A 50,228-nucleotide genomic window follows, 5' to 3' on the forward strand; every position below is an offset into this window, starting at 1 on the left:
CTGTCGGCGAGCCGGATATCCCGTTTTGGAGCATTTTTCTTGGAAAGCCTGCGCACTGCATAAAGTTGTAGGTACTATGGAAATGGAATATCCATAGACTCGCGCTAGACCGATCGACATTGGTGAATCGGGAGCGGCGCATGCGAAGAGAAGTACAGTTCAACGGGCAAAGGGACTGGCGAATCGCGCGATATGTCATCGGCGGCATTGTTGGCTTCGCCGTATTCGCGCAGGTTTTGGTCTATCTGAGCCTGGTCGCTCTCGTCGATCGGCCCTATGCCGCCGCCATGGTCGGAGCCGCGTTGATCTCGCTGCTGATGGGTGTGCCGCTGATCGTGCTCGCAGCGACGCAGTTTCGCCGGGCCCAGCGCCTTCGCAACCAGATCAACCACGTCGTCGCCCACGATGCCACGACCGGCTGCGTAACCGGCCGCGGGCTGGTGCAGCAGGTCAACGGTCTCGAGCGCCGCCGGCAACGCGCCGGCGAAGAGCTTCACGGCGCGCTCATCCACCTCAGAATCAACAACCTCGATGACGTCGGTGCCGCTTTCGGTCCGGCCTGGAGCGAGGAACTGCTCCAATTCGTCGCCTCCACCATCAGCACCTCGGTGCGGCGCGATGACATCGTCGCTCGAACCGGCCCGGCAAGCTTTGACGTGCTCCTGATCGGCGCGACCGAATCAGACGCCGAACAAGTTTCCATGCGCCTGACAAAGGCGTTGGCTTCGGCGCACTTCTCAGCCGACGGCAGCAAGGTCGATCTGGCGCTGAGCGTCGGCGGCGCTTTGTTCGACGGTAGCGTCGATCTCGAACGGTTGCGCCGTGCCGCAGCATCCGAGACGGTGATGGTTGCCGGCGAAGGAACCCAAAGCGTCGATTTCGTCCGGCTGCCTTCGGCCTGATATACTTGATTCCATCGCGTGTGCGCGGGAAGAGATCTGCTCTTCGCTCGCAGTGGATGAGGTTGCAGGAGTGAATTCGCGCTGACGTTGAGCTGTCGGCGGCGTTGCAGTTGAACGAGGCGCCTCACGACCTTGTCCGTCTGCGCATGATTTATTTTATTTCAATAGGTTAACGGTTTCTCTTGCTGCCGCGCGGATGTTCCATTTTTGCAACATAGCCGTGCGAAAGCTTGCGACGCTCGGGAACCACCCCAAAATTGGTGGCCGCGTTATATTACCTCTGTATTATCTATCGATAAATTTCGGCAGTTGTAACGCACGCTCGGATTAGCCAGCATGACGTACTGATTGCGAGGGGGATAATATTGAACGTCGGGAAAACTTTTAAGAGCGGGCTTTTTTCCATTCTGCTCACCTCCACCGTCTTTGCGGGTGGCACGGCCGAAGCGATGACGTTGAAGGAAGCGCTCCAGATCGCGATGGAATCGAACCCGGAAATCGGGCAGTCGGTCGAAAACCGCGAGGCAATCGAGTTCGAGCTGCGGCAGGCACGCGGTCTCTATCTGCCGAGCGTCGATGTCGAAGCTTCAACCGGCGTGCGCCATCTCGAGGATGAGAGCCGTCGACTGGGCTCCATCGAGAACGATCCGCTCTATCCGTCCGACGTCGGGGTTACCATCACGCAGAAGCTCTTTGATGGCGGTGGCCGTCGCGCCGAGCTGGAGCGTCAGGCGGCGCGCGTTGACAGCGCATCCTTCCGCGTCCTCGAACGCTCCGAGACGATCGGTCTCCAGATCGTCCGCGAGTATTTCGAATACATCCTCCAGCAGCAGATCGTTGCCGAAGCGCGCAAGAACGTCAGCGTCCACCAGTCGATCCTGTCGGATATCAGCTCGCTGATTTCAGGCGGGGCCTTGACCGACGCCGATCGCCAGCAGGCAAGTGAACGGCTATTGTCGGCGAAGGCTCGCCTGCAGGAAGCTGAAGAAGCGCTCGAAACCGTAAAGATCAGCTTCAATCGCCTGGTCGGCCAACCGCTCACGAAGCCGTCCATGCCGAAGTCGGTTGCCGGCGTCCTCCCGAAGACGCTGGAGACGGCAATCGGTATTGCCCGTGGCAACAATCCGCGCATCAAGGCCGCCGATTCCGACATTAGCGCTGCGGATTCGCAGGTCAAAGCCGCGCGCTCGAACATGCTTCCGGAAGTTTTCGCCGAGGGGCGCGTACGCACGGGCAACGATATCGACGGCTCGACCGGCAATACCTGGGATGCCCAGGCACGCATCGTGGCGAAGTGGAACCTCTATCGCGGCGGTATCGATATCGCCAACGAGCAGGAGCAGATGCGCCGCGCCAGCGAACAGCGGCTGGTCTTCCACCAGGCACATCGCGAGGTCGAGGAGGCCGTTCGCATCTCCTGGGAACGCCGCACCAGCCAGTATGAAATCGCCCGTACTCTGAATGCGCAGGCTCAGATGAACGTACAGCTCGTCGAATCCTATCGCGAACAGCTCAAGGTCGGACAGCGCTCGTTGCTCGACGTGCTTGGCGCCCAGAACTCGCGTTTCAACGTCAGCGTGCTCGCAAAGACCGCGCAGTACGCCGCCCTGTTTGCCGAGTACCGCCTGCTTGCGGCTACCGGCCAGCTCTTGTCGACGATGCAGATCAAGGCCCCGGCCCAGGCCGAAGCCTATGCTCGCAACGAGTTCAATGTCCCGGAGACGCCGGCTACGGAGACCTATCGCCGTGTTCCGTCGCGCCAGACGAACGACTTGCCGCTCGATTTGTTGGCGCCGATCCGGCAGAAATGATAGTCCTCGTCAGGGCGGACACAATCGGTGGTAGTGCAAAGCATTGACAGGCATGTGCAGATTGGCCCGTCTGTGACTGGGTTTTCCGAGGCGTTCAAGGAGATCTGTATCTTCTTGAACCGTCCCTCGTCGGACAGCGTGCTTTATTCGGATGTTCCCTTCGACGCACGCTTGCCGAGCGCCGAGGACGTCTCGCGTATTGCAGAGCGCGTCGGCCTGGAAACGGAACCCGTGTCCGGGCGCGCGATCGGCAATCGTGATTTCGTATATCCTCTGCTGCTCGTTTTTCGCGACGGCAGTGCCATGGCGCTTTTGGAAGAGGCACCTGACGGTACCTTGAGCCTTTCGAACAGAGCCGCCGCTCCGGGCGAAGCGGCGATGAAGCTCTCCGAGCTCCAGCTCGGGAGTCTCGCCTATGCGGTATCCTTCTCGGCCACTTATCTCAATGCGGCGACGGGCCGTGGCGTTGGCGAGGCCCGCAACATTGACCGCCGGCATTGGCTGACAGCCACTGTCAAGCCTTTCTGGCAGGCCTATGTGCAAGTGGCGATCGCGGCCTTTTTCATCAACGTGCTGGCGCTTGCCGCGCCGCTCTTCACGATGAACGTTTACGATCGGATCCTCCCGAACAAGGCGATCGCGACACTTTGGGTGCTGGCGCTTGGCATCAGCACGGCCATCCTGTTCGACTTCCTGCTGAAGACGGTTCGTGCGGCACTGATCGACTTTGCCGGGCGGAAGGCCGATCTGAAGCTCTCCTACATGCTGTTCGAGAAGATCCTGCATGCAACGATGGCCTCGCGGCCGCCTTCTACCGGCGAATATGCCAACAGGGCGATGCAGTATGAATTCGTTCGCGAATTCTTCACGTCGAATACACTGAGCACCCTGATCGACAGCCTTTTCGTCTTCGTTTTCATCGCGGCCGTCTATGCGGTCGCGGGCTTGATTGCACTTGTGCCGGCAATCGCTTTTCTCTTGAGCCTCGTGATCGGCTATGTCGCGCAGTATAAGATCGGCAACCGTGTCGCTGCGGCGTCGAACGAATCTGCCCAGCGTCAGGCGCTGCTGGTCGAGACCATCAGCGCCATCGAGACGGTGAAGACTCTGCATTCGGAAAAGCAGCTTTTGCGCCGCTGGAACGAACTGGCCAAGCATTCTTCGAACACGGCCGAGCAGATCAAGGAAATCTCCTCCTGGGCCTCGCACGCCACACAGTTCGTGCAGCAATTGGTGACCGTCTGCATTGTCGTTGCCGGCGCCTACCAGTTTACCGAGGGCAAGATCTCCTCCGGTGCGATCATTGCGGCCAGTATGCTGGCGGGCCGCGCCGTCGCGCCGCTCGGACAGATCGCGATGACGCTGGCCCGGTTGCGTCAGGCGATTTTGTCGCTGCGCATCCTGAATGCAGTGATGGAACAGCCGGAGGACCGGCCCGACACGATTGGCTTCGTCAATCGCGAGATCCGCAACGGCAGCATTACTTTTACCAATCTCGACTTCGCTTATCCGGGAACCGACTACAAAGTGGTCAGCGGTATGAACGTCACGATAAGGGCGGGCGAACGCGTTGGCATCATCGGCCGCATCGGTTCGGGCAAGACCACGATCGGCCGGCTTCTCGCCGGTCTCTACGCGCCCAGCGCCGGCCGGATCCTGCTCGATGGTGTCGATATCCGACAGTTGCATCCCTCTGTGGTCCGCTCGGCGGTTTCCTTCGTGTCGCAGAATTCCGACCTGTTTTCCGGTACCATCAAGGAAAACCTGCTGATGGCGAATCCGACCGCCAGCGATGAAGAGGTGGTCGCGGCAGCACGGCTCGCTGGCGTCGACGATTTCGTCTCCCATCATCCGCGCGGCTATGACATGCCGGTGGGCGAGCGCGGTTCGCAACTTTCCGGCGGGCAGCGCCAGGCGGTCGCCATCGCCCGGCTGTTGTTGCGCAAGCCGAAGGTTGTGTTCCTTGACGAGCCATCCGGGGCAATGGACCTCGCAAGCGAGCGCGAGTTGATCAACAAACTTTCCAACGTTTTCAGCAGCGATGTCACCCTTTTGATATCCACGCACCGCCACAGCATGCTGAGCCTCGTCGATCGCCTGCTTGTCCTCGACCGCGGGCGACTGGTTGCCGATGGTCCCAAGGCTGCAGTTATCGAACAGCTGCAGAGGCGGTCCGGTCCTGCCGGACCGGTGGAGGGGGCCGGGCTATGATCGATGCTCTCGGCATGACGGTCAAAGAATATCGGTCCGCAAGTGGCGGGAGGGCGGCAGCATGACTGAGAAACCGCCGCTTGCCGCACGTGCGGGCCTGCTTGTCATCGGCCTGCTGATCAGCTGTTTTGTCGCCTGGGCGGCGATAGCCGAGGTTGACGAAATTGCTCGCGGCGAAGGCAAGGTCATTCCCGTTTCGAAGACGCAGATCATCCAGTCGAGTGAGCCTGGAATTGTGCGCGAGATCGCCGTGCAGCCCGGCCAGGTCGTTCGCCGCGGCGATCTGATCCTGCGGCTCGACGATACGGCCAGTGGCTCCTCGCTAGGCGAGCTCGAGGCCAAGGCACGGTCACTGCGGGCGCAAGTCGCGCGCCTGGAGCTCGAGGAGACCGGGGCTTACGACGCAAAATACAATTGCCCTGAGGACATCGCCAAGGTCGCACCGGCGATCTGCGCCAACGAAGAACAGCTACTTCAGGCGAAAGCTGGCAACTTCAACAACAAGCTGTCGGTCATGCAGGCCCGGGAAGGCCAGCGCCAGAAGGAACTGGCCGAAGCAGAAGCCAACATCACCCGGCTCACCGAGAGCCTGCAGGTCACCGAGCGGGAGCAGGCGCTGCTCGAGCCGATGGCCAAGCGCAAGCTCGTCGCTCAGACGGAACTGTTGCGGGTCGAAAAGGAACTGACCGACACCCGCGGGCAGCTTGCCCTCTGGAAGGAGTCGGTCGGCAAGCTGGAGGCGGCGCTCAAGGAGGCGAGCCTCCAAGTGACTGAGCTCTCGCTGCAACTCAAGCAGGAAGCCCTGGCGGAAAAGACGGAGGCGCTCTCGCAGCTTTCGGTGATCGAGGAGACGATCCGCGGGGCGAGCAGCCGGGTCGCCAATACCGACATTCGTTCGCCTGTTGATGGCATCATCAACACGCTGGATGTCAACACGGTCGGTGCCTATGTGACGCCGGGCGCGGTGATCGGCGGCGTCGTGCCGACGTCGGAGACACTGCTCGTCGAGGCAAGGCTTTCACCGCGCGACGTGGCCTTCGTGCGCGCAGGCCAACCTGCACTAATCAAGATTTCGGCCTATGACTTCTCGATCTATGGCGGCCTCGGCGGGATCGTGGAAACCGTCAGCGCCGACAGCCTCGTCGACCAGAACAATGGCGAGACCTATTATCTCGTGCGCGTCAAAACCGACACGGCCGCGCTCGTGAAGGACGGGCGCGAATATGCGATCATGCCCGGCATGATCGCATCGGTCGATATCATGACCGGCAAGAAGACCATCCTTGCCTATCTGATGAAACCGATCAACAAGGCGCGTGAGGAAGCCCTGCGGGAGCGTTAATGAATGGACGAAACGCAGCCTCCACTGTCCGATGAGGACCTGAGCGCGCTGCGGTTTCGCGTCGTCACCGTCGGCGGTCAGCGCCGCGGGATCAAGCTCGAGGAAATCTATTGGCAGTGCCTTGGCGAGCTTGCAGCACGGCAGGGGCGTCGGCTTGCCGATATTGTTGCGGCCTGTGAAAGAGAACTCGAAGGCGAGGGGAACCTGACGGCCCGACTGCGTTATGTCGCGACCCGCCACCTGCGTGAAGAACTGAGGACGGCCAAGGATCGCAGCAATCTCGCGGTCGTGGCGGGACAGGTCCGGGCCAGCCCGTCGCCAGCCTTCGCGCTCACCGGGAACAAGCATATCATTGCCTATAATCCCGCATTTCTCTCCTTCATCCAGTCCCGCGTCCTGCGCTCGCAGCAACCGCAACCGGCGCGCGGCCTGAGGCTCTCTTTCGACGTTCAGTTCGCCGATCTCGTCCGTCGCTTGAAGACAGCCCCCGGGGAGCCGCAACCGGCCGGCTTTACCATCGGCGTGCAGGGGCAGGTGACGCGCGGCAAGCTCAACGCGGCGCTGGCGCCGCTCGCCGACCAGGACGTGATCATTGGCTTCATCCTGGCGTGAGCGCGCGGGAGTAGCCGTCAGGGCACAGTGAAAATGTCGACGTTAGAGACGATGCTCAGCGAACCGCGATACCTTCGCCGGGCATTACGTCCGCGAGGGGCGCCGCAGCGGCGACCTTGTCTCCGGTGGTCTTGATGCCGTGGATCCAGGAGCGGTCGGCACTGACCGAAAACAGTGGCTGATAGCTCGGAAGCGCACGATCGAGCTTCACCTCGTCGCTCAGATTGTCGAGGATGAAATGGCCCTGGCTCGTCGTGATCGCGAGCACCGCGTGATAGAGGTTGCGTCGGACATCGCGAAGGACCACGATCGACATGGCCTCTGACGGCAGGCCGGCTGCCCTCAGGGCAGCCATCTTCAGGATGGCATAGTCTTCGCAGTCACCCTTGCCGCGGGCAAGAATTTCATCCGGCGTCGCCCAATAGTCCTTGGAACCGTAGTTCTCAGTGTCCGGCTGGTAGCGTACGATTCGGTTCACCGTGCGGTTGATGCCGCTGATCTTCTGGCGGAATGCGAGGCCGTTGGCGTTTTCGATCGCCTTGCCGACGATGCCGCGGGCGGCACACCCGTTCTGCTGTGCGCAATGGTTGAAATCCGCAGCCACGACTGCCGGATAAACGGTCTTCCATTTGCGCGCCACGGGGATTGACGAGACACGGAAGGCAACCGAATGGAACACGGCGGAAGGTTCCGATGCTGCCGGCGCCTGACTACCAAGGCTTGGGCGTGCAGTCACCGCCACTTTCTGCACCTGCTGGCTCTTCAGCGCCTCGGCAGCTTGCTTCGACCAGGTGTTGATCGTCTCCGTGGCGACGGCTGCCAGGGGGCTTGCCATGCTCAGCATCTGTTGGAAAAGGCCGGGGTGGAGCATGCCGGGTTGGCCCGCCTGAACGGACGATGTCGCGGATAACGACACCAAGCCGATCGCGAACACCGAAGTCTTCAGGTATTTTCCGCAGCGCTTCCAGCTCTTCTTGTTCATTGCCGTGTCTCTCGGTTTCGTGAGGACACTGTACGAACGAAAAGAAAAACGCCGGTAAAGCTGTATGTATTATTTAGTGTGTTTCGGAGTAATACGTTTTACATAAAATTTTATTCAAATTCTATACTTATGTATTCTTTTGATACGGATACAGCCCGACTTCGCCGATGCACCAATATCACCATCGATGGCGGCATGTGGCGGCAGTTGCCGATCGCGACCGCTTGTTTCGATCGGGCACCCATATGGCTCCCTCAGCGACAAGCCTGCACCGCGAGTGAACGGAAGAAATCCGGTGTCATGGAGCACGATTTCGGGGCACTTAATCGAGTCGCCGTTCGCCCACGCGGCGGATGGTTACGAGCCGATGACCAGAAATACTAAATTTGTACTAACGTCACCAATTTTGGGTATTGGCATAAGATATTATGCTGTTTTTCGCGAATCTCGCCCGAACCGATTGCGATCCAAAAAGCTTGGTGTTTTCGTACTCGCAAAGGTCGAGGGGTATTTCTATGGCAACCGAAGGCACCGCAATTTCCAACGAAGCCGCCGCTGCGCAGGCAGACACAATCGAGTTCCGCAACGCGCCGGATGGCAAGCCTGATCGGCTGGTGGCACAGGCTGCGACCGGAGCGGAGGGAGAACCCCAGCTCGTCGATCCTGCGACCGGCGCGCCGGTGAAAGGTGCCGAGACTGCGCCCCAGACGCCGCCCATGCCGGCGACGGTCACCGCCGATGCTTCGAACGTAGTGCACCTGCCCGCAGGAGCGTCGATCGAGAAAATCAAGGTCGTCGGTAGCGATATCGTTTTGGAACAGCCGGACGGCTCGACCATCACCATTCACAACGCCGCGTTAAAGGTTCCGACCTTCGTGATCGGCGACGCCGAAATTCCGCGCGAAACGCTCGTGGCAGTGCTCGGCGAAAACGGCATCAACGTTGCAGCCGGCCCGGACGGCAGCATCAGCGTCGTTTCGAACCAGAGCAGCGGCGGCGGCTTCTCCGATGCCAACGGCGACATCGGCCAGGCTGGCCCGGTCATCGATCTGCTGCCGCCGACATCCCTGCAGTTTCCGGCGCTCGAGGCGACCGAGCTTCTTCCCTTCACGCTTGACGCCAATGAGAACCCGTCGATCATCCCTGACGGCGGCAGCAGTGATCCTAGCGGCATCTTCGTGAGCGACCGTGAGGTTGACGAAGCCGGCCTCGCCAGCGGATCGCGCGCCGGCGATGGCAGCGCTTCGGTCAACGGCGTCTTCACGATTTCCGATCCGGATGGCCTCGGTGATGTCGCCAGCCTGACGATCAACGGTCAGACTTTTGCAATCGGCGGCCTCGCCGGGCAATCGGTAACGGGCCTGTTTGGCGTGCTGACGATCACCGCTTACGACCCGGTCACCGGTGTCGCGCAATATACCTATGAACTGACGAGCCCCGTTACCGGCTCAGGTCCCGGCACGAATGTCGAACAGGACCGGGACACCTTCAACTTGACAGTGACCGACGCCGACGGCGCGACTGGGACTGCGGCACTCCGCATCGACGTTGTCGACGACGTTCCGGTGATCGGCATCACGGATCCGGTCTCGTCGAACGTCGTCGAAGGTCAGACGCTTTCCGGCAACTGGACGCTGGCGGCCGGTGCTGACGGTGTCGGCACGGTGAACGTGACGGTCGGCAACACGACGCAGACGCTGACGCTTGCGGCCGGTCAGAAGGTGGTGTTCGCGCTGGCCGAGGGCACGCTGACGGTCAATGCCGACAAGAGCTGGTCGTTTGCTGCGGCCAACAACCTCAACAATGCTGGTGGTGTCAATGTCAGCTTCTCGCTGTCGGCCGCGGACGCCGATGGCGACACGACGAGTGACAGCCAGACGATCACGGTTGTCGATGGCGACGGCCCAAAGGTCGATCCGCTGGCGGCTTCGGCCGCGCTGACGCTCGACGACCAGAACCTTGCCGACGGCTCGACGCCGGCCGGCGGTGCTGAGACCAGCAGCGGCACGATCGGCTTCGTTGCCGGTTCGGATGCGATTGCGACGATCGCCTTCAGCAACGACGTCAGCGGCCTGAGCGGTACGCTGACCTGGGATCGGGTCTCCGACACGCAGATCGTCGGCCGCGCCGGCGGTGTTGCGATCGTGACGCTCGACCTGGTGCGCAGCGGCGACAGCGCGACGGTGACAGCGACGCTGAATGACAACTACGCCAGCCATCCCGGCATCAACGCCGACGACCTCGCCAACCTCGGCTCGGTCAAGGTGATTGCGTCCGATACGGACGGCGACAAGGCCGAAGGCACGGTCACGGTCTCGGTCTCGGACGACGTTCCGGTGATCGATGTGAGCAAGATTGCGGCCCCGGCAGCAGCGACGGTCGACGAGACGGTGCTGGGCACGGATGCCTCCTTCACGGTCGCGAGCGTGTTCCAGGCCGGGTTCTCGGCCTATGGCGCGGATGGCGCGGGCTCGGTGAGCTATGGGCTGCAGCTGTCGGGCAACAATGTCGGCTCGGGTCTGTTCGCCCACGGGGCCAATGGCGCCAAGGGTGCGGAGATCCTGCTCAGCCAGTCCGGCAACGTGATCACCGGTGCAGTGAACGGCACGACCTACTTCACCATCACGCTGGCCAATGGCCAGGTGACGCTCGACCAGCTCAAGGCGATCTGGCACGGCAACACGGGCAGCCATGACGAGCCGCTGAGCCTGAACATCGCAGGCGGCACACTGCAGCTGGTGGCGACGGTGACCGATGCCGATGGCGACACGGCCAGCCACAGCGTCAACCTGGGTGGCGGCAGCACCTTCACCTTCAAGGACGATGGCCCGTCGATCGATGTGAGCAAGATTGCGGCCCCGGCAGCAGCGACGGTCGACGAGACGGTGCTGGGCACGGATGCCTCCTTCACGGTCGCGAGCGTGTTCCAGGCCGGGTTCTCGGCCTATGGCGCGGATGGCGCGGGCTCGGTGAGCTATGGGCTGCAGCTGTCGGGCAACAATGTCGGCTCGGGTCTGTTCGCCCACGGGGCCAATGGCGCCAAGGGTGCGGAGATCCTGCTCAGCCAGTCCGGCAACGTGATCACCGGTGCAGTGAACGGCACGACCTACTTCACCATCACGCTGGCCAATGGCCAGGTGACGCTCGACCAGCTCAAGGCGATCTGGCACGGCAACACGGGCAGCCATGACGAGCCGCTGAGCCTGAACATCGCAGGCGGCACACTGCAGCTGGTGGCGACGGTGACCGATGCCGATGGCGACACGGCCAGCCACAGCGTCAACCTGGGTGGCGGCAGCACCTTCACCTTCAAGGACGATGGCCCGTCGATCGATGTGGATGACTTATCCGTCTACAGAACGCCTGGGGTTACGGTCGGCGAATATGAATTCCATGTCGGAGCAGACGCAGCGACCTTTGATACGTCTTTTCCGGCGGGCGCTCTGGTTTGGACGAACAAGCCCACTGGATATGATTTCGGCCTTAAGGCCGGAACAACCAGCACCTATGCGGCAACTTATCAGGACGGCGGCACCGCGAAGACTTATTTCGAGTTAACGATCAAGAATGATGGCACCTACGAATTCAATCTTGTGTCGCCGGCGCCTTCGATCGTTGTCAACACAGAATCCCTGCTAGCCGGACTTTCCAAAACCAGTAGCGATGTAATGAGCTACACGTTTCCGAAGTCTAATTTCGGCGGTGCGTTTGAACTGGTCGCAACCGGGTATAACAACGGTGTTCAAGAAAAACTAAGCATTTCTTCAAGTGAACTTGGCGTTGGGGACGGTGTGATTCACAACACTAACACAAAGAATGAAGTTTTGCGGCTCGACGTACAGCAACAGCCGGGGCACGATAATGCGACCATTAGCTCGCTTACCTTGGGGCTTGCCTCCACAGGTAGCTTGGCTGCAGGAGACCATTTGCTGCTCATGGTCAAATACACGGATGGGACCTCGGTAGACGTTCCTAGAGACTACAACGGATCTGGAGCGGTCACATTTAGCATCGATACAAGCAAAACTGTTGACTACGTAGAGTTCGATATTGTCAGCAGCAATGTCAACGCAAAGATTACAGGCGTAAGCTTGGGGTACACGACCACTGTGAACCCGGCAGATTCGCAGCTGGCATTTGAACTTGGGGGTAGGGATGCCGACCACGACACGGCGACCGCCTCGTTCACAGTCGACGTAATGGCGGGCACCGCTGGCAACGATGTCATCTCAACCGGCGCGGCAGCTGATCAGATCTCGGGGGGAGCTGGCAATGATACGCTTTTCTCGGGCGAGGGGGCTGACTACCTGTTTGGCGGGGACGGCGACGATATGCTTTACGGCGGTACTGGCCTCGACCACGTGACCGGCGGCGCGGGTCGCGATACCTTCGTCATGGATCCCGACTCACTGCAACTCAGCATTGATGACGTCATCACCGACTACAATCACAACGAAGGGGATACTGTCGACCTGTCTGCGTTGCTAGGCAATTTGCCTTCGACAACAATCATGCAGGATAATTACGTTCGTGTTGAGGACGCGGGCGGCGGCAATGCCAATCTCCAGGTCGACACTGACGGCAGCGCCGGCAACGGTTCTGGCTGGCACACGGTCGCAGTGCTGGAAGACTTCCAGGCCTCTACCGACGTCGTGAAGATATTGTTCAACAACACCAACGGGACGAAAACAGACCAAGACATTCATTAACAGCACGTCGGTCTCGACAGTTCAGCGGTTCTCGGTAATCATCCGGGGACCGCATTTTCCAGGGGGAATCTTTTCATGATCAGAAGCATGCTGGTGGGGGCGATGGTCGCTCTTATGCCCGTTTCAGGATTCGCGGCCGATCTCATCGTCGATTATGCGCCAGCCGCGAGGCAGTGCGCCGAAGCCAGCCAATCCTCGCTCACCATTGACCAGGACGTCGCGACACTGACCAAGGAGGTCGTGTCGCGCATGGACGAAGCGATCGCGGTCGCCGATGACCCGCACTGGATCTCGTCGACCCGGCCGACCTTCGTCTGGGCATCCGAGACCAAGGTTGCCTGCGGCAAGGCCTATGGTTACCTGCAATCCAACTGGCGCGACGAGGACTACATCGCCAAATGCGATTGCTTCTACACCAAGATGCGGAATTACATGAATTGAGGCTGGCGGTTTGATCGTCATGTCCCACGCTGTCGTTTCACAGACGACGCGGGCGTCGTCCTGTCGGCGGTGGCTGGCCCTCGGCGTCCTCGCACTCGGCACACTTGCGGGCTGCCAGGGCGCACCCACGCCCCAGGACGTTCTCGACGTGGAATCACCGCAGGCGAGACACGCGCGGCGCGCTGCCGAGCACGCCGTGAAGCCACAGGAAACCTTCGGCAGCGGGGCAACACGCGTCGCGCTCATCACCGCCCTGATGGCTCCGTCGGGCGAAACCGTGCGCGAACGCGATATCCGGGACGGCGCGTCGCTCGCGATCGATGAGGTCGGCGGCGGCCAACTCTCGTTGCTGGTCGAAAACACCGACGGTTCGCCACAGCAGATCCAGGAGGCGGCAAAGCGGCTTGCCGGCCAAAAGGTCGCGCTCGTCGCGGTGTCGATCGCCGACGTGCCTGTCAGCACCGTGCGCCAGGGGCTCGGCGCGTCTCGGGCGCCTCTATTGGTCCTGCGCGGCAACGGCGCCGAGCGGCCGGCTGGCACTTTCGCTTTCGTGTCCGACCGCATCGACAGTGCCGTCGAGGGGGCATCCTATGCGGTGGCGTCCGGCCGCAAGCGGCTCGTCGTGCTCTTGCCGAGCGATGTTTCCCCCGCCGAGCGACAAAGGCTCGATCGCGGGCTTGCCGGATATGGCATCAAGCCGGCCCTCGTCGCCGTGACGGGCGCCACGGCATTTACCGGCGACGCGGCCTCCAAGGCCAAGCTCAAAGATACCGATGGCGTGCTCCTGATCGGTTCCGGCGAGCCAGATGTCGGCGCGCTGTCGCAGCTCAAGGCCAACGGCTACCTGAAACCGAACGCGATGGTCGTCGGCAGCTCCGGATGGGAGAATTCCGCCTACAAGCGCCCCGAACTTTCGGGAAGCCATCTCTGCCTGTTCGGTCCGGAAAACGGTTCACGCATGACGTCGCGCTATCTCGATCGGTACGAGCGCGCCGCCGGCGCCGATGCGGCCTATGGCTTCGATGTGATCGCGCTTGCCGCCGGTCTCGTGCGCAGCCAGGGCGAAGCCGCCATCACGCAGGAGAGCCTTCGGTCTCCAAATGGCTTCATCGGCGCGGCGGCAGCCTTCCGATTCGCGGGGAACGGCTCCGTTGAGCGAACCTGCGCGATCTACCAGGTTACTTCCGGGAGTGTGAAGCTGCTGGATCCAGCGCCACGCTCGTTCTAAGGCGCGAGCGCTGGCCCAAAGCTCTGCCCATCGCTGCTGGGACGGTGGCGCCCGAAGACACGTGCGTCTAGCTGATGGTGGTGCGACTGTTGCGGGGGGCGTGACAAACGTTAATCGCCCGGCGCTAAACCCGGACTGCGATGAGTATTGATCGTCGCCGATTCCGTAGCGTTGGCCTGCTCATGCACCACTTACAGCGCCCTGATCCTGACTTTGCCGGTATTGAGGTCGTCCAGCGGGACGACCTCGTAGGATAGACGTCGAAGCTCGCGCTTTCGCGCTGGTTCGGCGGATGTCCATGTCACCAAGGAATAGGGCCCGCCGGCGTGGAGCAACGGTCGGCCCATATCTACGACAATCACCCTTCACGCTCGCCGGTGAAATTCAGCAGCAGCTGGAAGATGTTGACGAAGTTCAGGTAGAGCGACAGGGCACCGAAAACCGCGAGCTTCTGTTGCGATTCCTGGTCGAAATTATCGGCGTACTGTTCCTTGATGTTCTGCGTGTCCCAGGCGGTCAGGCCGACGAAGACGACGATACCGATCACCGAAACGGCAAACTGAAGAGCGCTCGAGCCGAGGAAGATGTTGACGATCGAGGCGATCATCACGCCAATCAGGCCCATGATCAGGAACGAACCGAACTTCGCCAGGTCTCGTTTCGTCACATAGCCGTAGAGGCTCGTCGCACCAAACATGGTGGCGGCGATGAAAAAGGTGCGGGCGATGCTGGCTCCGGTGAAGACGAGGAAGACAGAGGCGAGCGACAGCCCCATGACGGCGCAGAAAGCCCAGAAGATCATCTGCGCTGACGACGCAGACATCGAATGCATCTTGAAGGAAAAAAAGAAAACGAAGGCCAGCGGAGCCAGCATCACCACCCACTTCAGCGGGGTCGAGAAGATCGGCACATAGAGCGCCGGCGTGGTGCCTACGATGAAGGCCACAAGGCCCGTGACGACGAGGCCGAGGCCCATATAGTTGTAGACGCGCAGCATATGCTGGCGAAGGCCCTCGTCGAGGGCAGCGGCAGAAGCCTGGCTCATGCCGCCGAAGCGGTTCTGGTTCGAATACATGTAGGTTTCCTCAGTTCAGTAAAGTGAGCTTTTGAGTAGCTCGGCCTCATCGCTGAGGCCGATGCCAGGCGTACTTGAGACGACGGCATAGGCGACCTCGCCGACCTGCCACCACGCAGCCTCGGCACTGGAGAGATTGAGGTCCTTCACAGGCTCGACCGCGAAGTACCCCGGCCTGCCGGCGAAGAGTGATATGACTGCGCCAGCATCGGTCTTGACGCTCGTCTCGACACTAGGACCGAAATCCGAGGGGAAGACCTGGACATCGACGACGTTCCAATCCTTCGGAAGCTCCGGCATGACGATGGCGGTCGCCGCACGAATGTCGTCCGGGTCGTAGGTCTGCGCTTCCGGTTGTGACGGCATTCCCGCTCTGACCAGCGCGGTCTGATGCGCGCGGATCGCATGCTCCACGAAAGCCGGCGGATGGGCCGAGGCATTGACTTCGCTCGGGCCGACGGACGAATGGGCAATCCACCCCACCGAAACCATCAACCCGACTGCGGCGACCTTTTGCATGGCGTTCCACACGCGCGCATTCGCCAGTCCCGACGAAAGGCGGCGGGCGGCCTCGCGCGTCTCGGGGCGTGCGGCAACGACATCCGACGTCATCGCCAGCTTGAGCGTGGTTCGCATGCCGAGGTCGGCCATGACACGCGCCGCCGCATCCGGATTCCTGGCGAGCCAGGTCTCAACCCGCAGCCGCCCCGCCGCATCGAGCTGGTTATCCACATAGGCATCGAGATCGGTATCGATAATCGCGTCCACGTCAGTCATGATCGCCTCCGACAAGCCTCAGGTGGTTGGGCCTTTTCGTTCCGCTCTCGAAATCTCTCAGGCTCGCTCTTGCACGGGAGACACGCGACATCAGAGTCCCGACGGGAATATCGAGTATGTTGGCAGCCTCTTGATAGGAGAGGTCCTCGACCGCAACGAGATGCAGCGCTTCGCGCTGCTCTTCGGGAAGCATCATGAACGCTTCGCGGACCTGAGCCAGCCGTACGCTATGTTCCTGGTGGGCCGGGTAGGATGATGCAGCTTCCTGCGCCGTCTGGTCGTCACGCTGGCCGCGAGAGATCGCGGATCGCACGCGGTCGATATGCGTGTTGCGAACGATGGCGAAGAGCCAGTTTCTAAGGCTTTCCCCAGAGCGGAACGTCGAGCGTCGCTCATAGGCTCTCACCAATGCATCGTGAACGAGATCCTCGGCGTCCGGCGAATTGCGCGCAAGTGAACGCGCATAGCGCCTCAGCGCAGCCAACTGCCCAATAACGTCAAAGGCGCCCTTTTTCGAATCCATACCCGCATATACGGAGTGGCGACGGCTTCTCATCCATTGCGTTGAAAAAAAACTTAAAAAATCTGAGCGGCGCCTTCAGGCGCTTGGCTCCGCGCGCTGGTGGCTTGGGCCTGCCGAAACGCCTTGCCCCGTCGGGCTCTTTCGTGCCCACGCGCCCGGATGCAGTATCGGACCACCGTGCAGAGGCGCGATGGTCCGATACTATTCTCGTCCTGTCAGAGCCCGCAACGCGGGGTATTCTCGGGCCCGTTCTATGCAGGCTGCTGCGTCTGCCGGCTGACCTTGCTGACGAAGCCGACGATCAGCACGAAGGTCAGCGCCTCGACGGCCGCCACCAGCCACAGGCCGTGGGTCATGACGCCGGTCGTGTCCTTCAGGTAGCCCATGAGATAGGGGGCGCCGAAGCCGGCGAGGTTCGCGACAGAGTTGATCAGCGCGATGCCGACTGCTGCCGCGGAACCCGCCAGACAATGGTTCGGCATCTGCCAGAAGACCGGGATTGCGGACATGGTGCCGACGATCGCCAGCCCCAGAGCAGCGAGCGACAGGGCAGGGCTGACCGGAAGGACGAAGCCCAGGACCATGAGGCCGGTGGCACCCGCAAGTGCCGCAAAGGCGCAGTGGTAGCGCACCTCTGAGGTACGATCGGAATGCATGCCGTTCAGGATCATGCCGGCAGCACCGCCGAGATAGATGGCAGCCATGATCCAGCCGACCGTGGCCGGACTTGAGAAACCGACTTCACGCACCACGGAGGGGCCGAAGAAGGTCAGCGTCGAATTCGCCATGATGATACAGAAATAAATGGCAATGAACTTCCATACGGTCGGGTTCTTCAGCGCCTTGAGCACGCTGTGCTCACGATGGCCGAGCGCCTTCTTGTCCTGCTCGATATCCTGGATGAGCAGGGCCTTTTCCTCCGAGGTCAGCCAATGCGCCTTCTCAGGCTTGTCGGTCAGGTAAAAGATGGTGGCAATACCGGCGAGGATCGACGGGACGCCTTCGAGCAAGAACACCCACTGCCAGCCGGCCCAGCCATTGGCGCCTCCGAGCTGGGTCATGATCGTGCCTGCCAGCGGCCCGCCAATGACGCCAGCAAGTGCCGAGGCGGACATGAACAGGCCGAAGGCCCTGGCGCGACGCAGCGACGGATACCAATAGGTGAGGTAGAGGATGATGCCGGGGTAGAAGCCGGCCTCGAACACGCCAAGCAGGAAGCGCAGCGTATAGAACTGCCAGGGTTGGGTGACGAACATCATCAGCACGCAGATGATGCCCCAGCCGATGGTGATGCGGGCGATCGTGGCGCGGGCACCGATCCGTTCGAGCCACATGTTGCTCGGCACTTCGAAGAAGAAATAGCCAAGGAAGAAGATACCGGCACCGAGGCCGTAAACGGTTTCGCTGAACTGCAGGTCCTGCAGCATGGTGAGCTTCGCGAAACCAACATTGACCCGGTCGATCCATGCCAGGATCCACAGGAACATCAGGAAGGGAAGGAGCCGCCATGTCACCTTGCGGTAGACGGACTCCAGTTTTTCGGGGTTCGCGGCTGGTGAGCCGCCTCTGTGCCCCGCAGGTGCTGCCGATGCCATTGTGGACTACCTCCCGTATAAGTCCATTTCAGGATACCGGCCGCTATGCGGCCGGCGTGATAACCTCCTGTGCCTCCTCCTTGACGAGGGCACCCAGTCGATAGCGGCTGATGCTGGCGATCTGCCGCAGTGCTTCCGCAAGCTCGGCATCGGTCTCCCGTCCGATGCGATGCTTGAATTCGGCGAAGATGCCGGCCTTGGTGTAATGGCGAACGCAGACGATGAACGGAAAGCCGTGCCGGGCGCGATAGCGCCGGTTCAGATCGTCGATCAGCGCCATTTCGTGGCTCGCCAGGTTGTCGAGCCCGGCCGTTCCCTGTTCGATGGTCGATGCCGCGGTCATCCGGCCCTGCTTGGCCTCCTTGCCGGCAAGATCCGGATGTGCGCCCAGGAATTCGACCTTGGACGCCGTGTCTCGCGCCAGGATCTGGCTGAACATCACGGTATGCAAAGCCACGATGTCGGCGAACGGCCGCTTCTGCCAACTGCACTGCGCCACCCAAGGCGAATTCTCGAAAACAGGACCGAGGTAAGCGACGAAGTCGTCGCAGTCCATGTGGTTGATCGCATCGATATCAAGCATGTCTTGCCCTGAAATTCAGCCACCGCATCGCGGCATTTCCTGCGCAAACGGTGCTCGGCCGGCCCGATTTGGTCAACGCGGGCGGGCAAATACCCATTATTAGCCAGACGAATAAAGCCGGTGTTGACCTGTTGGCCGGCTCGCCCTGTCGGATTTTGTTGGCTATCCTGAAATGCAAATGTCGAAAGAAGATACCGTTGACGCACATCTCCTAAGGGTATTCTGCGCGCTCATGGCCGAGGGCAGTGTGACGCGTGCGGCCGTCAAGCTGGAGCAATCCCAGCCGGCGGTCAGTCTGGCGCTGGGAAAGCTGCGCGAGATCTTTTCCGACCAATTGCTTGTGCGCGGCCGCGACGGAATGGTGCCGACGGAGCGCGCGCTGGCGATCTTGCCGCGCGCGCAGGCCCTGTTGGCCGATCTCACAGGCTTGGTCGACGCGACGGCACCGTTTGACGCTTCGTCAAGCAATCACAGCTTCACGATCGCTTCGCCAGATTACATGGCGCCGGTCTTCCTCTCGGAGATCGTCGACCAGATCAGGCGCAAGGCGCCGAGTGCGAGCCTCGTGATACGGGCGCTCGGTCCCGATTTCGACTTTGAAGGGGCGCTTGCCCGGGGCGATGTCGATGTCGTCATCGGCAACTGGCCATCTCCTCCGGCCTATCTCAAGCGCTCGATCCTCCTGCAGGACGACATCGTTTGCCTGATGCGGGAGTCCCATCCGCTGGCGCAGGGGACGTTCAGCGAAGCCGACTATCTGGCAGCAGCCCATATCGTACCGGTTGCCTATTCGATGGCCCATCGCGGTGTTGTCGAAACCCATCTGTCGAGCCTGCGCGTCAGCCGCGCGCGCACCGTCGCGCTTTCCTATTTCACGACCGCACCGTACCTCCTACTGCAGTCCGACCTGATCTTCTCGACCAGCCATCATTTCGCCAGCTACTTTGCGGGTCTTCTGCCGCTTGTCGTCCGTCAGCCACCGATCGAGTTCCCGCAGATGGTCTTCCACATGCTATGGCACGACCGCTCGCATCATTCGCCGATGCATCGGTGGCTACGTGAAATCATCATGCAGGCGCGCAACAGGATCGCGACCTAGATTTCCGGATCAGGTGGGTGCTCTCCGAGTAGCCTGGCACTCACGCTCAATCCTTCATCGCCGTGTCGGCGGTGGCCCAACAGAGTTGCGGACCACCAGGTCGGGCCTCAGCAGGATCTCCGTTTGGGAGGGGGTGCGGTCCGAAAGCATTTCGAGAAGCAGTGCCATCGCGTGCTTGCCGATGGCGGTGCGCGGCTGGCGGATCGTGGTCAGGGAAGGGGTCATGAAACTGGCTTGCGGGACGTCATCAAAGCCGGTGACTGAAAAGTGATCCGGTATGTCGTAGCCGCGCGCCTTGAGGCCGAGAGCAACGCCAAGGGCAGTCTGATCGTTGACGCACATGAAGGCGGTCGGAAGGTCGTCGCGCATGAAGAGCTGTTCCAGCGCCAGCCTGCCGCTTTCTACGGTTCCGTCACCTTCGAGGATAAGGCGGCGGTTCGGGGGGATGCCGGCCGCAGCAAGCCCGGCCTCGTACCCTGACCGACGACGGCTATATGCCAGGCGCGTATGAGAGTCTCCGATGAATGCGATCCGTCGATGCCCCTCGGAAATGAGAAGATCAACGGCCTTGCGCGCGCCTTCGATGTCGTCGACGCCGACATAGGGAATGCCTCCGTTAAACACGGGCTCGAAAACGCCGACCGTCGGCGGCAGGCGCGGCGTCACCTCCTGGTGGCCAAAAGGAAGAATTCCCGTGAACAGGATCAGGCCGGCCGCCTGGTTCGAATTGAAGAACTTCAGGTACTCCAATCCACGTTGGGCATCATTCTGGGTATGCCCGATCAGCACGCCGTAACCATGAGCGCGCGCTTCGTTTTCGAGGCCGACAAGAATGCTGGAGAAATTCGGGTCACCGATATCGGGCGCCACCACCAATATCATGTTCGACCGGCCGAGCCTCAGGCTGCGCGCCATCGCATTGGTGGTGTAGCCCGTCAGTGCGATGGCCTGATTGACCTTCAGCCGCGTGGACTTGGCAACCTTCTCCGGCATGTGAATGGCCCGCGAGACCGTCGCGATCGACACTTCGGCGATCCGTGCGACGTCTTCGATGGTTGCGGGGGTGGAATCGGACACTCGGCTGGCCTCGGGCTTTGTTGCGAGACACTACACAGACTTGCCGAGCGGTCAAACGCGCAAGCCGAAAAAATTGTCGAACAAACATGATGTAAACCTTTACACTGGCCGATGTAAAGGTTTACATCATGGGAAAAGGCGGTGGAGGCCGCAGGGAGGGGAATATGACCACGGAGGTTGTCGACGGGGCGCCCGTCGTGCTGTCTGCGCGCCGCATCAGCAAGTCCTTCAGCGGCGTGCAGGTGCTTTTCAGCGTCGATTTCGAGCTGCGCCAGGGCGAAATCCACGCACTGATGGGCGAGAATGGCGCCGGCAAATCCACGCTCGTCAAGATATTGTCCGGCTTTGCGCAGCCGACCTCGGGCGAGATCCTGCTTGACGGCAAGTCGATGAAACTTCCGGCAAACGGCGCGGCCGAAGCACTCGGCATCGTCATCATCCATCAGGAATTCAATCTTGCCGAACACCTCACCGTCACCGAGAGCCTGTTTCTCGGCCGCGAGGTGACCAAATTCGGCGTGCTCGACCGCAAGTTCATGCGCGCGGAAACACGCCGCGTTCTCGATCTCCTCGGTTCTCATGTCGACGAGAATGCAATGGTCGGCTCGCTGTCGATCGCCGAAAAACAGATGGTGGAGATCGCCAAGGCCATCAGCCGTGACGCACGTGTCGTCTTCATGGACGAGCCGACCGCCGTGCTCTCTCGGGAGGAGACGAACTTCCTGTTCCGGCTGGTGCGCAAGCTGCGCGACAAGGGAACGAGCTTCGTCTTCGTGTCGCACAAGCTCGACGAGGTCATGGAGCTCACCGATCGGGTGACTGTGCTGCGCGACGGCCAGTGGATCAAGACATCGCCGACCTCCATTCTCGATGGCGAGGCGATCGCCCAGTTGATGGTCGGCCGGGAACTGTCGAGCCTCTATCCCGCCAAGACCGAACCGGACATCGACGAGGAGGTCGTGCTGCGGGTCAACGGGCTTTCGACCGGATATGTTCGCGATGCGAGCTTCGAGGTCCGCCGGGGCGAAATCCTCGGCTTTTCCGGGATGATCGGCTCGGGGCGGACGGAATTGATGGAGGCGATCGTCGGATTGCGTCCCCGTCTGGCCGGCGAGGTTTTTGTTCGTGGCCAGCCGGTTTCATCCGGCGACGTGCATGCGGTCAACAATGCCGGTCTCGCCTACATGACCAAGGACCGGAAGGCAAAGGGCCTGTTGCTTGACGCCGGCATGATGGCGAACCTGACGCTACAATCGCTCGACCGACACACCCGGCTCGGCTACCTTGATCCCGGAAGCGAAGAAGCGGCGCTCGTCAAGGCGCGCCGCCGTTTCGACATCCGCGTCCGGGATGACAGCGTCGTTGCCGGGCGCATGTCGGGCGGCAATCAGCAGAAGCTGCTGCTCGCCAAGGTCATGGAGACCGATCCTGATATCATCATCATCGACGAGCCGACACGCGGCATCGATGTCGGTACCAAGCAGCAGATCTATCACTTCATCTCGGCGCTGGCCCGCGACGGTCGCTCGATCATCGTCGTTTCGTCGGAGATGCCCGAGGTCATCGGCCTCTGCAGTCGCGTGGTCGTCATGCGCGAAGGCCACATCGCCGGCATCCTCGAGGGCGACGAGATCTCCGAGCAGGAGATCATGCGCTACGCCGCAGGCTTGAAGAAGAAAACGGCGGCCTGAGATCGCGGCGGCGCATGCCGCACAGATGCCGAGAACAAAAAGATTCCCGACAGATGGGACGGAGGTTCAATTGGATATGAGCGTAAACGAGGAAGGCAGTCAGGGCGTAATTCGCCGCCGCAGCTGGCGTGACATCGATCTCAGGGCTGTGGCGCCATTCGTCGCGCTGGCGCTGCTCCTGTTGGTGGGCGCGCTGGTCAATCCCAATTTCATCAGCATCAACAACCTCGCCAACGTCGCCACCCGCAGCGCCTTCATCGCCATCATCGCGGTCGGCGCCACCTTCGTGATTTCATCGGGCGATCTCGACCTGTCGGTTGGGGCGATGGTCGCCTTCATCGCCAGCCTGATGATCCTCTTCATGAACTCCGGCGTGATTGCCGATCCGGCGCTCATGCTTCTGGCGGCGGTCCTGTTCACCATCGTCGCCGGCGCGCTTTGTGGTCTCACCAACGGTCTGATCACCACAGTCGGGAAGATCGAGCCCTTCATCGCGACGCTCGGCACGATGGGCATCTATCGGGGACTGACGACCTGGCTGTCGCAAGGCGGCGCAATCACCCTCAAGGAACCGGAACTCCAGGAGATATATCGTCCCGCCTACTTCGGCACCATCTTCGGCGTTCCCGTTCCGATCGTCGTCATCCTCGCGGTCACTGCCGTGGCGGCCTTCATCCTCTATCGCACGCGTTACGGCAGGCACGTCGTCGCCGTCGGCTCCAACCGCGACGTTGCGCGCTACTCAGGCATTTCCGTCAACCGCGTCCGCACCGTCGCCTTCGTGATCCAGGGCCTGTGCGTGGCGGCCGCCGTCCTCCTTTATGTGCCGCGACTCGGCTCGACGTCGGCGACGACCGGCATCCTTTGGGAGTTGCAGGCGATCACCGCCGTCGTCGTCGGCGGCACGGCGCTCAAAGGCGGCGCCGGTCGTGTCTGGGGCACGATCTGTGGCGCGTTCATCCTCGAGCTGGTCGGCAACATCATGCTGCTTTCCAACTTCATCAGCGAATACCTGATCGGCGCCATCCAGGGCGCGATCATCATCATTGCGATGCTCGTCCAGCGCTCGCTGGTGCGCAAATCGTGAGACGGCCGGGTCCACAGGTCTCCCGGCCTGCAACAGGCTGACCTGATATTTTGGGAGGAACTTAATGCGTAATAAGCTATTCGGCCTGACCCTCGCGGCCATGACAGCACTTGCTGGCGTGTCGCACGCGCAGGAGGAAAAGAAGGTCACGATCGGTGTCTCGATTCCGGCAGCCGATCATGGTTGGACGGCCGGCGTGGTCTTCCATGCCGAGCGGGTCGCCAAGATCCTGATGGAGCGCAATCCGGGGCTCAACGTCATCGTCAAGACTTCGCCCGATCCGGCAAGCCAGGCCAACGCCGTGCAGGACCTCGAAACACAGGGCATCGACGCTCTCGTGATCCTGCCCACCGATCCGGATCCGCTCGTCAATGCCATCAAGGAAGTGAAGGGCAAGGGGACCTTCGTCGCGCTCGTCGACCGTGCGCCGAGTGTCAACGACAATTCCGTGCGCGATCTCTATGTCGCCGGCAACAACCCGGCGCTTGGCCAGGTTGCTGGCGAATACATCAAGGCAACGACACCGGATGCTGAAGTCGTCGTCATCCGCGGCCTGCCGATCCCGATCGACCAGCAGCGCCAGGACGGCTTCGACAAGGGCATCGACGGATCGGACGTCAAGGTTCTCGACCGACAGTACGGCAACTGGAACCGCGACGATGCCTTCAAGGTCATGCAGGACTATCTGACCAAGTACCCGAAGATCGACGTCGTCTGGTGCCAGGACGACGACATGGCCGTCGGTGTGCTGCAGGCGATCGAGCAGGCAAAGCGTACCGATATCAAGTATGTCGTCGCCGGCGCCGGCTCGAAGGAGATGATCAAGAAGGTCATGGACGGCGACAAGATGATCCCGGTCGACGTACTCTATCCGCCGGCGATGGTGGGTACCGCGCTCGAAATGACCGTCGCCAACTTCTACGGCCAGGTTCCGGTCCGCGGCGTCTACACGATCGATGCAACACTCGTGACAAAGGACAATGCGAAGGACTTCTACTTCCCGGATTCGCCATTCTGATCCGCTGAAGCAATGGGCGGCCCGTCATTGGCGCGGGCCGCCACCAATTTGCATCGACTTCTGCGCATGAGCGCAACAGGCCTGGGTCGGCGTGTCTGGAAAACCGAAAATCCGGTGGTCTTTGGCCCCGCTGGCGTGGGGACGCCTTCCAGCCGTTCAGCAAAATTTCAACGGAGGAGACGAGACATGAAGACCATCAAGGGGCCAGGGCTCTTTCTTGCGCAATTTGCCGGCGATGCGGCGCCGTTCAATTCCTGGGACGCGATCACCAAATGGGCAGCGGATTGCGGCTACAGGGGCGTACAGGTGCCGAGCTGGGACGGGCGGCTGATCGACCTGAAGAAGGCGGCGAGCTCGAAGGCCTATTGCGACGAGTTCGCCGGCACGGCACGCGAAAACGGCGTCGAGGTGACCGAGCTGTCGACGCATCTGCAGGGCCAGCTCGTGGCTGTGCACCCGGCCTATGACGAGGCCTTCGACGGCTTTGCCGCCGCGGAGGTGCGCGGCAATCCCAAGGCACGGCAGCAATGGGCGGTCGAGCAGGTGAAGCTGGCGCTGACGGCCTCGAAGCACCTCGGCTTGAATGCGATGGCAAGCTTCTCCGGCGCGCTCGCCTGGCCCTTCGTCTATCCCTGGCCGCAGCGGCCGGCCGGCCTCGTCGAGACCGCCTTCGACGAACTGGCGAAGCGCTGGACGCCGATCCTCGATCACGCCGAGGACTGTGGCGTCGACATCTGCTACGAGATCCATCCGGGCGAGGACCTGCACGACGGCATCACCTACGAGATGTTTCTGGAGCGCACCGGCAACCATGCGCGCGCCTGCATGCTCTACGACCCGTCGCACTACGTGCTGCAGTGCCTCGACTATCTCGACAACATCGACATCTACAAGGAGCGCATCCGCATGTTCCACGTCAAGGATGCGGAGTTCAACCCAAGCGGACGGCAGGGCGTCTATGGCGGCTATCAGGGCTGGGTCAACCGCGCCGGCCGCTTCCGCTCGCCCGGCGACGGCCAGGTGGATTTCGGCGCGGTGTTCTCGAAGATGGCGGCCAACGACTTTGCCGGCTGGGCGGTGGTCGAGTGGGAATGCGCGCTGAAGCATCCGGAGGATGGCGCGCGGGAAGGCGCCGACTTCGTCAGGCACCACATCATCCGCGTCACCGAGAAGGCCTTCGACGATTTCGCCGGCGCCGGCACCGACGAGGCGGCGAACCGGCGCATGCTGGGGATCTGAGGCTTTTCCTCGCGGCAGCGCTTAGGAGTACCGTTTCCGTCCAGCGCTTGAGGCCGCCCCTGCCCAGGGGCGGCGCACCGAGGCCGTTTCGGTCGGCCTGCACAAGGCGGGAAGAGCCGGGCGCAACTTAAGATCGCAAACGGACGATCCGCGCTGGTGCAGCGGTTCAGCGCATCCTTGTCTGCCGCTTCTCCTTAAGCCAGCGGTGGATCTCCTCGGAATTTGCCTTGCCGGCCCGCGGACCGTGGATGGTGACGGAGCGGGAGGCGGCGGCGACGGAGAAGTCCAGCGCCTCTTCGATGGTCTGACCTTGCGACAAGCACCAGGTCAATGTGCCTCCGAACGTGTCGCCGGCGCCGGTGACGTCGGCAACGTCAACCGGAAAACCGGCTACGCGAAGAACCGTGTCGCCGTTACTGGCCTCGGCGCCATCCGCGGCAAGGGTACGTATCACCCAGCCGATTTCGTGCGCGTGCATCCAGTCGCCGATCATCGTGATTTCGTCATGACCGAAGGCCGCACGGAAACCGACCTGGTTAAAGTTGACGACCGCGGCGCCGGCGAGGTAAGGCATATCTTCCGGCACGCAGCCGCCGACATCGAGATCAAAGATGACGCGGCGGCCGTGTTGGCGCAGATCTGCAAGAAGGTCGGCTTGCTTGAGGACCCCTTGATCCGTCCGCGCATGGAGACGGCGCACACGATAGAGTGTCGTGTAGAGAAAGCCCGGTTGGCGCAGCGCCCCGAGAGCGGCTGCGTCGAGCCACATCGGTTGCTCGCCCATCTCCACCGTCAGAACGACATGTTCGCCATCGACGAGAAAGATGAAGTTTCTCGATTCCGGAATGGCCGGATCGATCAGCATGTGGTCGACACCGACCCCGTTCTCCTTCAAATCGGCAATCAGTCGTTGCGATAGTGGGCTGTCGTTGAGCAGCGAGATGAACTGCGTCTCGCCGCCAAGTCCAGCGTGTACGACGGCGGCATTGGCAATGGAGCCGCCGGCTTCGGCCGGTAGCTCCTTGACCATGCCCTTGTCGGCGCGGCCCGGCCAGCGATCGGCGGTGTAGTATTCGTCGAGGGCCACGTCGCCGATGAAGAAGCTTGTCATGCGATTGGTCCTTCGCCCGGAACGGCCTGCACCAATTTCGAGCCGCCGGAAACTGGCACCCACGGACTCTCGCCGAGGCCGCAAACCGCCATCCAGTAATAGGGCGCAGGACCGGAAACACCCCGGCAGGCATCGTGCCAGACGTTACGTTTCATCACCACGACCTGCCCGGGCATGACCACGAAGGCCTCGATGTCATCGCGATGCGGCGCGGCGCCATCCGAGGCCGGTGCCACCGCCAGAATTACCGCTTGGGCGAGGCAGAAGATCGCCTCTTCGGTTTGTGGATGCCGCTCCATTGCGCTGCAGTGCCACGGCGCGCTGCCGCCGCGAGTGACGCCGAGATGCCCGCGACCGTCGATCAATGGTGTCTTCGTGAAGCCGTCATGCCAGCCGTCGCCAGCGGTCCAGATCGCCTTGGGATCGGCGTCGCCGGTCAGGTCGTAGACCTTGCCGTATCGCGAAAAATTCGTGGCCGTGACCGGCTGGGCCAGGACGGTATCGGTGGCGGTCATGCGGCGCTCCTGATCGCGCGCACGACACGCATCAGCCCAGCGACATGGGCGGCCTCGACACGGCCTGAGTCCTTGTGGTCGTGCTTGAACCAGCTACCGACGACGGCGCCATCGGCCCTTGCCAATTGCTCCGCGGCATTGCCTTCAGTCAGACCGGCACCGATCAGCAGCGGTGTCACTCCGCCGGTCGCGGCGCGGAAGCGCTCCACCTTTTCCATGTCGGTCGGCTGACCGGTGGCGTCGGAGGTCACCACCAGCCCGTCGCAGCGCGCCGCGCCAATGCGCACGTCTTCCGATTCAGTCCGGCCGGACAGAACCGGCTGATATTTGAACCGCACACCACCGAGCAACAGTGCGGAAACGCCTTCCCGTCGTGCGGCAAGAGCGGCTGCGAAGGGTTCGTCCGTATCAGGCGGCAGGTGGCCGGCGACCGAATCGACCTGAATGAAGGAAACGGGGTACATTTTGGCGAGCGCGAAGGCGCGCGCGTCGTCGCGCAGCACATTGACGCCGATGCGGGTCCCGAGGTCGAGGCCGAAAAGCCGTTCCAGCACCCGCTCAACATCCTCGGCATCGCCGAAATAGTTTTCGACGACCAGTCCGTCGACACCTTCGCCTGCCATGATGCGGGCCTCTTCCTCCGCCTGGGCGAGCTTGGCGGCCGGGCCGTCGCCAGCAAGGTGCAGCATGCCGAGGATGGGTTTTGGGGTCGTGAAGGTGTCGCCGAAGCGGCTCATGTCTTGTTCTCCTGCGCGCTATGTGCAGCAGTCTCGCGGCCCCAGCGCGTTGCGAATTTCATCTGGACCGCCGGCGAGTAGACGATCGACGTGCGCTCGACCAAACGGTCGTCGGCATCGAGCACATCCCCGCTGGCGCAAAGGTAGCCCGGCACGTCAGGCGCCGGGGCAAAGACCTCCTTGAGGCGTTCGGAGGCGGGCACGACGGTCAGCAGCAATTCCGAGCGCAAGGGATGGCGGTCATAGTCGCGGCGCAAGACCTCATAGAGCGATTGCGCCGCGAAATCGTAACGCTCGATGCCCGGGTAGAGGGCGAGATCGAGCTCGGATGTGTCGACGTTCAGCCACGTCACGCTGTCGCCGTTGGCAAGCCCACGGGCGCGCACCAGCAAGAGTTCGCCGTTCTCCACCCGGTGTTCCAGCACCCGCGTCACCGGACGCTGGCCCTGTCTGCGGGCGAGCTCCGTAAAGCTGCCGAAGTTCCAGATGTTGTGGCTGATCGGCCGGTGCGACACGATCGTGCCGCGGCCCCGAACCTGTTGGACCAGCCCTTCCGACACCAGCAGCGCCATCGCGTTGCGCACGGTGGTTCGGGCAATCCCGAACTGGTCGCGCAACTGGTTCTCCGAGGGAATGGCTTCGCCTTCGGAGAAATCGCCGCTGAGGATCGCAGCGCGCAGCGCCCGATAGAGCTGCCGGTAGAGCTGCTCGCTCGAATAGAGATCGAGGCGTAGCCTGGACAGTCGGTCGTCCGGGCGTTCACCCGCTGCGGTTGAGGCGTCTGACATGGAAGGATGGGTCAAGGCAGGCTCCGGCGCGTTTCTCGTTACTTCGTGGCTCCGTTTATCTTGAACTCTTCGACCGCAGCCTGTTTCAAGCCATAGCGGTCGAGGATCTGTGCATAAGTGCCATCGGCCTTCATCGCGTCGAGCGCGCCCTTGACGGCATCGCGCAGTTGCCCGTTCGCCTTGGCGAATGCGATGCCGTAGTGGTTGACATCACCGACGTCGCCAATCTGGTAGAACTTGTCCGGCTCCTGCTTCATCAGGTCGAGCAATCCCTCGAGACCGATGACGGAGGCCTGGGCGCGCCCTTGGCGGATCTGCATGATGTGTTCGGCCTGGGTCGGGATCTGGATGACCGTGATCAGCTTGTCGGGCGCGCAATTGGCCTTTCCGACATCTTCCGCCCAGGTGACCCAGCTCGTGCCTGTCGCGACCGCGACCGTCTTGCCGCAGAGATCCGCTTCGGCCTTGATCTCGCCCTGGTGATCGGCGGTTGAATAAAAGACGTTGCCGGTCTTGAAGTAGTCGATGAAGTCGAGCTGCGTTTGGCGCTCCACCTTGTCGGAGAAGGCGGTCATGATCAGGTCCGAACGACCGGTGACGACCTGCGGGATCAGTTGCGGGAACTCGACGTTCTGGAACTCAGCCGTCAGCCCGAGCCGCTCGGCGATTGCCTTCGCAAGATCGATGTCGAAACCCTTCAGTTCCGTCGAGCCGGCATCGCTATATTCCATCGGCGGATAGGCGAGGCTGATCGTGACATTCAGCTTGCCGGCATCGCGCACGGCATCCGGCAGCGCGGCAACCAACTTCTCGTCGGCGGCGCACGCAAAGCTCCCCGCAGCAAGGCTTATGAACGTCGCGGAGGCAAGCCCCAGAACCATCGGCAGCATTCGATTCATTTCCTGTTCTCCCTTTATTGAACTCTTTTCGTCAGGCCAGCACCCGGCTGAGGAAGCTCCGCACGCGCGGATCGCCGGGGTTGCTCAGAACTTGCTGGGGCGCGCCATTTTCGCGGATCTCGCCGTCGATCATCACGACGACGCGATCGGCGACCTCGCGCGCAAAACCGATCTCGTGGGTGACGACGATCATCGTCGTGCCGCCGCGCGCGAGATTGCGCATCACCTCCAGCACCTCGCCGACGAGTTCCGGATCGAGCGCGCTGGTCGGCTCGTCGAACAACATCACGCGCGGCTCCATGGCGAGCGCCCGGGCGATGGCCACTCGCTGCTTCTGGCCGCCGGAAAGCTGCGACGGATAGTGTGACGCCTTGGCGACCATGCCCACCTGCTCCAGCAGGCCCATGGCGCGGGTCTCGGCCTCGGCGCGGCTCAGGCCGCGCACCACCATCGGCCCTTCGATGACATTGCCGAGCACGGTGCGGTGCGCGAAAAGATTGAAATGCTGGAACACCATGCCGAGCTGGCTTTGCTGGGCGCGCAGCCGCTTGACCGGCAATTCCTGAAGCGCGCCGCGGTGAAGATCGTAACCCATGATCGCGCCGTCCACCCAGACATAGCCCCCATCCGGCGTCTCCAAGTGATTGATGCAGCGCAGGAACGTGCTCTTGCCGCTACCCGAGGGCCCGAGGATGCAGAGCACCTCTCCGTAGGTAACGTCCAGGTCGAGGCCCTTCAGCACCTCGTGGCTGCCAAAACTCTTGCGGATACCGACCGCCTTGACTGCGAGGCTCATGCTTCACCCGCCACGGCGGGACGCCGCGCCCATCGTTTGAACCAGCTGCGATCGCTGGTGGTCGCTGCGGCGTCGCGGCCGAAATGACGCTCGAGATAATATTGGCCTATCGATAGAACGGTGGTTCCCGCCAGGTACCAGACGGCGCAGACGAACAGGAGCTCGATAACGGCGCCATTGATGAAGTAGATGCGCTGGGCCGCGTTCAACATCTCGCCCATGGCGATGGTGGCGGCAAGCGAGGAGAACTTGAGCATGCCGATCGCACTGTTGCCGAGCACCGGCAGGATCAGCCGCAGGGTCTGAGGCAGAATGATACGCCGCATTGTCTGCCCGGGTGTCATGCCGAGCGTATGGGCTGCTTCCTTCTGGCCTTTGTCGACCGAAGCGATGCCCCCGCGGACGACCTCCGTCAGATAGGATCCTTCGTTGACGCCGAGGCCGAGGACCGCGGCGACGAAGGGCGTCACCACATCGACCATGCGGGCATCGACGAGACCGGGAATGTAGAGCCTCGGAAAGACCAGCGCGATGTTGAACCAGATGAGAAGCTGCAGCAGCACCGGCGTGCCACGGAACACCCAGACATAGAGCCATGCGGCAAAGCGCAGGATCGGATTTTCCGACAGCCGCATGATGCCGAAAGCAAAACCGAGCAAGACACCGAGCACCAACGCGCAGGCGGAGATCAGGAGTGTCCAGCCAAACCCGCCGACGATGACGCCCGCCGTCAGGAACTCACCGACCACGGTCCACTGGATCTGTCCGACCGCGAAAGCGCGTCCGATCACGGCAAGTAGGAGGATGACGAGGCCGCCACTGATCCACCGTCCCGGGTGGCGCAACCGGCGGATGGCGACGTCTGGACCAGGAAGGTCGGCGAGGGACAGCGCGGGCGCTGAGGGTGATTGAGAGTGATGCATGGCTTCCGCTTGTAGGGTTAGGCCTACAACTTGATAGGGGCATACCTAGTGGGGTGTCAAGCCGGCGTCCGGAGAATATTTCTCGCTGCGGATATTTGAGCTGAACGCGCGGCAGGATTGGAAGCCAACCGCTGCAAATGGCGGCCTTCTCGACAAGTCCGTCATGGCCGGTCAGGCGACAGGGACTTGCGCCTGAAGCAATTGATATCTCTGCAGAAACCCGCCGGGCGAAGCAGCCAGCACGGCTCCCAGGGCAGCTACGAAACCGCGTCGTCAACGGCAGTGAGAATCGACAAGACTGGAGTGCTCTATAGGCGTTGCCATATTGGGCAGTGGGCGCGCCCGCCATGAGCGACACCTGAAAAACCTCGCCATGCTGCCTGTGCTATGCCTAGCCTCGCGCGGATGGGAGCAGGGGGAGGGCGAGGGGATTATCGTACCTTCCCTTCGCTCCGCCGCGTGTCGATCCGCTGCAGGCGATCGCTCGGCCATCGAGATCGGAAGTGGCCCTTCCGGCAATGCGGCGCGCGGGCTTTTCCGCCGGAGTCGGATCGTCGTTTCGGGCGTCGCATGGCGGAGCGCGTCGATCCGCGCCAGCGTCTGCCCGGTTACAAGCGTCAGACTTTTCATCAAGGTCGTTTTCGATCGCGGCAAGCCGAACTCTCGCGTCGCTCTTCCATCGCAATGGGGTCTATTTTTGCCTATTTTTCCCGCAGCGCCCGACGGAAATTCTGCGTGATCGGCTCGGCAAGGTAGGCAAGTACGGTGCGGGAACCTGTCCGGATCATCGCCTCGCTTGTCATGCCGGGCAACAGTTTGCGGCCCTCGAGCTTGGCGAGCTCGTGTCTGTCAATCAACACGGTCGCGGCGAAGTATGGCGCCCCGCTGCGTTCCTCCACCATGCGGTCCGCCGATACGATCTCCACGGTGCCGTCGAGCGGCGGCAGATTGTAACGGGCGAAGGCCGGGAAGCTGACGCGTGCCGGCTGACCGGGGGCGATCGTCTCGACATCCTCGGGCTTGACCATAGCCTCGATCACGAGTTGCTGCCCGAGCGGGACCACCGTCATCAACGTTTCGCCGGGCTTCACGACACCGCCGGCCGTGTGGACCTTCAGGTCCATGACGATGCCGTCGACTGGTGCGACGACATCGGTGCGGGCAAGCACGTCGTTGGCGGAACGCTCCTGCTGTTTGAGGTCGAACAGCTCCGACTCGACCTTGCTCAAATCCTCGACAGCCTCTTTCAGCCGCACGGTGTTGAGGTTCAGAATTTGCGCGTCAATCTCGGCCATGGCGCTTCTGGCACGCGCGATCGCCGCAATATTGGTGGCGCGTTCCCCCTCGATCTCCCGCTGTTGCCGTCTGAGCAACAGGTTCCGCTCGCGGGTGGTCAGAGCCTTCTTGAGCAGAGCCTCAAGATCCTTGGTTTCTCCCTCGAGAGCCTGGATCTGCCTGTCCTCGGTCGCAACGAGTGTCTCCAATCCCGTTATCTCCTCCTCGGCCTGGTGGCGGCGCTGTCCGAGAATGAACCGCTCGTCGCTCAAATTGCGGCGCTTGGCCGCGAACACGTCGCGCTGAGTTGCGACCGCGTCCTTAGCGGCGGCCGCAGTATTGTCGAGCAGCGCCGGATCAAAAGCGATCTCGGCCTTGTCGTCGCGCTCCGCCCTGAGGCGGGCGGCCAGGGCTTCACGCGTTGCGATCCGGTTCCGAACCAGGTCCAGTTGAGCCTTTGCCTGCGTGTCGTCGAGCCGGACGAGAACCTTGCCAGCCTTAACGATATCACCGTTGGCGGCGTCCAACTCCGCGATGATGCCGCCCTCAAGATGCTGGATGAGCTTGCGGTCGCCGGCGACCTTGACAACGCCCGGTGCCACTGCGGCGCTGTCCAAGGGTGCCAGCGCCGCCCACCCTCCAGCCGCGCCGAAGAAGAGGAGCATAATCGTGAACCCGGCCCAGGTCACGCCCGCGAGACGCAAGGGGAGCGGCTGGGGTATCGACGGCGGCGGGGCGGGTAACGGCACAACGGTCATATCTGTTTCCGCTCCGATGGTTGTGCAGCGCCTGCATCCGTTCCTGAGACTCCTCCCACAACAAGGTTCCGGACCACGAATTGACGTGCCGGACCGGGGGCGCGGTCCTGGTTCGCCGCTATGGTCGGGATCTGAACCACCTCGCGGCTGCGCCGGGCGAGTTCGTTGAAGACATGGTCACGCGGACCGAAGAGATCTTGCTGGCCCCGATTGAGAACGAGTACCCTGTCAACCTTTTCCATGATGCTCGGTCGGTGCGCGATCAGGATGATCGTCGTGCCTGCCGCCTTGAGCGTGCTGAGGGCCCTGATCAATGCCTCCTCACCTTCGCGATCGAGATTGGAATTTGGCTCGTCCAAGATAAGAAGTGCCGGGTCGCCGTAGAGTGCTCTCGCCAACCCGATGCGTTGACGTTGTCCACCTGAGAGTGCAGCACCGGACTCGCCGATCTCGGTAGAGTAGCCTTTCGGCAATCCCTTGATCAGTTCGTGAACTCCCGCCAACTGCGCGGCTTTGACCACATTGTTGAAGACCGCCGCGTCGAGCTTCGCGAAGCGGCAGATGTTCTCGGAGACAGTACCGGCGAAGAGTTCGATGTCCTGCGGCAAGTACCCGACATAGCGACCACGGTCCTCCGCCGCCCATTGAGCGACGTCCATGCCATCCAGCAACGCACGTCCGCCGGATGGGCGCCAGGCGCCGGCCAGTATCCGCGCTAAGCTCGTCTTGCCGGCGGCACTTGGGCCGACCAACGCCATGACCTCACCCGGTTTGAGCTGGAAGCTGATCCCTTTCAGAATATGTTCGCCGCCCTGCCGGGCGAGCATGAGGTTCTCGGCCTCAAATCTACCCTTCGGCCGCGGGAGCGGCAGAACCGGCGTGGCCTCCAGGTGCTTACCGGCGACTGCGGCAAGCCGACGATAGGCGGCCCGCGCCCCGACCGTCGCCTTCCAGGTGCCGATCGCCTGCTCGACCGGGGACAATGCGCGCCCCATGAGGATCGAGGCGGAGATCATGATGCCGGGCGAGGCTTCGTTGCGAAGGACGAGATAGGCCCCAAGGCCCAGGATCGCCATCTGCAAGGCTAAGCGGTGACACCGCGCAATGGCCGCGATGACGCCGCCACGGTTGGCGGCGAGAACCTGTCCCTGGTTTGCCTCATCCTGCTGTGCCTTCCACCCCTCCAGCAGCGGCTTTAGCATGCCCATCGCCTGCACAACCTCCGCATTGCGGATGGACGCCTCGGCCTGCAAGTAGGCACGCGACTGGGCGCTTTGCGCCTCGGTCAACGGCTTGCGTGTGAGATATTCGTTGAGCAGTGCCAACCCGAACAGGACGATCCCCCCACCCAGCGCCAACCACCCGAGCCAAGGATGCATGAGGAATATCGCTCCGAAAAACAGGGGCGCCCAGGGTGCGTCAAGGATCGGGAAGATGCTCGGGCTGGTGAAGAAATTCCGGACTTGATCCAGGTCGCGCAATGGACGGGCATTGACCTGGCCGGGCGCTGAAGCGGCATATTCCACCGCTGCCGTGAGGAGGACCGGCGCTAACCGCGCGTTCATCCAGGATCCGACTATGGCGAGCAGACGCCCACGCACGATTTCCAGCCCGGCCATTGTGACGAGCGCACCTGCCGCCATCAGCGACAGCATCCCCAGCGTTTCCAGGCTGTGGCTGGACAACACGCGATGGTAGACTTGGAGCATGTAGATCGCGCCGGTCAGCATCAGCACGTTGATGCCGGCGCTGAACCAGATAAGTGGCCGGATGGCGCGGCTGGCTTCTTTCATCACAACCTGCAGGGCAGGGCGCTGTTGGCTGGTTTTCATCATTTGCATCTCTGACTATGTGCGTCCGGTAGAACCCACCCGGCAGACATTCCGTGCAACAGAATGCGGGGGCAGGCTTGGCTGCCCCCGTGGAGACGTGTCAGGAGACGTCAACAAGGATGTGCTGCGTCGCTGTCTGGTCCGCGTCCGCGTCCACGACCTGGAATGCGAAGTCGAGGTTGGCGTCGATTGTCCCGCTGGTCTGCTGGACAAACCCGATGTCGACGATCTTCAGGACATCGTTATCGGTCGGGTCGAAAGCGGTCAGGTTGGTGGTGGCATGGCTGCCGCCATTGTCCCCGGTCGCGCCGATGAGATTGATGGCGTTGCCCGTCAACCCGTTGGCGCTTTGCATGATCTGGATGCCCTGGATCTGGTAGGTCTCGCCGGCGACGGTGTAGTCGTTCTGTTCGATGATGAGCAGGGCATCGTTGTTATCCAGCGTGAACTCGGTGCTGTACGGGAAGGGGATATTGGCGTTCCCCTTGATCAGATCCGCGTTCTCCACGTTGACCGCTCTCGTCACCTCGTTGCCGTTGGCATCCTTCAGATCGAGGATCAGCACCAGGTCTTCACTGTTGCCGATGCCATCGAATTTGATGACGACGCCGCTGGCGCTCGCGGTCGGATCAAGTCGCTCAGTGCCACCGCCGGGGGAGTTCGGGCTTACATCCGACAGGATGTTCTCCTCGAAGAACCGCAGGGTCAGGAGTTCACCCTTCTGGATCGTGTCGCCGGCGACGCCATTTGTCGCCTGGGTCGCACTAACCCAGTCTTCGTTGGCATTGGTGACCATATCATGGGCACCCTGCGTGAACGCCGTATCGGTAGGCGGTCCATTCGGTGCTCCGTCACCGGTTGAGTTGAACCCGAACCCGATCTGCCGGGTAATCGAGTTCCCTGTGAACTGAACAAAGAACGGATCCGGATCGTTGTTGGCCGTTAGCTGCTCCGCCACGATCAGCGGATGGCCGGTGTTGCCCGTTGGCTGCTTAGCCAAGAGCTCATTGGTGTGCAGCACGTCGAAGCTGAACCCGTCGATCACGTCCGTCAGGGTGAAGGTATAGGTGTCGGCCGCCTTGTCGAAGACGAGCGTGCCGCCCGCCGTTGCGTCCTGCACGCCGGCCGTGATCGGATCCTTATCGTAGTGGAATGAGAAATTGAACGACGCGGATGCCGCGGTCTCGGCCGTGAGGGTTGCGACCGCTTGGGTGATGTTCGGATTCTGCGCGTTGTCGACAGTGCCGGTGAGCCCGATCTGGATGCCCGCCAAAGCACCGTTGACATCGACAAAGTCGCTGACGCCCGCCGCATACTCTGCGGCCGTGTGCTTGTCCGTCATGTCGTAGCCAAAGGCCCCGATCGCCGTAGCGTTGAGCGTGTTGGCCAGCGTCTCGTGGGTTCCAGGGGCACCGGTCTGGTCACCGTCGAACGGTACCGTAATCGTCGGATCGGTGTCGTTGAAGGTGAGCGACAGACCCGAGCTCGCGCTTTGCTCAGACACGACGTCTTCGTCGCCGTCCGTCACCGTCACGGTCGCCACGACGTTGATCAGACCGCTGAGGTCGAGGGTGTTGTCCTCGCCGACGCCCTGTGGCGCGTTTGCATGCTCAAGGGCAACCGACGACGTCAGCGTCACCGTCGCGCCGGACAGCGTCACCGTGAACGCCGTCGCATCGAGGACGGTGTCCCCGTCGCTGTCATACTGGCCCGAGATCTGGTTGGCCGAGTCGAACACCAACGTGATCGCATGGTTGCCTTCCGTGGTCTGTAACCCGGTCGTTGTTGCGCCCGCCAGCGCCAGTGCGTAGCTCACATTCGTCGTCTTGCCGTCGACTGCGCTTGCGTTGAAAGTCGGGGGCGTGATTGTCACCTGGTTCTGCCCACCAGCCCCGCTCGCTTCGCCCACGTCGGCAGCGCCGACCACCGGTGCGGCCGTGATCGAAAGCGTCGGATCGGTGTCGTCGAAGGTCAGCGACAGCGCCGAGCTGGTGCTTTGCTGCGATACGACGTCCTCGTCGCCGTCCGTCACCGTCACCGTTGCCACGACATTGATCAGGCCGTTGAGATCGAGTGTGTTGTCTTCGCCCGCACCTTGCGGTGCGTTTGAGTGCTCGAGGGCGACCGACGACGTCAGCGTCACCGTGGTACCGGACAGCGTTACTGTGAACGCCGTCGCATCGAGTACGGCGTCCCCGTCGCTGTCATACTTGCCCGAGATCTGGCTGGCCGAGTCGGCCACCAGCGTGATCGCGTGGTTGCCGTCCGTGGTCGTGAGTCCGGTCGCCGTCCCGCCAGCAAGCGCCAGCGCGTAGCTGACATTGGTCGTCTTGCCATCGACCGCGCTTGCGTTGAAGGTCGGGGCGGCGATCGTTGCCTGGCTCTGTCCGCCAGCCCCGCTAGCCTCGACCACCTCGGCTGCGCCGACCACAGGTATTGCCGTGATCAATAGTGTCGGATCGGTGTCGTCGATCGTCAGTGACAGCGCCGAGCTGGTGCTTTGCTGCGACACGACGTCTTCGTCGCCGTCCGTCACCGTCACCGTTGCCACGACCTTGATCAGGCCGTTGAGGTCGAGCGTGTTGTCTTCGCCCGCACCTTGCGGTGCGTTTGAGTGCTCAAGGGCAACCGACGAGGTCAGCGTCACCGTCGTCCCGGACAGCGTCACTGTGAACGCCGTCTCATCGAGAGATCCGTTACCATCGCTGTCGAACTTGCCCGAGATCTGGCTGGCCGAGTCGGCGACCAACGTGATCGCATGGTTGCCTTCCGTGGTCTGTAGTCCTGTCGCCGTTGCGCCCGCCAGGGTGAGCGCGTAGGTCACATTTGTCGTCTTGCCGTCGACCGCGCTTGCGTTGAAGGTCGGGGGCGTAATTATCACCTGGTTCTGCCCACCAGCCCCGCTCGCCTCGACCACCTCGGCGGCGCCGACCACCGGTGCTGCCGTGATCGAAAGCGTTGGCCCGGAGTCATCGAAGTTGATGAACGAGCCGACCTGTTCGACGTGGGCGTTGGGAGTTTGCGACGTGAAATGGAACTCGGTGATGTCGCAGCCTTCGTTCGCATCGACCCCCGTAACCGTCAGGCGGTCCATCTGGCTGGCGGTCGTGATATCGACGGTTGTGACATTGTCCAGCCCGGTGATGGTAACGGCGTTGCCAGTGCCGCTGAGACCCGTGATGGTAACGCTGCCGCTGCCCGTGGCATAGGTGCCATCGGCGGTGATGGTGGTGGCAAACCCGGATTTGCCCGCTAGCTTGACGCTGACGATGTCAACGGCATTGGTCGTTGTTCCGTCGTAGAAGTCCGATCCTTGCTCGTTGCCGGTATTGTCGAAGGCCTTGATGGTGATGTCCACCCGCAGGTTCGGATTTGAGGGCGTGATCTGGTTGATCGTGAACCCGGCCTGCGTGACGTTGTTCAGATGGCTGCCGTACTGGATTTGCGAGCCACTACCCGCGGCGAGATTGCCGCCGGTGACGAAATCGACCTGCAGCGTTTCGGTCGGATTGATGCTTTGGTTATTGACGCCGAACCCTTGCGTACTCACGTTGGCGGTGGCATTTGCTGAATTCACGAAACCCGTCACAAGCAACTGCTTGGAGGCGTCGGTGGGCGAATTGATCAGGTAAAAATCATGATTGCCGGGAGCGGCGTTCTGGCCTGTGAAACTAACCACCGTCGTCCCGGAGACCGATGCGAAGACCTTGTCAGTCAGATCGATCCGTTCATCGATTTGGTCCGGATCCGGATGGAACAACGGTACGTATTGAACCAGGTAGAGGTCGGCATTAGCATTGCTTGTCGGATCCAGCCCAAAGGCGAAGGCCAGCGGTCCGGTCTCATCGGGCTCAACGGCCGGGTCGGAGGTGCCAATGACACCGATCACGACGTTTGGATGCGTTGGATCCTGGAACAGCCAGACATAATTGCCATCGACCGTGCGAATGCCGCTGTTCACGCCGACGGTAGTGGAAAATGGCGTTCCCGAGTCATTCTGCGCCAGAATGACTGAGTTGATGGTTTCCCCGGCGCTCGCCGAGGCCTGTACGAAATTGGCTTGATAGGCGACCTCAGGTGAACTCAGCCCGCCCGGATCGTCGAGGCTCAGGAGATACAGCAACGTGGTGTTGGTGCTGGCCGACGAGTCAATATCGTCATCCGTAAGGCCGGTGCTCTCGTCGATGATGATGTCTTGAGTGAGAATATCCAATGCCATCGATCAATCTCCCAATAGAACGAATGGGCCAAAGAAAGAGACCCCAGCCACCCAAGTGACGGGGTCGTCTTCCACTTCGACAAGCAGTTTTTGTCTGGTAAATATTTCCCCTCGTGCGTGTTATCATCACGCCTTCTTATGCGCTCTACTAAGAGGCTCTTGATTTGGACTTGGACGCTACGCCCCTTTTATGAAGCCTTCAAGTCATCCGTAATGACTAGCTAATATACCGGTGGTTGTGCCGCGCTTCGAAGCCAGATTAGCTCAACGGCATCGATAGCGTTGCGGCTGAACGGGTCGAGCCGTCACAAATGGCGCGGTAGGGAACAGGATCACATGAGGGGGATCGTTTTCAGCGCGGATGCAACCACCAGGAGCTTGATGCTGTGGCCCAGAGTCGCCCGGAAAGGCGTCGCAAGCGACTCTGGAGCCACTTTTGCGACCTTGGCGGTGGATGACGCCAAGGTTGTATCAGGATATTTCGCGATCGAATTGCCCGGCAAGGAGAGTAGGACCTTTGCCGCCTTATATAGGACTTAGGTCCCATATGGCGGAACCTTTGACAACGAATCCGGCAACTAATCTACTCCTCAACCCGCTGTACCAGCCCATCGTGGCACAGTCACGGATCGAAGCGTTGAAGACCGGAGCACCGGAACGCGCGACAGCCGAACTAAGACTTTTGCCGCAAGGAATGAGACTGAAGTCCCATGGCGGACACTTTGGCTCCTCTCTACCTTGTGGGGACGCTCCATACACAGGAGCTGCAGTTTCCAGGCCCGCCCTACGGTAAGCCTACAACTGGGGTCAACCGGGAGCCTTCACAGATCGGCGATCCTGACACTTGGCCTCTTCGTTTACCTCAACGGCTCCTTAGGGAGAACTCCTCGGGGGGCCGTCTTTTTAGCCGGACTGCGGCAGCAGGCTCAACCCGACAATAGTCAGCAGAACAGGCTCAGGCGCGCCTGCCGATCTGATCTGCCGGATCTCATCCACGGATCCCCGCCCGGTCTTCCGACCATAGTCTGGTTTGGATAGGACGAAGGTCCGGCGGGGCTGGGGGGAAAGGTCCGGTACAGGCAGGATCTTTGCTGGGGCGAGTTGACTGCGTGTCTCGGTCAGGGGCAAAGTCGGTTTGTTGCCCGCCGCGCCGAGTGCGCTTTGCGCACGAAAAGACCTTGGAGATATGATGATCACGCGTCGGATGATCCTGACAGCATTCTGGCCGGCAGTCTGCACCCTCGCCATCTCTTTACCTTATAGCGTCGAAACGTCGGGCACCGGGCTTACGGTCGTCAAGTCGGTAGCCTTCGCCAACAATGGCAATGGTGGCGGAAGCGGGGGCGGCAATGGCGGCGGGAACGGTGGAGGAAATGGCGGCGGGAACGGGGGCGGCGGTTCGAATGGCGGTGATCGCTCTAACTCCAACAGCGACCGTTCCAACAACTCCAATCGTGGCAACGCGAAGGCCAAGGGAGAGGATGTTGGCGTTCGTCACGAAGGCGGCATTACCGAAGAAATTGCGAATGGCCGCTACATCATGAAGGATGCCCGCGGACGCACGATCATCAACCGCCGCGCGACGGCGATCGATAGAAAACGAATCGACTCGTTCCTGCATTAGCCGGCGGCGGTCGCATAAAGCCGATTATGTGGTTCTGGTTCGATGTGGATCAGACGTCGCGCGCATCGCGCAGCACCATCGCCGCTTCGGTGCGGTTGGCGGCCCCCAGCTTCGTCATGATCTGCGTCATGTGATGCTTTACGGTCTTTTCCTGGAGGTCAAGCTCGATTGCAACATGCTTGTTGCTCATGCCGGCTGCCACCAATTCCAGAACCTCCCGTTCACGAGGCGTTAGGTTGGCGACCAGACCAGACTTGCTGCCCGCCGCCGGCGCCCGGCTGGACAGGAGCTTGGCCGACAGGGTCGGCGCAACGTAGCGGTCCCCCGAAGCCACCGTGCGAATGACATCGGCAAGTGCTCTTGCGCCAACGCCCTTCAGCACATAGCCGGTGGCCCCTCGATCCAGTGCAGTTGTCACGTCATCGCCGTCTTCGGAAACGGTGAGCATGATAATCTTCTGCGACGGGACGATATGCAGGACCGCCGGTATCGCCTCCAGCCCGCCGCCGGGCATGGAAATATCCATGAGCATGACATCCGGCCGAAGGTTCTCCGCGATCTGGGCGGCATCATCCTTCGAGCTGCCCTCAGCGACAATTTCGAAGCCCTCGATCTCCGACAGGCTGCGGATCACACCTTCCCGAAACAAGGGGTGGTCGTCCACGACAGCAACGCGAATTGGAAACACCATAATTGTCATAGCTCCCTGACGCTGGTCGTCATGCGAACGGTTGTCCCGGTCGCCGCTGTGACGACCTCGAACGTTCCTCCGAGACTTTCGATCCGTTCTCTGAGGCCGGCAAGACCAAGACTTGTGGGCAGAACTGTGTCCGGATCAAAACCGGGTCCATTGTCCACAACCTCGATCATGACGCGGTCGCCATCCATCCGCTGGGACACCCGTTGCCCAATACCGCCGCCGTGACGAAAGCCGTTGTTGAGGGTTTCCTGCACGAATCGGTAGATGCATATCTTCGCGGCGTGCGAGAGGCGTTCGGGAGGCTTCGTCAACTGCAGTTCGACCGGCGCCCCCGTCCGCCGCTGATGCGCCTTTACGCACCGCTCCAGGATTTCAGTCAGACCCGCTGTCTCTATCTGCGGCAGGACCAGACCGCCGCAGATCGTGCGAATCTCCTGCATCGCTTCGTCCAAGCTCGCCTTTATCGCAGCGATTTCGCGATCTCGCGTGGCGATCGGCATTTTGCTGCGCTTCAAGGCTTCGCTATCCAACCTGAGCGACGCATAGGCTACGAGTTGGGCAGGGCCATCGTGCAGGTCCGCCCCGATGCGTCTCAGATAGCTTTCGTTCAACGCGGTCGCGCGCTGCGACGCACGCTGGAGGCGACCCCGCAAGATTTCATTCTGGGCGAGTGATGCCGAGAGCTCATCGACCCTTTGCTTGAGGGCATGGCGCTGAATCTCGATCGTCTTGCTGCCGCGAAATACGATTACCGATAGCACAACAAAGAAGGCGAGCGTGAAGGCTGCGACCGCCAGCCAGGTGTGCATACGCGCCTGATTGAGACTTTGCTGAAACTCATTGGCAACCTCGTGGAACTCCGACACCGCAACCACCTGTCCGGACCAGGGCTGCAGCACGGGATTGTAAATAACGAGCGCCGGCACGGCCGAGCCTTTGTCAGCCGCTACGTCTCCTTCCGGATCGAAGCGTGCGGCCATCTTGCCGGAGAATGCGGTTTGCAATTCATCGCTAAGCCCGACCTTCGTACCGACAGCGGCCCGATCGCTCGAATAGAGGAGCGTACCGTCCGCACGCCAAAGGCGAAAGGAGAGAAGCCGATCGCCCAGTGCGCCCTGGCCAAGGGTCTCGTCCAGCGCCCGAGCCACGGTCTCGTCGAGGACTTCATTCTTCTGCATGTCGGGCAACAGCGGCGCGATCACGCTATCGACGTAGAGTGCTGTCGTCGCGGCCGAGTTTCGGGTGACGGCATCTTCGATCCTGTTCGAAACGAAGGCTCCGATCAGCACCATGGCGCATGCAGCAACGGCACCTCCGATCAGCAGGAACTGCGTGGCAAGCGATTGAGAATTCCAACGGGTGATGAGTCGATTTACGCGCACCAGGTCTCTCGGATCGGGCCGCCGGCTCGTACGGCGTGACGATTGTAGCAAGGCCACGCCAACCTAACCACTCTCAGGACGCGGTCAATGGCGTGGCAATCTCAGCAATTTTGATCGGACCTTTGATGTCCCGAGGCTCAGACCTAAGTCCCGGGCACGGAGGCAATGGTCGGGGGCCGGTGGCGCCGTTTCCGGCGCGCAGATATCGTCCTTGCATCAAACGCCGTCCGCTCGGTTCTGCGAGAGGACGGTAATAGCAAGTCGGAATAAGGAGTTTCACATGGCTACGACGACGAAACTAGTCGCGCGAGGCATCATGGCATTGACGCTGGCAATCGCGCCCGTGGCTGGCGGTAGCTTGGCACTGAGCGGGGTCGCCTATGCCAAGGGCGGTAACGGCGGCGATCACGGTGGCGACCATGGAGGCGGCCACGGCAGCGATCGTGGCGGCAATTCCGGCCACGGTAAATCCGACGATGCGAAGAGCACCAAGGAGACGAAGGAGACGAAGGGAAGCAAGTCCGGCGAGAAGTCGCACCGGAAGTCGAACGTCTCGAAGAGCAAAGAAAATGCGTCTAAGCCGGTGAAGGCCGAAAAGGTCGTCAAACCAGCGCCGGTGGTGGTTGAACCTGTTGTTGAGCCGGTCGTTGAGCCTGTGGTTGAACCTGTGACGCCGGGAGCCACACCGGGTTTCGCTTCGCTCAACCGCAACTACCACGCTTACCTCAATTCGAACGATCCGAAGATGGCCGGAATCTCGGCCTACGCGAAGGCCTATGCCGAGTTTGAGGCTGAAAATGGCGTGGATGCCGTCCCCGCGGATCCGGCCTTGAGCGACGAAGCTTTGCGCGATGCGCTCGCCGGCTTCACCAAGGACGGTGTCGTGACCGACGACATGGTCGATGAGGCCAAGGAGATCCTCGGTGTTGGCCCTGCGGTCGGAAAGATCGACGAAATCCGCGAAACTCTGCCGCCAGCGACAGTGGATGAGACGGATCCGGACGCGGAAATCGCCCAGTAAAACAAAGACAGGCAGCCGGCTCCGGCGACTGTCGTCGGGTCGGTTGCCAACCAGGCGGAGTTCGAATGTTTGATCGTGTTGCCGAGGCCTTCGACGAGGCAGTAAGAAACAGACGCGTTGGCTTTTCACTTCAACACATCAACTCAGCCGCCGATGTCGGCAGCGTCCTTTATTCAGAATGCTTGGGAAGGCTCGTCAAACCCGACGGCGAAATCATGACAGCCAGCGAGTTCGTCGGCTATCTGGAGGCGGCTGGCCGCATCGCGGCACTCGACAGACATATGCTCGCCCTCGCTTTTGACTGGCTCGCATGCCAGCCGCACGGTGTCCTCGGCTGCAACATTTCGGTCGAGAGCATTTCCGACGAACGCAACAGAACGCTTCTCTACGATCTGCTGTCTGCAAACACGCGGTTTGCATCGCGACTTGTCCTCGAATTGACGGAAAGCCTGCCCATGTCGGGATTTCCGGCGGCCGGCCGGTTCCTCCAAAATCTGCAGGCGCTCGGCTACAGGATTGCCGTCGATGACTTCGGCACAGGGTTCTCGACGCCTGAGGCGCTCTTGTCGCTGCCGGTCGACATTGTGAAGATCGACGGATTTTTCCTGCGTCTGGATCGTAGTGACGCGCAGCGTTTTCTCTCGCACATGGTCGGTCTTGCATCCTGCGTTGCGCCGATCGTGGTCATCGAAGGCGTTGAAACCTATGCGCAGTTCGAAGCCGCGCAGGCCGCAGGGGCAACGCATGTTCAAGGGTTTCTGCTCTCCGAGCCTACCCTCACTCCGCTATTTGGCGGAGAATTCCACGCTCGCGCGACGATGGAGTGCTGAGGAGGTAGCCTGCGGCGGGAAGTCCGGTGCTCTTCTATGATCGAACGGCATCAAGGACTGTCTGTATCAGTCGGCCATCGGGTAGGCTCCTTCGGCCCTCAGACATCTCCTTCGCTAAAATAGTCCATCACTTCCAGATCCACGAATCTATGTGCACAAGCCCTTATCTGACCGCCACCGCAGCAATGAAGCGAAGTGGACTGACTATGCCGACGATCAACGCGTAGACGGCAAGCCCAGGCCGTTCAGCGGGCGTAGTTCCACGGCATGAGCGCGTCGATTTCTGAGCTCGGCCAGCCGTTGGCAATGCGCTCGAGGGTCTGGGTGAGCGAAGCAAGCGGATTGATATTGTCATCTTCGCTGCCTGCAGCAGCGTCGCGATGGTTGCCCAGGTAGGACCAATTCCACACGTTCAGACTCTCTTATGATGCGGTCGCCGTCGAACAGTCGTGCAATCCGATTGGCAGTCTCAAATGCTTGTTCGGCTATTTCGGTGATTCCATCGTGAGAGAACTCGAGCCAAGTTTTCCCAGGTGCCGTATTCGCGAACTTCCTGCAGCAGCCGGTAACAATCGGCCTGGGGGGCACGAACATTGCGTTTCCTGCCCGAGTTCCTCCCATCCAGTTCTGGGACATGCGGAACTCACCAAGGCTGGGGAGCGCCGCGCGCATGGCGCGAGAAGAGGGGATCCCAGAGCATCTGGTCGCTTGGGGCTGGGGGTGCTCTGGGATCCCAAGCGCCATCGGTGCCGTTGGCGCTCACCAAGGAATGTCAGGGCAAATCGGATTCGGCAATGCAACTACGACCTTTGCCTGAGCGTGTCGGACCTAAGTCTTAGGTTGTACTGCGTCCCGAGTGAAGAACGGCGGCAGCAGGTAGGATGATTGTGCAGCACAGTCAGTCACGATGGGGGCACGGAGGATACCGGTGTTTCACGCTGCTTCACGCTGTTGAACCTATGCGGATTGGGGCATGTAGGGAAATTTCGCATATTTAGCGGGCTTTTGGGTAGGTAGTATGGAGTGCAAACTGCGGGTCATAGCGCCGGCTCGTAGTCACCCCACTTGTCAGCCTACTGCAAGTCCACTCAACATGCCGAGCGTGCGCTTCTGCTGGATGACGGCGCTAGGACTGGTCAACTGACGCGAAGCTGCGCTCTGTCTTAGGATGCCGATAGCCGCGTCCGCACCCCTGAGGCTCGGCATCGAAAGCGGACCGGATTCCAGCATTCTCGATGTCCGCAACGTCGAGGTTGACGGTTGGGCCGGTGAAGGGACCGGCCGATGGTGGGTCGAGGCTGTGAAGGAAGGTTCTCGTCATAGGGCCAGTGCACGCTTCAGGTCGTCATGCTCGAAGGCGCTTGCCATGCGGTTGATCTCGGCGCTGCGTGCACCGACCAGCTTCGCAGTGTCACGCCAGTTTGCGGTGACAGTGGCGACTTCCTTGATGATCGAGCGGGCCTGCGGCAGCGTCAGCGCGAAGAATTCAGACGCGGCTTCGAGTAGGTCGAGCGAACAGGTGCCTTCATCGAGATCGATGTTAGTGGTCAGAATCCGTGCCTTGAGATCGGTCGGAACGGGATTGAGGTCGTAGGCAGGGGAGAGCGACCATCCCGCCTTTCCCAGCCACAGAAAGCCGTGGTTGCGCAGATGATCGTCGACATTGGAGATGAGCACGTTGAAGACGACGCGCCGGTAGAGCGCGTGGGCGTCCGTCTTTCCCTGTGCACCATGTTGCGCAAGGGCGTCGACGATTTCGGGGTAGCTGCCGCGGTCGCCGTCCTTGACGCCCATCATGGCCATTGCGGAAAGAAAGGGGATGCGGATTGCGCCATCACGATCGAAGCGTCGCGACAGCATGACCGCTTTGCCGCCTACCTCGACGAGTTCGTGTTGTGGGGTGGCGATGCCTGCTTGACCGGCCAGCCGCAGCGCGATCTCCTCCCAGGTTTCGATACTGTAGTCGTCGGTCTCCTTCGGAAACTTGGCGATGGAGAGATGGCCATGCTGGTCGATGACCGACGCCTTCGGCCGCGCACCGCCGAGGGAGGAGCCGGGCGCGAAGATGAGTTGAAGGTCTTCCTCCGTTTCCTCGTCCCGCAGGATCCGTTCGGTGATCTGAAGCAGGCGGCCAAGCTCGATCAGGGCAGGGACGCCGGTACGGATCGGTGCTTGGAAGACCTCGTCGCCGACCCAGCGGAAGCGGAGCGCGCCAAGCCTGGTCTCGTCGGCCACGCCGAGCAGGTAGTCGCTTTCCGCAAGGGTACGAACGGCACGGCCTTCGCGTTCGGCGAGGCGGCGCTCAGCGCGCTGCATGAGGCGGCGGCCCCAAGTATCCGGCGCCGAGTCGCCGATGGAGCCGAAAGTCGCCAATCCGGCAGGGGGAGCGAAGGCACCACGCGTCAGTGCAAGTGCTGGCTCCAGCGAGAAGCGGTCCGGGTCCGCAAGCCATGCTCCATCGTACTCGAACAGGGTGGTCTCCGCGCCTCGGCCGCGGTTTCTCCTCGCCAGTCCTATCGGGCGCGTACGGCCGTGCAGATCGATATGCACCTCAAAGTCAGCCATCGCGGGACGATCCGCTCGGCCGCTTGAGGTGGATGTGCTTGGGCAAATCTGCGCTGGCCAGCGCCTGCCCGACGCTGTCGTTGCTGATATCGGCAACCCGGCTTAGGCCGTCGAGCAGGCCGAGCGCCTGCAGGACGCCAGCATAAATGCCGATGCTGACGTTGGTGTCGCCGGCTTCAACTCTTTGCAATGTCGAACGAGACGTAAAGGCGCGCTCAGCTACGACTGCCATTGGCAGCCGTCGGCGTCGACGGGCATCGTGGATGTCCGCCCCAAGCTTGCGCAGCGCGCGCCGTACCGCCACAGGAGGATTATGGGGAGTGGGCATTTGGCACCTTCGCACTACAGATTTAGCGAATATGTAGCATGAAGATTACAAATTTTCTAGACTCTCAAGGGTGTTGCCCTAACAGGGCGCGAAGACTTGATTTTACCGCCGCCGCTTAGCGTCGGCGACCGTCTGCTTAAGCCGCAACTCGCCATCGCCGATATTTTGGCAATCGGCCCGCCTGCCGGCACCAAGTCCGCGGCGCTGAACACGATCGTCGAGAAATTCGGGCGCACAACCGGCTACACCAGGGGCTACGTAGACAGCGTCAGCGGACCTCAAGGTGCCCTACGACATCGGGACGATTCTGTTCCACGATCAGATCGCGATTAAATCGATCGATGCCCTTCCGTTCAGCGAGCAGGGCGATTCCGGGGCACTCATCCTTGAGCAGACAACAGGCATGGCAATTGGACTGCTATTCGCGGGAACTTCAACCATTTCATTCGCGAACCACATCGCCGACGTGCTCGACTCGTTCGGCCTGGAGATTGACAGAGAACTCCAGCGACGGCTTCAGCACATCGCTCCAGATCGTGGCTCCGAAACGCGGAGCGCCGAAAGAACCGCCGATGACCATTCCGGGGAATCGTCAATTGACTGGTAATGGGGAGCAGCAGCCGAAACCGCACTGTATCAAAGAATTCACGGCGGCTCGAACAGCGGTTTAAGCGCAAAAAGCAACACTTACGAAACCGCAGTCCCGTTCCATAATGTATGTTATGTGATCTTTGTGTGTAGCGGCATTTTAGAGATGCGACATATAGGCCAGTTAGAGATGCGACAGTCGTCGCCTCTTGGGATGCTGGTCGAAAGTCAGCGTTGGGGAGCAAGATCCGCGACTTGCATCGTGGCCAGGGCCATCTGTGTTCGGAGTCGTCATGTCTTGTTTGATCGTCATGTCGCAGAAAGAATTGCATCGCCTTGAACTCATTCAGCGGATTCGCGGTGGCAGCCTGAGCGTCGTCGAGGCGGCCGAGTTGCTTCGTCTCAGTCGCAGTCAGGTCCACCGGCTGTTGCAGGCTTATGATCTGGCCGGCGCCGACGGACTGGTCTCGAAGAAGCGCGGCCGTCCGAGCAACCGACGTCACAGCGAGGATTTCCGCAATCTGGTGCTCGACCTGGTGCGTGAGCATTACGTGGATTTTGGACCAACGTTGGCGGCCGAGAAGCTGATCGAACGCCACCGGATTGCGGTCAGCAAGGAGACGCTGCGTCAGTGGATGATGGAAGCCGGCATCTGGGTATCGCGACGCGAGCGCAAGAAGCGGGTTTTCCAGCCGCGCGGCCGACGTGATTGTTTCGGCGAACTGGTCCAGATCGATGGCTCGCATCATTGGTGGTTCGAGGACCGCGGCCCCAAGTGCGCCCTGCTCGTCTATATTGACGATGCCACCGGCAAACTGTTGCACTTACGCTTTGCGACTTCAGAGAACACCTTCGACTATCTGCACGCGACAAAGGCGTATCTGCAGCAATGGAGCAAGCCGATTGCGTTTTACAGCGACAAGCATGGCGTTTTCCGCAGCACGCATGCGTCGGAGAAGGACCGGACGAGCGGCCTGACCCAGTTCGGTCGGGCGCTTTACGAACTCAATATCGACATCATCTGTGCCAACACCCCGCAGGCCAAGGGCCGTGTCGAGCGCGCCAACCAGACATTACAGGATCGGCTGGTCAAGGAGCTGCGGCTGCGCGGCATCGACACGATCGCGGCGGCGAACGCCTTTGCACCAGAGTTCATGGCCGACTTCAATCGTCGCTTTGGCAAGGCACCGCGTAATCCGAAGGACATGCATCGGCCGTTTGCCGATCACGAGAACCTCGATGGCGCCATGTGTCGCAAGGAGGTTCGGAAGCTGTCGAATTCGTTGACGCTGCGCTATGACAAGGTGATGTTCCTTCTCGATCCGACAGATCGAG

Annotated in this window: 40 protein-coding genes and 2 pseudogenes; 18 read left to right on the forward strand and 24 right to left on the reverse strand. The window is 61.4% G+C overall.

The features are described 5' to 3' along the window. The first annotated feature begins 140 nt into the window (after nt 1–140). The 5 genes from ACQ5BM_RS26815 (at nt 141) to ACQ5BM_RS26835 (ending at nt 6,878) form a co-directional block, all read left to right on the forward strand. Nucleotides 141–902 carry a GGDEF domain-containing protein gene (locus ACQ5BM_RS26815; protein WP_429817902.1) on the forward strand — a complete coding sequence of 254 codons (762 nt, stop codon included), beginning with the start codon at nt 141–143 and terminating at the stop codon, nt 900–902. Between the two features lie 449 nt (nt 903–1,351). Then, nucleotides 1,352–2,713 (forward strand): TolC family outer membrane protein, encoded by a 1,362-nt coding sequence (locus ACQ5BM_RS26820; protein WP_429817980.1) that lies wholly within the window; start codon nt 1,352–1,354, stop codon nt 2,711–2,713. 33 nt (nt 2,714–2,746) lie between these two features. After that, nucleotides 2,747–4,924, forward strand: a complete 2,178-nt coding sequence (locus ACQ5BM_RS26825) for a type I secretion system permease/ATPase (RefSeq protein WP_429817982.1) — start codon at nt 2,747–2,749, stop codon at nt 4,922–4,924. Between the two features lie 61 nt (nt 4,925–4,985). After that, complete coding sequence (locus tag ACQ5BM_RS26830; protein WP_429817904.1) at nt 4,986–6,266, forward strand: HlyD family type I secretion periplasmic adaptor subunit; 1,281 nt, start codon at nt 4,986–4,988, stop codon at nt 6,264–6,266. Nucleotides 6,267–6,269: 3 nt separating this feature from the next. Next, the gene (locus ACQ5BM_RS26835; protein ID WP_429817906.1) at nt 6,270–6,878 is read left to right on the forward strand and encodes a ribbon-helix-helix domain-containing protein; all 609 of its coding nucleotides are present in this window, start codon (nt 6,270–6,272) and stop codon (nt 6,876–6,878) included. Between the two features lie 55 nt (nt 6,879–6,933). On the opposite strand, the gene ACQ5BM_RS26840 is transcribed toward ACQ5BM_RS26835, so the two are convergent. Next, nucleotides 6,934–7,860 carry a transglutaminase-like cysteine peptidase gene (locus ACQ5BM_RS26840; RefSeq protein ID WP_429817908.1) on the reverse strand — a complete coding sequence of 309 codons (927 nt, stop codon included), beginning with the start codon at nt 7,858–7,860 and terminating at the stop codon, nt 6,934–6,936. Nucleotides 7,861–8,288: 428 nt separating this feature from the next. Between ACQ5BM_RS26840 and ACQ5BM_RS26845 the strand changes: the two genes are divergently transcribed. From ACQ5BM_RS26845 to ACQ5BM_RS26855, 3 genes are all read left to right on the forward strand, one after another. Further along, nucleotides 8,289–12,569 carry a DUF5801 repeats-in-toxin domain-containing protein gene (locus ACQ5BM_RS26845; RefSeq protein ID WP_429817910.1) on the forward strand — a complete coding sequence of 1,427 codons (4,281 nt, stop codon included), beginning with the start codon at nt 8,289–8,291 and terminating at the stop codon, nt 12,567–12,569. A gap of 75 nt (nt 12,570–12,644) precedes the next feature. Then, nucleotides 12,645–13,010 carry a hypothetical protein gene (locus ACQ5BM_RS26850; protein ID WP_429817912.1) on the forward strand — a complete coding sequence of 122 codons (366 nt, stop codon included), beginning with the start codon at nt 12,645–12,647 and terminating at the stop codon, nt 13,008–13,010. Between the two features lie 19 nt (nt 13,011–13,029). After that, entirely contained in the window at nt 13,030–14,238 is a 1,209-nt protein-coding gene (locus ACQ5BM_RS26855; protein ID WP_429817914.1) for an ABC transporter substrate-binding protein, read from the forward strand. Between the two features lie 358 nt (nt 14,239–14,596). Here the strand turns inward: ACQ5BM_RS26855 and ACQ5BM_RS26860 are convergent, their stop codons facing one another. From ACQ5BM_RS26860 to uraD, 5 genes are all read right to left on the reverse strand, one after another. Continuing rightward, the gene (locus tag ACQ5BM_RS26860; protein ID WP_334198448.1) at nt 14,597–15,313 is read right to left on the reverse strand and encodes a Bax inhibitor-1/YccA family protein; all 717 of its coding nucleotides are present in this window, start codon (nt 15,311–15,313) and stop codon (nt 14,597–14,599) included. A 15-nt stretch (nt 15,314–15,328) separates the two neighbouring features. Further along, on the reverse strand, nt 15,329–16,090 hold the full coding sequence (locus tag ACQ5BM_RS26865; RefSeq protein WP_334198447.1) for an anti-sigma factor family protein: 762 nt from the start codon (nt 16,088–16,090) through the stop codon (nt 15,329–15,331). Next, nucleotides 16,083–16,613 carry a sigma-70 family RNA polymerase sigma factor gene (locus ACQ5BM_RS26870; RefSeq protein WP_429817916.1) on the reverse strand — a complete coding sequence of 177 codons (531 nt, stop codon included), beginning with the start codon at nt 16,611–16,613 and terminating at the stop codon, nt 16,083–16,085. Before ACQ5BM_RS26870 ends, ACQ5BM_RS26865 begins: the two co-directional genes overlap by 8 nt. 251 nt (nt 16,614–16,864) lie before the next feature. Then, on the reverse strand, nt 16,865–18,208 hold the full coding sequence (locus ACQ5BM_RS26875; RefSeq protein WP_334198445.1) for an MFS transporter: 1,344 nt from the start codon (nt 18,206–18,208) through the stop codon (nt 16,865–16,867). A gap of 43 nt (nt 18,209–18,251) precedes the next feature. After that, a complete protein-coding gene (uraD, locus tag ACQ5BM_RS26880; protein WP_429817918.1) occupies nt 18,252–18,791 on the reverse strand; it encodes a 2-oxo-4-hydroxy-4-carboxy-5-ureidoimidazoline decarboxylase in 540 nt (179 codons plus the stop codon). 178 nt (nt 18,792–18,969) lie between these two features. On the opposite strand from uraD, the gene ACQ5BM_RS26885 reads away from it, so the two are divergent. Further along, complete coding sequence (locus tag ACQ5BM_RS26885; protein WP_429817920.1) at nt 18,970–19,890, forward strand: LysR family transcriptional regulator; 921 nt, start codon at nt 18,970–18,972, stop codon at nt 19,888–19,890. Nucleotides 19,891–19,944: 54 nt separating this feature from the next. Here ACQ5BM_RS26885 and ACQ5BM_RS26890 read toward each other — a convergent pair whose 3' ends face one another. Next, a complete protein-coding gene (locus ACQ5BM_RS26890) occupies nt 19,945–20,967 on the reverse strand; it encodes a LacI family DNA-binding transcriptional regulator (protein ID WP_429817922.1) in 1,023 nt (340 codons plus the stop codon). A gap of 164 nt (nt 20,968–21,131) precedes the next feature. On the opposite strand from ACQ5BM_RS26890, the gene ACQ5BM_RS26895 reads away from it, so the two are divergent. From ACQ5BM_RS26895 to ACQ5BM_RS26910, 4 genes are all read left to right on the forward strand, one after another. Next, nucleotides 21,132–22,658 carry a sugar ABC transporter ATP-binding protein gene (locus tag ACQ5BM_RS26895; RefSeq protein ID WP_429817924.1) on the forward strand — a complete coding sequence of 509 codons (1,527 nt, stop codon included), beginning with the start codon at nt 21,132–21,134 and terminating at the stop codon, nt 22,656–22,658. Nucleotides 22,659–22,734: 76 nt separating this feature from the next. After that, complete coding sequence (locus tag ACQ5BM_RS26900; RefSeq protein ID WP_334198779.1) at nt 22,735–23,745, forward strand: ABC transporter permease; 1,011 nt, start codon at nt 22,735–22,737, stop codon at nt 23,743–23,745. A gap of 64 nt (nt 23,746–23,809) precedes the next feature. Continuing rightward, a complete protein-coding gene (locus ACQ5BM_RS26905) occupies nt 23,810–24,763 on the forward strand; it encodes a substrate-binding domain-containing protein (RefSeq protein ID WP_429817926.1) in 954 nt (317 codons plus the stop codon). A gap of 186 nt (nt 24,764–24,949) precedes the next feature. Continuing rightward, the gene (locus ACQ5BM_RS26910; protein ID WP_429817928.1) at nt 24,950–26,002 is read left to right on the forward strand and encodes a sugar phosphate isomerase/epimerase family protein; all 1,053 of its coding nucleotides are present in this window, start codon (nt 24,950–24,952) and stop codon (nt 26,000–26,002) included. A 166-nt stretch (nt 26,003–26,168) separates the two neighbouring features. On the opposite strand, the gene ACQ5BM_RS26915 is transcribed toward ACQ5BM_RS26910, so the two are convergent. The 10 genes from ACQ5BM_RS26915 to ACQ5BM_RS26960 form a co-directional block, all read right to left on the reverse strand. Beyond that, the gene (locus ACQ5BM_RS26915; protein ID WP_429817930.1) at nt 26,169–27,113 is read right to left on the reverse strand and encodes a carbohydrate kinase family protein; all 945 of its coding nucleotides are present in this window, start codon (nt 27,111–27,113) and stop codon (nt 26,169–26,171) included. Continuing rightward, the gene (locus ACQ5BM_RS26920) at nt 27,110–27,628 is read right to left on the reverse strand and encodes an ureidoglycolate lyase (protein ID WP_429817932.1); all 519 of its coding nucleotides are present in this window, start codon (nt 27,626–27,628) and stop codon (nt 27,110–27,112) included. Before ACQ5BM_RS26920 ends, ACQ5BM_RS26915 begins: the two co-directional genes overlap by 4 nt. Continuing rightward, nucleotides 27,625–28,365: a BtpA/SgcQ family protein gene (locus tag ACQ5BM_RS26925; RefSeq protein WP_429817934.1), complete on the reverse strand. Its 741-nt coding sequence runs from the start codon at nt 28,363–28,365 to the stop codon at nt 27,625–27,627. Before ACQ5BM_RS26925 ends, ACQ5BM_RS26920 begins: the two co-directional genes overlap by 4 nt. Next, nucleotides 28,362–29,168 carry a GntR family transcriptional regulator gene (locus ACQ5BM_RS26930; RefSeq protein WP_429817936.1) on the reverse strand — a complete coding sequence of 269 codons (807 nt, stop codon included), beginning with the start codon at nt 29,166–29,168 and terminating at the stop codon, nt 28,362–28,364. Before ACQ5BM_RS26930 ends, ACQ5BM_RS26925 begins: the two co-directional genes overlap by 4 nt. A 23-nt stretch (nt 29,169–29,191) precedes the next feature. Continuing rightward, on the reverse strand, nt 29,192–30,052 hold the full coding sequence (locus ACQ5BM_RS26935; protein ID WP_429817938.1) for an ABC transporter substrate-binding protein: 861 nt from the start codon (nt 30,050–30,052) through the stop codon (nt 29,192–29,194). A 31-nt stretch (nt 30,053–30,083) separates the two neighbouring features. Continuing rightward, entirely contained in the window at nt 30,084–30,848 is a 765-nt protein-coding gene (locus tag ACQ5BM_RS26940) for an amino acid ABC transporter ATP-binding protein (RefSeq protein ID WP_429817940.1), read from the reverse strand. After that, the gene (locus tag ACQ5BM_RS26945) at nt 30,845–31,771 is read right to left on the reverse strand and encodes an amino acid ABC transporter permease (RefSeq protein ID WP_429817942.1); all 927 of its coding nucleotides are present in this window, start codon (nt 31,769–31,771) and stop codon (nt 30,845–30,847) included. The genes ACQ5BM_RS26940 and ACQ5BM_RS26945 overlap by 4 nt, the downstream gene beginning before the upstream one ends. 701 nt (nt 31,772–32,472) lie before the next feature. Further along, nucleotides 32,473–33,804 carry an HlyD family type I secretion periplasmic adaptor subunit gene (locus ACQ5BM_RS26950; protein ID WP_429817944.1) on the reverse strand — a complete coding sequence of 444 codons (1,332 nt, stop codon included), beginning with the start codon at nt 33,802–33,804 and terminating at the stop codon, nt 32,473–32,475. Continuing rightward, nucleotides 33,801–35,636 (reverse strand): type I secretion system permease/ATPase, encoded by a 1,836-nt coding sequence (locus ACQ5BM_RS26955; protein WP_429817946.1) that lies wholly within the window; start codon nt 35,634–35,636, stop codon nt 33,801–33,803. The genes ACQ5BM_RS26950 and ACQ5BM_RS26955 overlap by 4 nt, the downstream gene beginning before the upstream one ends. A 100-nt stretch (nt 35,637–35,736) precedes the next feature. Then, nucleotides 35,737–39,855 (reverse strand): beta strand repeat-containing protein, encoded by a 4,119-nt coding sequence (locus ACQ5BM_RS26960; protein ID WP_429817948.1) that lies wholly within the window; start codon nt 39,853–39,855, stop codon nt 35,737–35,739. 1,186 nt (nt 39,856–41,041) lie between these two features. Between ACQ5BM_RS26960 and ACQ5BM_RS26965 the strand changes: the two genes are divergently transcribed. Further along, nucleotides 41,042–41,479 carry a hypothetical protein gene (locus ACQ5BM_RS26965; protein ID WP_429817950.1) on the forward strand — a complete coding sequence of 146 codons (438 nt, stop codon included), beginning with the start codon at nt 41,042–41,044 and terminating at the stop codon, nt 41,477–41,479. A 49-nt stretch (nt 41,480–41,528) separates the two neighbouring features. On the opposite strand, the gene ACQ5BM_RS26970 is transcribed toward ACQ5BM_RS26965, so the two are convergent. Both ACQ5BM_RS26970 and ACQ5BM_RS26975 read right to left on the reverse strand, forming a co-directional pair. Then, complete coding sequence (locus ACQ5BM_RS26970) at nt 41,529–42,170, reverse strand: LuxR C-terminal-related transcriptional regulator (protein WP_429817952.1); 642 nt, start codon at nt 42,168–42,170, stop codon at nt 41,529–41,531. 5 nt (nt 42,171–42,175) lie between these two features. Beyond that, complete coding sequence (locus ACQ5BM_RS26975; protein WP_429817954.1) at nt 42,176–43,561, reverse strand: sensor histidine kinase; 1,386 nt, start codon at nt 43,559–43,561, stop codon at nt 42,176–42,178. 280 nt (nt 43,562–43,841) lie between these two features. Here ACQ5BM_RS26975 and ACQ5BM_RS26980 point away from each other — a divergent pair, with 280 nt between their 5' ends. Both ACQ5BM_RS26980 and ACQ5BM_RS26985 read left to right on the forward strand, forming a co-directional pair. Then, the gene (locus tag ACQ5BM_RS26980; protein ID WP_429817956.1) at nt 43,842–44,582 is read left to right on the forward strand and encodes a hypothetical protein; all 741 of its coding nucleotides are present in this window, start codon (nt 43,842–43,844) and stop codon (nt 44,580–44,582) included. Nucleotides 44,583–44,647: 65 nt separating this feature from the next. After that, nucleotides 44,648–45,412, forward strand: coding sequence for an EAL domain-containing protein (locus tag ACQ5BM_RS26985; protein ID WP_429817958.1), 765 nt, complete (start codon nt 44,648–44,650; stop codon nt 45,410–45,412). A gap of 245 nt (nt 45,413–45,657) precedes the next feature. On the opposite strand, the pseudogene ACQ5BM_RS26990 reads toward ACQ5BM_RS26985, so the two are convergent. The 5 genes and pseudogenes from ACQ5BM_RS26990 to ACQ5BM_RS27010 form a co-directional block, all read right to left on the reverse strand. Then, nucleotides 45,658–45,818, reverse strand: a pseudogene (locus ACQ5BM_RS26990) (transposase domain-containing protein); the annotation flags it as partial. Then, nucleotides 45,806–46,081, reverse strand: a pseudogene (locus tag ACQ5BM_RS26995) (hypothetical protein); the annotation flags it as partial. The pseudogenes ACQ5BM_RS26995 and ACQ5BM_RS26990, both read right to left, overlap by 13 nt. Nucleotides 46,082–46,480: 399 nt before the next feature. Then, entirely contained in the window at nt 46,481–46,642 is a 162-nt protein-coding gene (locus ACQ5BM_RS27000) for a hypothetical protein (protein ID WP_429817960.1), read from the reverse strand. Between the two features lie 87 nt (nt 46,643–46,729). After that, the gene (locus tag ACQ5BM_RS27005; protein WP_429817962.1) at nt 46,730–47,977 is read right to left on the reverse strand and encodes a type II toxin-antitoxin system HipA family toxin; all 1,248 of its coding nucleotides are present in this window, start codon (nt 47,975–47,977) and stop codon (nt 46,730–46,732) included. Then, the gene (locus ACQ5BM_RS27010) at nt 47,970–48,305 is read right to left on the reverse strand and encodes a helix-turn-helix domain-containing protein (protein WP_429817964.1); all 336 of its coding nucleotides are present in this window, start codon (nt 48,303–48,305) and stop codon (nt 47,970–47,972) included. The genes ACQ5BM_RS27005 and ACQ5BM_RS27010 overlap by 8 nt, the downstream gene beginning before the upstream one ends. 283 nt (nt 48,306–48,588) lie before the next feature. On the opposite strand from ACQ5BM_RS27010, the gene ACQ5BM_RS27015 reads away from it, so the two are divergent. Then, nucleotides 48,589–48,912 (forward strand): hypothetical protein, encoded by a 324-nt coding sequence (locus tag ACQ5BM_RS27015; protein WP_429817966.1) that lies wholly within the window; start codon nt 48,589–48,591, stop codon nt 48,910–48,912. A 274-nt stretch (nt 48,913–49,186) separates the two neighbouring features. After that, nucleotides 49,187–50,228: ISNCY family transposase (locus tag ACQ5BM_RS27020; protein ID WP_429817968.1), on the forward strand; the 1,042-nt coding region annotated here is incomplete at its 3' end.

The sequence above is a fragment of the Ensifer sp. B1-9 genome (genome assembly GCF_050474445.1).
Taxonomy (GTDB): domain Bacteria; phylum Pseudomonadota; class Alphaproteobacteria; order Rhizobiales; family Rhizobiaceae; genus Ensifer.

What these genes read in the sequence shown, in the direction of transcription:
- ACQ5BM_RS26815 (WP_429817902.1), top strand. Translation starts at nt 141, where the DNA reads ATGCGAAGAGAAGTACAGTTCAACGGGCAAAGGGACTGGCGAATCGCG.
- ACQ5BM_RS26820 (WP_429817980.1), top strand. Translation starts at nt 1,352, where the DNA reads ATGACGTTGAAGGAAGCGCTCCAGATCGCGATGGAATCGAACCCGGAA.
- ACQ5BM_RS26830 (WP_429817904.1), top strand. Translation starts at nt 4,986, where the DNA reads ATGACTGAGAAACCGCCGCTTGCCGCACGTGCGGGCCTGCTTGTCATC.
- ACQ5BM_RS26835 (WP_429817906.1), top strand. Translation starts at nt 6,270, where the DNA reads ATGGACGAAACGCAGCCTCCACTGTCCGATGAGGACCTGAGCGCGCTG.
- ACQ5BM_RS26840 (WP_429817908.1), bottom strand. Translation starts at nt 7,860, where the DNA reads ATGAACAAGAAGAGCTGGAAGCGCTGCGGAAAATACCTGAAGACTTCG.
- ACQ5BM_RS26845 (WP_429817910.1), top strand. Translation starts at nt 8,289, where the DNA reads ATGCTGTTTTTCGCGAATCTCGCCCGAACCGATTGCGATCCAAAAAGC.
- ACQ5BM_RS26850 (WP_429817912.1), top strand. Translation starts at nt 12,645, where the DNA reads ATGATCAGAAGCATGCTGGTGGGGGCGATGGTCGCTCTTATGCCCGTT.
- ACQ5BM_RS26855 (WP_429817914.1), top strand. Translation starts at nt 13,030, where the DNA reads ATGTCCCACGCTGTCGTTTCACAGACGACGCGGGCGTCGTCCTGTCGG.
- ACQ5BM_RS26860 (WP_334198448.1), bottom strand. Translation starts at nt 15,313, where the DNA reads ATGTATTCGAACCAGAACCGCTTCGGCGGCATGAGCCAGGCTTCTGCC.
- ACQ5BM_RS26865 (WP_334198447.1), bottom strand. Translation starts at nt 16,090, where the DNA reads ATGACTGACGTGGACGCGATTATCGATACCGATCTCGATGCCTATGTG.
- ACQ5BM_RS26870 (WP_429817916.1), bottom strand. Translation starts at nt 16,613, where the DNA reads ATGGATTCGAAAAAGGGCGCCTTTGACGTTATTGGGCAGTTGGCTGCG.
- ACQ5BM_RS26875 (WP_334198445.1), bottom strand. Translation starts at nt 18,208, where the DNA reads ATGGCATCGGCAGCACCTGCGGGGCACAGAGGCGGCTCACCAGCCGCG.
- uraD (WP_429817918.1), bottom strand. Translation starts at nt 18,791, where the DNA reads ATGCTTGATATCGATGCGATCAACCACATGGACTGCGACGACTTCGTC.
- ACQ5BM_RS26885 (WP_429817920.1), top strand. Translation starts at nt 18,970, where the DNA reads ATGTCGAAAGAAGATACCGTTGACGCACATCTCCTAAGGGTATTCTGC.
- ACQ5BM_RS26895 (WP_429817924.1), top strand. Translation starts at nt 21,132, where the DNA reads ATGACCACGGAGGTTGTCGACGGGGCGCCCGTCGTGCTGTCTGCGCGC.
- ACQ5BM_RS26900 (WP_334198779.1), top strand. Translation starts at nt 22,735, where the DNA reads ATGAGCGTAAACGAGGAAGGCAGTCAGGGCGTAATTCGCCGCCGCAGC.
- ACQ5BM_RS26905 (WP_429817926.1), top strand. Translation starts at nt 23,810, where the DNA reads ATGCGTAATAAGCTATTCGGCCTGACCCTCGCGGCCATGACAGCACTT.
- ACQ5BM_RS26910 (WP_429817928.1), top strand. Translation starts at nt 24,950, where the DNA reads ATGAAGACCATCAAGGGGCCAGGGCTCTTTCTTGCGCAATTTGCCGGC.
- ACQ5BM_RS26915 (WP_429817930.1), bottom strand. Translation starts at nt 27,113, where the DNA reads ATGACAAGCTTCTTCATCGGCGACGTGGCCCTCGACGAATACTACACC.
- ACQ5BM_RS26920 (WP_429817932.1), bottom strand. Translation starts at nt 27,628, where the DNA reads ATGACCGCCACCGATACCGTCCTGGCCCAGCCGGTCACGGCCACGAAT.
- ACQ5BM_RS26925 (WP_429817934.1), bottom strand. Translation starts at nt 28,365, where the DNA reads ATGAGCCGCTTCGGCGACACCTTCACGACCCCAAAACCCATCCTCGGC.
- ACQ5BM_RS26935 (WP_429817938.1), bottom strand. Translation starts at nt 30,052, where the DNA reads ATGAATCGAATGCTGCCGATGGTTCTGGGGCTTGCCTCCGCGACGTTC.
- ACQ5BM_RS26940 (WP_429817940.1), bottom strand. Translation starts at nt 30,848, where the DNA reads ATGAGCCTCGCAGTCAAGGCGGTCGGTATCCGCAAGAGTTTTGGCAGC.
- ACQ5BM_RS26945 (WP_429817942.1), bottom strand. Translation starts at nt 31,771, where the DNA reads ATGCATCACTCTCAATCACCCTCAGCGCCCGCGCTGTCCCTCGCCGAC.
- ACQ5BM_RS26950 (WP_429817944.1), bottom strand. Translation starts at nt 33,804, where the DNA reads ATGACCGTTGTGCCGTTACCCGCCCCGCCGCCGTCGATACCCCAGCCG.
- ACQ5BM_RS26955 (WP_429817946.1), bottom strand. Translation starts at nt 35,636, where the DNA reads ATGAAAACCAGCCAACAGCGCCCTGCCCTGCAGGTTGTGATGAAAGAA.
- ACQ5BM_RS26960 (WP_429817948.1), bottom strand. Translation starts at nt 39,855, where the DNA reads ATGGCATTGGATATTCTCACTCAAGACATCATCATCGACGAGAGCACC.
- ACQ5BM_RS26965 (WP_429817950.1), top strand. Translation starts at nt 41,042, where the DNA reads ATGATGATCACGCGTCGGATGATCCTGACAGCATTCTGGCCGGCAGTC.
- ACQ5BM_RS26970 (WP_429817952.1), bottom strand. Translation starts at nt 42,170, where the DNA reads ATGGTGTTTCCAATTCGCGTTGCTGTCGTGGACGACCACCCCTTGTTT.
- ACQ5BM_RS26980 (WP_429817956.1), top strand. Translation starts at nt 43,842, where the DNA reads ATGGCTACGACGACGAAACTAGTCGCGCGAGGCATCATGGCATTGACG.
- ACQ5BM_RS26985 (WP_429817958.1), top strand. Translation starts at nt 44,648, where the DNA reads ATGTTTGATCGTGTTGCCGAGGCCTTCGACGAGGCAGTAAGAAACAGA.
- ACQ5BM_RS27000 (WP_429817960.1), bottom strand. Translation starts at nt 46,642, where the DNA reads ATGCTGGAATCCGGTCCGCTTTCGATGCCGAGCCTCAGGGGTGCGGAC.
- ACQ5BM_RS27005 (WP_429817962.1), bottom strand. Translation starts at nt 47,977, where the DNA reads ATGGCTGACTTTGAGGTGCATATCGATCTGCACGGCCGTACGCGCCCG.
- ACQ5BM_RS27010 (WP_429817964.1), bottom strand. Translation starts at nt 48,305, where the DNA reads ATGCCCACTCCCCATAATCCTCCTGTGGCGGTACGGCGCGCGCTGCGC.